Below are 56040 nucleotides of genomic sequence, written 5' to 3'. Positions count from 1 at the left end.
CTGGACCATCGGCCACGTGCACGCGGGTGCCCTGGGCTGGGTGGCGATGATCACCTTTGGCGCCACCTACCACATGATCCCCAAAGTCTTCGGCCGCGCGCAGATGCACAGCACCGCGCTGATCAACCTGCACTTCTGGCTGGCAACCATCGGCACCGTGCTCTACATTGCCTCGATGTGGGTCAACGGCATCACCCAGGGCCTGATGTGGCGCGCGATCAACGACGACGGCACCCTCACCTACTCCTTTGTCGAAGCCTTGCAGGCCAGCCACCCGGGGTTTGTGGTGCGCTTTACCGGCGGCGTGTTCTTCCTCGGCGGCATGCTGCTGATGGCCTACAACACCTGGCGCACCGTGCGCGTGGCCGACCCACGGCTGGCCGCCAGCGAAGCGCAGATCGCCTGAACCGACCCTGGAGGAACGAAGCACATGGACGCGTTACTCAACCTGCTGGGGGTGGCCAGCCTGTACCTGATCGTCGAGTACTGCCTGGCCCGGCACAGCCCGCAACACCTGGAAGAGGCCAGCCTGCTGCCCTTTGCCGACGACCCGGACGTGGCGCGCCGGGTCGAGTTGGCCACCGGGCGCAAGGTCCAGGCCGTGGCACCGCCTGCGCCCCGTCCGGGCTGGGGTGAGATCGAGGCCTGAGGCACAAGCGGGAACGCTGGGTGGCGCGGCAACCCTGGTCAGCCCGAGGCCCGTGCTTTAGCATGCCGCGCCCACCCCTGCTGAGTTCTGTGCCATGCGTACCTTGCTGACGGCGCTTGCCATCACCGGCCTGGCCCTGAGCCTCAACGGCTGTGCGTTGGCCTTTCTGCCCGGCTGCTACCTGCGCAGCAGCCCGACACTCGAACCCGCGCAACTGCCCCCGGTGCTCCAGGGGCAAGCGCTGGCCATTCGCTTGACGCTAACGGGGGGGCGGCCGACCGGCCTCTACGTCGACCCGAAGACGCCCTTGCCCCCTGGCCTGACGCTGACCTATCGGCCCGACGAAGGGGATGCCGAGCTCAGCGGCCGCCCGACCACAGCCGGCGACTATGCCTTTACGGTGTATGGCATGACGGCCGGCACCCAATGCACCGGGCAGGTTGCCGAGCGCCACTACCCACTGCGTGTGTTGGCGCCCGACTGAGAACGCCAGCCCGGGCTAGCTGCGTTCGCGGGGGATCAGGCTTTGCAGTTGCGAGGCCAGGAAATTGGCATCAAAGACAAAGGTGTCCGGCGGCTGCAGGCCGTTGGTCTTGCGCCATTGCCAGATGCCGGTGGCGTCGAACACCAGGGACACGCTGCCATAACGGGCGGCGGTCAGGCCCATCACCGCCAGTGCGATCTGGCCGTTGGTGCCCATCACTTCCGGGACGATTTCCACGGTTTTGCCGGCAATCTGGATGGTCAGCTTCTCGGTCTTGAAGATCGAGGCCTCCGGCGCCGAACCGACACTGCACGCCACATAAGGGTCGCGGCTGAACTCCAGCAGGCCGGGCATGCGCACCGGTGCCAGCCATTGTTCGATCAGCCCGAACAGCTCGCCGATGCGGGTGCCCCAGGCCTGGAACTGGGTATCGAATACTTGCTTCTTGTGGGCTTCGCTTTGCGCGTAGTGCCTGAGCATTTCGCCCAGTTGCTGTACATCGTCCATTGCGCGATTCCTCAACCTCGACCTTCAGATACTGCCGGTCGCAGGGGCCGATCATGGCAGATGCGCCCGCCCGGCGTTGGCTTAATACCGCAAACGGTACGGGCCCGGGGTCAGGGCGAGGACCTGGCGCACGGTCTGCACCCAAATTTCGACCATCCAAGCGCGGGCGTGATGCCAATGACGCGGCGAAAATCCCGCAGCAAGCGCACTCACAACTTGTATCGCGCCGCCATCTCTGAAATCGTCTGTCCCCTTGACCACAACGCCCAGCCCCATGAACCCGCACCTCGCCCAGCTTATTTCCGACTACCAAGCCGGCCTCCGCACGGCTGTCGAATGGATGCCGCCACCCGGAAGCCCATCATGAAGTTCACCTCAGCCGGTCACGTCATCGACCCACGAACCGTCAGCTATCGCAGCCTGGGCTTCGGCGAGGCACCGACAACCCCGGCAACGCCCTATGAGCTGTGCATCAACCACAGCGATCTGCCGCACAGCTTTCTGGAATGCGCCGACACCTTTACTGCCGAATGCAAAACCGACGATCAGGCCCAAGGCTTTATCGACATCCCGGAGCTTGCAGCGCTGAACTACCCAAGCTTCAGGGAACTCCTGAAACGCCACCCCGACCTGGCCGCACGCCTGGTCCAGGACTACCTGTATTTCGAGTTGTTCTTTTCCCTGTTCCCGAACGCCAGCGACCTTAAAGTGGTGATAAACAGCATCACCCACGTCGACTCCAAAGAAGGCGTCATCAGGCTGACAGGCGAGACATACGCGGCCAGAAAACCATGAAAACGCCCTGGTTTCAGGGCCACGGGACACGCCTGGATGAACCGCCTTCGGCCCCACCACAAACAGTCAACGACAGGAGCCACACCCCATGCGCACTATTGGCCTGATTGGCGGCATGAGCTGGGAATCCAGCGCCGAATACTATCGATTGATCAACCAGCAGGTGCGCGACCGCCTGGGACCGCTGCGTTCGGCGCAGTTGCTGATGTACAGCGTCGACTTTGGGCCGGTCGAACAGGCCCAGCACGCTGGGCGCTGGGACGACGCGGCGCAGATCCTGGTGGACGCCGCGCAGCGCCTCCAGGCCGGGGGCGCCGAGTGCATCGTGCTCTGCACCAACACCATGCACCGCGTGGCCGAGCACATACAGGCGGCCGTCAGCCTGCCCTTCCTGCACATCGCCGACCCGGCCGGCCAGGCCGCACTGGACCTGCAACTGACCACCGTCGGCCTGCTGGGCACCGCCTTCACCATGGAGCAGGACTTCCTCAAACAGCGCCTGGCCGCCCAAGGCCTCAAGGTCCTGGTGCCCGAGCCGGAAGAGCGCCAAGCCGTGCACCGAATCATCTACGACGAACTGTGCGTGGGCGTCATCAACCCCGACTCACGCCAGCGCTACCAAGAGGTGATCGCCGCCCTGCAAGCCCGCGGCGCCCAGGCCGTGATACTCGGCTGCACCGAAATCAGCCTGCTGGTCAAACCCGAACACAGCCCCCTGCCCCTGCTCGACACCACCGAACTGCACGCCCGCGCGGCGGTGGCGTTTGCCTTGGGAGAGTGAGCGGTTGCGGGGTGACGGGGGCGGAACGCGGAACGCCCCCGGCGGCATTCCCACGGGGAACCTAGCCACCAGAAACGTCGTTGCAGCCTCGCGCGCAAAACGGCGTGCGTGTTCACAGTTCAAACGAATAATCCAGATACCTGGGATCGCGCTTGGCGATACCTGATAACGCAGGAAGCGATTGGCGCACGCTGGCCCGGCGTCGCTAAGGTTGACCCCGCGTAGCGCTGAAGCGCCAACGACGGACATAACAACAAAAAAGGTACCAACAGATGAGTGCATCCAACCTCGACACCCCCATCAGCCTGGGCACAAAGGGCAAGCGCGTAGCCGTTATCGGCGCCGGCCCCGGCGGCCTCGCAGCGGGCGTGGCCCTGCATAAAGCCGGCTTTGACGTGAAGGTGTTCGAACGCCACCCCGAACTGCGCCCATTGGGCGGCGCCATCATTCTCAACGCCACGGGCATCGTCATCCTGCGCAACCTGGGCGTGCAGGTGGACGACATCTTCGCCGCCGGCCTGCCCGAGTTTCGGCGTTATGACGGCCGGGTTCGCGTCAACTTCGACATCGATATGGAGCTGATGCAACAGGCCGGCGTCAGCGGCTGGCAGTCGGGCATGATGCGCTCGGAACTCTATGAACGCCTGCTGGCGGCGGCGCCGGCCGACATGGTTGTGGCCAACCACGAGTTCAGCCATTACAGCGAACATGAGGCCGGCGTCAGGCTGCACTTCACCCAGGGCCAGAGCTACGAAGCAGACCTGGTGATTGGCGCCGACGGCCTAGAGTCAAAGGTCCGCGAACAACTGTGGGGCCCCTCGGCACTCAAACACCTGGGCATCGCCGTGTGGCTGGGCTGGTGCGAACTGCAAGGGCCCGAACGCAAGAAAATCGTCATCCAGCACAACCACGCCTACCAAATGGGCTACGCCCCCCTTCGCTACAAAGGCAAAGACTGCTTTGAATGGTGGTTCGTCGAAAAATGCACCGAACACCAAGCCGAATCCGCCGACCCGGCCCGCTACGTGCGCGAACGCATCAGCGACTTCGCCTACCCCGTGCCACAGATCCTGGAAGCCACCGACACCTCCCACAACCTGTTCCGCTGGGTGGTGAAATACCGCAAGCCGCTCAAACAATGGTCCAAAGGCCGCGTCAGCATCCTGGGCGACGCCGCCCACCCCACCTCGCCCTACGCCGCCTACGGCGCCGGCATGGCCATTGAAGACGCCCACTTCCTGGCCAGCTACCTCAAAGGCCGCGACCTCAGCGACCCCAACGCGCTGCAGGCCGGGCTGCAACGCTACGACGACCAACGAGTCGACTACACCAACCAGACCACCGCCTTCGCCCGCTTCCTCGGCCGCCTGTACCACGGCGTCCCCGCCCCCTTTAACCACCTGCGCGACCTGTTTCTCGACCACTCAGGCCTGCCGGCAAAAATGATCAGCAAAGGCGTGACCCGCGAAGCGCAGGCGTTGTTAAGGGCGGTGCTGAGTTCGGGGGATTGAGTAATGAAGCGAGGAAAACGGAGAGAACGTCCATAACGGACGTTGGCTGACATTTAATCCAGGGCGAGGCTTATGCCCGCCCTCGATTAGACACAGTGAAGGGCTGCGAGCCTTACTGAACGTTGTTGAATCGCACCGGCTCTGGCCCAGTGTTTACCTTTTTGATAACCACTGTTCCCGCAAGCTTGTCATGCCAGCCTTGCTTGCGTTTATCAAAGGCCACCCAGAACAGCCCCAGAAACAGAGGAACGATAGAGACAAAGTACGCGAAGTAACGGCCTACCAATTGCGCAGTACTGGCGGGCTCCCCGGTTGTGGCATCGACTATTTTTGCCGAGATTGCCATCTTCCCTGGCGTAGCTTGTTTAAAAATCCAGAAAAGTATCACTGCAATAGCGGGTAAAACCCACGAGATCAAGAAGTCACCCGGACCTGCGACGATACCCAGGTCTTCCGAGGTGAAGTAAGACCAACCGTATATCGATACAAGAAGAGGCGTTGTTATCAGCATCATTAGGATCGTATCGATAATTGAAGCGCCCGTTCTTGCCCAAAAGCCCGCGTATTCCAGTCCTTGATTTTGCATTTTTAGTGCTTCCTTGTTGGTGATGATGCTTGACGATTAAGCCAAGGGACCACGCCCATGGCCTCTCCTTTAGCGCCCTGTACGGCCGCAGTGTGTGAGAGAGGTTTATGGTGTGGAAAAACCCGAACCCTGCTGGCCGCGCCCCTGAAACTAACCATCAGTTTTTTGTTGGCCGACCCTGTATCGGCCGCTCCAATCAACTCCTTACACGCTTGCGCCATTGAGGCAAGAATGCGGGCCGCCAAGATACGCTGAGTGAGCCGCAGTCTGTAGCCCTGAATGGCAGGTTTTTGCCTCTCGCCCCACACGTTTAGGCCGAACACGGCGCAGTAGCGCTGGCCCGTTCTCAGGCCTCCAGACCTCATAAAACAATCCTACAAAACTTACAGATTCGTCCGGCTATCCGCCCAAAACCTCAACCGCTAAGGTCTCCACTCGGCCACCCGGCGATCAGGTTTGGCGACCTGAAATTAACCAACAACCCGTCACGCGTTCATCGTCCAGCCCCTGCTAACGACAGCCCTAACAACGTGACAACCCAGGACGACCGCCAAGGTCAGCCTGCCCAATTTTGGTTAATACGGAGCCTCACCATGACCCAGCGATACATCCCCCTCACCGGCATCGACTGTCTGATCCCCTGCCTATTCATCGACCAGACCGCACCACTGGACGTCCTTCACGCCAATGGAACAGCCCGCCTACAGGCCGTCACCCAACTGCTGGAAACCTTGTCCCGCGGCGAACTGAAAAACGCCGACGATACGAACCTTCGACATATCGCCAACGTCACCTCGATCCTCCTGCGGGATAGTTGCGACCTGTTGGATGTGATGAGTTGGCGGTTGCAGGCTTGAGTGTTGCGCTCCGCGCCAGAGATGGCGCGGAGTTTTTGAGTGTCTTCTTGATAACTCAACGTCAGCCATTTATGAGCGAAGAAAGAGGCTTACAAATGACTGCATTCGGTCAGAAGCGGACGGTCAACCTAGGTGACCGCCCTAACAGATGGGCCTATGATCTACCCACCAAACGATCGCCACTTCAGGCCTATGATTCTTAAATCATCACCTGTTTGAACTGAGCACGACATGATGATAAATGATTCAGATTTGGCCGAACTGATTCCTTCCGCGCTAACAGGTGTAACGGTTGGGATCGGCTCGCAGACCCTGCTTTTTGGTGATACGGCTAGCGTGTTGATTCAGTGCCCATTCGTTTGTGACATCAATAGGGTTTGCAAGTGGGGACATGGTGAAGACCCTGCCACCAGCCCTTTACTTTTCGACTTTCTAAACCTCGATGTAGTAGCTTTTTCAATTGATGATTCTGGGGTTTTCACCATCACCTTCAGTACGAAAATGATCTTGAAAATCTTCCCGGAAAAAAATGGGTTTGAGTCTTATGTCGTGAATACGCGGCGCGATATATTTCCAATCTCGGTGTGGTAGCCGGAAGAACGCGATGTCTATACGGCGTGAATCGCCCCGGCCTTAGTTCTGACTCTGATTGGCCGTCCGGTGTTGATTTCTGCTTGGCGCCAACGCCAGCTAGAGGGTCGGTTAGCGACAGCCCGAGTTCGACCGTCGCTATACATCGTCAAACCTTTGTCTGTTCCACCATCGCCAAAGCATCATCAACCTCAATCCCTAGATATCTCTCAACCGTAGCGGGGGGTTCTACCCGACCAGTTTTCCTTTGCTCCAGGGCTGACGGCTGCGGGTAGCGATGATGTTCATCACATGTCCTGCACGCGTGGAAGGACAAGGATGACTAACCAGAGCAGCGGTCGCTAACTGGCCAAGAGCAGTCATTCAAATCATCGCTTTCAAACCACGCCAGCACGCAGCCCCAATATCAAGCCCTTCGCAAAGACTGCTATCGTTGCACTTTTTACTGGAGGCGATAAGCATGGGACCAGTGACACGCTCAAAAGCGTCTCTTCGTATCAGCGGTTCGGATCTTGCTGCCGGAGAGATAACCAAGCTTTTGGGGTGCGAGCCCACGTTCGCGAGAACCAAGGGACTACCCGTCAAACCAGGCTCAAACACTCTTTTCCCTACCGGGGGATGGAGCCTTCAAGCTAATGAGTCGAGCCCTGAAGACCTGAACGGACAAATCATGGAATTGCTAGACAAGCTCACTCAGGACCTTGAGGTCTGGGCTTCGATAGGCAGCCGATTCCACGTTGATCTGTTTTGCGGACTTTTCATGGAACAAGGCAATCAAGGCGCATCTTTATCCGTGGAGAGTCTCAGCGCCCTGTCTTGCAGGGGGATAGAGCTGAGTCTGAATATCTACGCGCCGTAAAGCGCTACAACAGGATGCTGAGGTCCGCTCTGGGTCGGTTGCTGCCCTTCACGACGGGCAGCAACCGGCCAAAAGCGTCCAATGGTAATGGACAGTTAAAAGGCCATTGGAGCAGGCGAAGCTTACCCATCGCTTATTAGTAACTCTAGGATGTTCGTTCAATCCAACAGGGCCGCTGCTCCATCGACAAGAGACGCCATCACACTCGGCTTTTCACTTATTTCGCAAGGAGCTAAGTTTTTTCAACGACCATCGTCTGACGCCTTCAGAAAATGTAGGACGAGGAGGCCAGACAGTGATTCTTTCGAAATCTATTTCTAAAGCGTCGCCGACAAAGCGCCCTCTAAAGGTGCGGACATCAGTGTAGACCGTATCACCCGTTCTACTTAGGAACGGGGTTCGCGAAATCGCGTTTAAGTCGTTTTCAGTTCGTGTGTATGGCACCGGGCTGCCAACATCGAGACCGGCGCCTTTCATGTAGGAGTCAAATTTTTTGAGTACATCATCCGGTTTTTCTACGGTGCGCCAATAGATGAAATGGCCGTCGTCAGTAAATACCAAATAGACGTGCCAAGGGGCGGTGGCTGGTCTCTCTCCTTCGGAATACCACACTTGCTCGCGCACATTAGGACTGACGCTTGTTGTGCAACCAGAGAGGAGCATTAGGCAAAACGTAGCAATCAATAAGCGAATCATATTTCCTTCCTTGAGTTAACTATCCAACTCGAAGCGTCGCACGCAGGCTGGCTCTAATAATTTTTAACTACTTCTACCCTGCCGATCCGTAAAAGTGGTTCAGTACTCTTAACTCAAGCGCTGCCGCGAAAACGCAGAGCGCCAAAAGCCAAGACTGAAGACTCGCTTACGGTCGAGTCACCCCAACAGACCAGCGCTTACAAAATCGAGTTCAAGATCATCCCGAAGGATATATGGAACGCCTGGAAGCCGCGAGGGCACTGACCTTAGCCACAATTAAGCGTTACACGTGGCAATCGATGCAGCTGCATTCGAGGTCCGTCAAGCGATGTCGCTTTGAACCTTTCATCTATTGGAGTATGGGGAATTGATCTTCATTCCTCCGTGCATTTTTTTTACACCCGGCTCCATGTCCGCCGGGCACGCGCCCTGAAAGCTGCCATTAATCACTGTGTGTTGTCTTTCAATTTTTCCATTTAGCTCAAACGACGTATCGGCCGTCAGTACATAAGATTTCTCAAGGTCGCCTTTGAAAGATCCGGCCATAATCGCTTCAGGGCAGCGTGATTTGAAATTATAGCTATCGACGTTACCGCTTTTAGATTCGATTTTGCACTCCTGTTCGAAGTCACTCCACAGGTCGTCATCTATAAGCCTGTCTTTCTCATGGTCGACGCATATGTCCCATGAAAACGGCGAGGTGGACGGAGTAACCTTCCACAAACCTGAAGCGCGTTGCAGACGCAGCGATGGTTCAGCGGCTGACGCCAACGATGTTACTGAGAGAGCAATTGCAGTCGACAACAATATGCCGAAGTACTTCATCACGTATCCTATTTGTAGATGATCACGTTGAGCAGGATACTTGAAAAACAAGTGCTCCTGGCTTGGCAAGAGTCATTGATTCACAGCTGCGCGCCGAAACTGCCCACGGCATGGTCAGCGTTACTCGCGTAGCCCGCACTACTCAATGTGCCCCAACGCATGCTCAATGAATTATCTCCATCACCGACGCCGGCGACCAAGGATTGATTGCGCTGCGGGCGTGCCAAGCGTACGTCAGAGTTTTGGCCCCCTGAGCACTTTAAGTTCCATCAGCAACCGTTGATTCTCCCTGAACAGGTGGTCGCGCTGTTCGGTAACAAGGTCGATGGGGCGAAAACTCACATTTTCGGACGCCTCATAGCCATGGATGATATGTGTCCAAGGGCTTCCCGCAGTTCTGCCTCTGCGGCGGCCTTCTCAGTAGCGAGCAGGTCGTTCATCTGAACAAGGCCAGTAACATTGGCTCTCGTTGTACGCAACTTCGCCCCAGCCTGGATGAGTTCGTCCTCAAGCAGGGCGCACTGGTGTTGGTACATTTCCAGGGACGTAGGGCATCCGAACTACTCGCAGGTGTCTTGATCGATTGGCATGGTATGGAAACTCTAAAGCTATATGTGCATACAGCAATCGACGTTTGAGCGTGATGCGATCTGAGGCGACGAGCAGCACGCTATTTCCGATGATGGTGAATCGCCCCAGACTTTGTAGACACTCGCTGACCGCTTTTGGCCGAAAGCGATCGTTCATGAGCTGCAGCTACCGACCAAAAGCAGCGCCCCGAGCTCGAAGAAATCCGGAACGACTCAAACAGTGGAAATCCCCCCACCACCCCAAAAACTCAACCACCAAATAAAAATATTGTTATAAAAACAGAGAAATAAACTCCTCAAAATCATTTGAAATCTTGCGCCAGTAATCATCATCCCACCAGATAACGGACGCGCCGCCTTATCATTCCTGAAGTCAAAGCAAAACTGACTTCCATCGGCAGCCATGCCAAAGCACACAATCTTTGTGAAGTCGGTAATGTCGGCAATTGCTCCCGGATGACTACTTTCAATCGCGGAATCACCGTAGCACCCATCGAGTGCAAAGTACTCGTTGAGCTGTTTTGTTTTGGCGGCCAGCTCAAACTCATCAATATAAATCTGAGCCAATTCAGTTTCTAAAAAGTTGCCGAAGGCGTCGTGCTCGCCTGCAAGCCTTAAGTTGCAAAACCCACCTGAGGCCTGATGCTTTGATGCGAGGGCGGTGTACGCCTCGGGGAGTTGCAGATTGTTAACGTTCACGACCGCACCCTCTGTGTCATGTCTTATCCCTGACTCGCTTGCCAATGGCGTCCATCGGCCCATGGCAGACGTTGCCTTTTCTAGAGCCAACGCCTGACCTGGCTGCAGTATTGCGTGAACTCACTCCCGAAAAGGCTGGCGAGGGCCCGCTCTTCCGGGCCGATCTGGAAGAGGTTCATGTAGATCACGAAGCCCAGCACGCCCAGGAGGGCTGGCGGCCAGGCGAGAAAGATTGACCAGGCGATCAGGGCCGTGGCGAAGCCTAAGTACATGGGGTTGCGTGTATATCTGTAGACGCCCGAGCTGACCAGAGCCGAGGCCGTTTCCGGCTTCAGCGGGTTGACCGTGGTACGTGCGTGGCGGAAGGAAAGCACGCCGGCCAGGCAAATAGCTACGCCCGCTAGCAACACCCCCAGCGCCAGGCCAATGCGCCACTCGATGGTCAGCTCCAAGGTGCCCGGCAAGTGTCGAGCAGCGAACCACGCCAACAGGCCGAACAGGATAGCAACCAGCGGCGGAGGGATGCGGTTGTCCATGATGAATTCCTAGTAGGGACGAACGGGCTACTAGCGTGAGGGTTATAGCCCCTTCAGGGTCAAGCACCCTGAGCACGATGGAGACTGCGGAGGCAGGTGGCCCGTATCAGCGAAATCAAAGCGGTGATCGCCCGTTACGACTATCAGTGAATCACCCCGGATCTATCAGAACGTGAGCGGCGGCTACGGGCGGTAATCCGCCTCTTATCCATCCCCCTCAAACAAACGCCCCCTGCACAAACGCCTCCAACGCCCCCTCCTCCAATATCTCAATCGAAAAGTGCCCAAAGCGCTTCGGCAGCCAGATAATCCGCCCGCCGGACGGGGATTGCAGGCTGTCACGCGCCAATGGCTTGCCGTTTTCATCCTCGGGCTGCACCCCGGCGGCGATCAGTTCGTCGTAAGCCACTTCGATATCCGGCGTCGAATAGCAATGGCGGTAGATCATGCCCTCGCCCGAGGCGTCCAGCAGGTCTTTCAGGTTGCCGGCCAGGGGCTGTACCAGCATGAAGCGCTCTTGGCCGATCAGGGCGATGGCGTAACGCACGTGCAGGCCGCCGCGCTCCCAGACCAGGGTTTGGGAGATTCGGGCTTGGAGGATGTGCGCGTAGTAGGCGCAGGCTTCTTCGAGGTTGTTGACCAGTACATCGACGTGGCTGAACTTCAGGTCCATTGAGGCTCTCCTGCCAAACGGGCGTCGCGGCTTGGGGTCGGTGGGTCAGCTCTGCGTGGAGGTGCTTGGGTCCACGCTGGCTTCAGCTTCGAGTTTCAGTCGGTCGGCTTTGCTGATGTACTTGGGCTTGCTTTTGGGGGCCAGTTTGGCGCTGGCTTTTTTGGCGTTGGCTTTCAATATCTGATTGAGTTTTTTACGGCGGTTCATGGTGCGGTACTCGGCATTTTTTAATGCGCGGATGATATCAGCTAACAATATTCAACCCGATGCCTTTGATAGGCCGTTGGGCTATCTCTGTGCATACTCTGCGTCCCACGGGGCATCTAGTCGCTTGATGATGCCGCACAACGCAAACATCAGGCATCGAGCCCATGCACCTCCCCCCTCTTCTTCCTGCGCACAAACTGGATACTGACGCCGCCTCGAAGCTCGTGGCCCTTGGATTTCCAGCGGTCGAGCCGGTGTTGCCAGCGCTGCTGGAGTGGCTGCAAGACATCAACTGGCCGGTCGCGCGGGTTATTCAGCCATTCCTAGCGGGCATCGGAGCCCCGCTGGCGACGCCTATCCGCACCGTCTTCGCCTCGGGCGACAGCCTGTGGAAGTACTGGGTCATTCAAGGCGTGGTCGGCGAATGCCCGGCGCTGGCACGTGCCCTGGAGCCGGAGCTTGAGCGCCTGGCGTATGAGCCGACACCTGAGGACCGAGAAGAAGGCGTTCAGGAGCTCGCAGCACAGGTGCTCAAGAAGGTTCGCAGCCACAACCCCGGCGCCTAAGCCTTCTATCGAGGGGCGGTCGTCTGCCCTGCAAAGCCCCTACCCCGGCGCCCCTCCAGGCCCGGCCGGCGCTCCGTGCCGAAAACCACAACACTTCGCCGGCAAAAAACCGGATAATGCCGACCAATTTTTTGCCTCGTCACGTCGGTACCCCCATGGAAATCAAAGTCAATTTTCTCGATAACCTTCGACTTGAAGCCAAGTTCGACGACTTCACGGTGGTGGCCGACCAACCTATCCGCTACAAGGGCGACGGCTCGGCGCCGGGGCCGTTCGACTATTTCCTGGCGTCTTCGGCCTTGTGCGCGGCGTACTTCGTCAAGTTGTACTGCCAGACCCGCAACATCCCCACCGACAATATTCGCCTGTCGCAAAACAACATTGTCGATCCGGAAAACCGCTACAACCAGATCTTCAAGATCCAGGTGGAGTTGCCGGCGGACATCTCCGCCAAGGACCGCCAGGGCATCTTGCGCTCCATCGACCGTTGCACCGTAAAGAAGGTGGTGCAGACCGGCCCTGAGTTCGTGATCGAGGAAGTGGAAAACCTCGACTCCGATGCCCAGGCGCTGCTGATGCCGCAATCGACCTCCAGCGAAGGCACCTACATTGCCGGCAAGGACCTGCCCCTGGAGCAGACCATCGCCAACATGTCGGGGATTCTCGCCGGCCTGGGGATGAAGATCGAGATCGCCTCGTGGCGCAATATCGTGCCCAACGTCTGGTCGCTGCACATCCGCGACGCGCAGTCGCCGATGTGTTTCACCAACGGCAAGGGCGCGACCAAGGAAGGCGCCCTGGCCTCGGCGCTGGGCGAGTTTATCGAGCGCCTCAACTGCAACTTCTTCTACAACGACCAGTTCTGGGGCGAAGAGATCGCCAACGCGGCATTTGTGCATTACCCGGACGAGCGCTGGTTCAAGCCGGGCCGCAAGGATGCGCTGCCCAAGGAACTGCTCGACGAGTACTGCCTGGGCATCTACAACCCCGATGGCGAGCTGCTGGGTTCCCACCTGTACGACACCAACTCGGGCAATATCGAGCGCGGTATCTGCTCCCTGCCCTATGTGCGCCAGTCGGACGGCGAGGTGGTGTATTTCCCCTCCAACCTGATCGAGAACCTGTTCCTCAGCAACGGCATGAGCGCCGGCAACACCTTGGCCGAAGCCCAGGTGCAGTGCCTGTCGGAAATCTTCGAGCGTGCGGTCAAGCGCGAGATTCTCGAAGGCGAGCTGGCCCTGCCGGACGTGCCCCAAGAGGTGCTGGCCAAGTACCCGAGCATTCTCGCGGGCATCCAGGGCCTGGAAGAACAAGGCTTCCCGGTGCTGGTCAAGGATGCATCCCTGGGCGGTGAATTCCCGGTGATGTGCGTGACCCTGATGAACCCGCGCACTGGCGGTGTGTTCGCCTCGTTCGGCGCGCACCCCAGCCTGGAAGTGGCGCTGGAGCGCAGCCTCACCGAACTGCTCCAGGGCCGCAGCTTCGAGGGCCTCAACGACCTGCCGCAGCCGACCTTCGAAAGCCAGGCGCTGATGGAGCCGAACAACTTTGTCGAGCACTTCATCGACTCCAGCGGCGTGGTGTCGTGGCGCTTCTTCAGTGCCAAGGCGGACTTCGAATTCGTCGAATGGGACTTCACCAGCCAGAGCGGCTTCAGCGAAAGGGAAAAAGCCAGCGCCGAGGAAGCCGCCACCCTGTTCGGCATCCTCGAAGGCTTGGGCAAGGAAGTCTACATGGCGGTGTACGAGCACCTGGGCGCTACAGCCTGCCGCATCCTGGTGCCGGACTACTCGGAAATCTACCCGGTGGACGACCTGATCTGGGACAACACCAATAAAGCGCTGTTTTTCCGCGACGACATCCTCAACCTGCACAGCCTCGACGAAGACGGCCTGCGGTCACTGGTGCAGCGCCTGGAAGAAAGCGAGCTGGACGAATACACCGACATCACCACCCTGATCGGCATCGAGTTCGACGACAACACGCCCTGGGGCCAGTTGACGGTCCTTGAGCTGAAGCTGCTGATCCACGTCGCCCTGGGACAGTTCGACCCGGCCAAGGAACTGGTGGAAATGTTCCTGCAATACAACGACAACACCGTCGAACGCGGCCTGTTCTACCAGGCCATGAACGCGGTGCTGGAAGTGGAGCTGGACAGCGATCTGGACCTGGCGCACTACGAGGTCAACTTCCGCCGCATGTTCGGCAATGAGCGGATGGACGCGGTGATCGGTTCGGTAAACGGCAGCGTGCGCTTCTACGGCCTGACCCCGACCAGCCTGCAACTGGAAGGCCTGGACCGTCACCAGCGGCTGATCGACAGCTATAAAAAGCTGCACACCGCACGGGCCAAGTGGACCACAGCAGCCCGCTGATACACCGTGCGGCTACGCTGAGCCCGCCAATAGGCGGGCTATCTTCTTGCGCAAGGCGCCATGCTCTTCCTCGACGTAGGGCGGCGCGTTTTTCCAGTCGTAGAACCATACCGGCATCGTGCGTTTCCCTTCCGGCTCCGAGGCGTAGCGCGCAAAGATATGGCAATGCAACTCCGGCTCGGAATTGCCGAGAATTTCGTAGTTCATGCGCAAGGCCCCAGTGGCCTGTAGCACGGCATCGCCGATGCGTGCCATGTCCAGCAGGTAAGTGGCTCGGGCTTCGGCGTCCAGATCATTGAGGCTGGCCACCACTGGGTCGGGCAACAACAGGCAGTAGCCCGGCAGAAATTGCACATCGCCCATGACCGCCCAACCCGAGGCCATGCGGCAAATCACTTTATCGTTGGCACCCTGGCGGGCCAGCGCTACACGTTGCGAAATCAATGGCATGTCATCGTCCTTAACGAGGGCAGGTCCGGCACAGACGCCAGACCAGTCAGACGCGGCTACCCGCAGGCCAGGGCTTCACATCTTCCCTGTCCGGCGGCCCATACAGTTCTTGTTCCCACGCTTGGAACTCGGGCAGCGCGCTGTACCCAGGGTCACAATATTGCCGAATGTATTGCGCCGCCCTGTGCTCCGCGTATTTGGCATTGACCGGTACGCCCTGCTCATCCATCTCCAGCACATTGGCAAAGATCGCGTAGGCCATTTCCAACATGCTCGGCTCCTCCCCCAGGCAGCTTCGATAGTCGATGCCTTCCAGCAGCGGATAACCCACGCTGCCGTTGGCGATCCAAAAGCTGAATGTCCGCAGCGCTCCGGAAAACTCCGGGCTCAACGTCTTCGGGTACCGCATGGTGATCACCTCTCCTAAACCGTGGGCAGGCGCGGATTTTCAACGGGTGGGCCCTTGAAAGGCAAGCCGCAGTCCAGGAGCAAAGGCTGGCGCCCGCTGAATCGGCCACTCGGACAACCCCCATCGTGGAACCAAACCGCCTGGGTGTTTTCTCACCTAGCCCGAGCCGTCACAATGCGTCTCGCTCTCAACACCCTCCGTTGCCCCTGGCGACGCCACACCTGCGCAAGGATCGCCCGATGAGTTTCCTCGACAAACTGCTCAACGCCTTTAAAAAGCCCTCGCCAGCCACCGCCGAACCGAGCTTGCCGCCAACGGTGGCCAGCGAGCCTGAAACCTCCAGCCACAGCACCCAGCCCTTCGATTTGAGCCCGGCCGAACAGGCCAACCTGGCCGCCCGCGAAGCCAGTGGTGCCTGCCTCGACCGTCACTGGCAAGCCGTCGGCACCTGCGAGACGGACGTGCTGGGCTTTGCCATCAGCCCCAGTTTCATGGGTGGCCCCGACTGGCCCTCGACCCGCCAGGCCTATCGCATCGTGCGCCGCGACAACCGCATCCTTCTCGCCACCGAAGGCCTCAGCGATCCGTTCGACGGCGTCGAAGGCGACGACCTGGGCAACGGCTTCGAGATGGAGCTGTTTGTCGAAACCCCGGACATCCCCGCCCACGCCCAAGGCCCCCTGGGCGACATCAGTCCGTTTGCCCAGAGCTGGACGTTCGAGCTGCTCAAGCACGTGGCCAATACCGTGGCCGACGCCGGCGGCATCAACCACCAGTTGGAGAAATACACGGTGCTGTCCCTGGAACTGCCGGGTTTCAGCCAGTCCCACGCCATGAGCGAGCAACTGCCGGCGCAGTTTGTCAGCGCCGACGATTGCGCCGGGGTGCTGATCGGCGGCCCCGCACCGGATTTCCCCACCCGCCTGGAAGACATGCCCCTGTCCCCCGTGACCCTGGTGCCGGTGGTGCTGATTACCGCGTCGGAGCTGGATTACGTGCGCAGTGGCGGCGCCGCCGCGCGGCACGACTTGGTGGAACGCCTCAACGCCGCCGGCTTTGGCCACGTCAGCCTACTGCAACGGGCCAGCGTTGTCTGACCCCGGACGCACACCCGACTGCGGCCATGGAAAGGAACCCATCACGCTATGCAAGAACACGACGCCTACTTCGCTTTCCACCTGTTCGCCGCCCGCTTCGCGGATGACGCCGAGGCCGAACGCTTTGCCTTCGAACAGTGGGAACCGGCACCCGCGGCGGACGCCAGCGATGCCGAGTTCAGTGCCTGGGAAGTGCGCAACCCGAGCTGGCGCTTGAATCAGGAACTGGGCTTTTACATGGACTCGGACTTCGTCGAGCTCTGCACCTGCGTCGACTACCTCGACTCCCTGGTCCGCAGCGAGGCGCAAAAAGCCCTGCTGCGCTCCCGAGCCACAAAAGCGTTCAGCCACTTCATCCTGGTGGGCAGCCAGTCGATTTACGGTGACAAGCGCTCAGCGACCTCCGGCCCCAATCAGCGTCAGCCCGAGAACACCGCCACCCTGGATTATCTGGGGGAATTCAACGGATGAGCCCCCTGCGTAAAACCCTTGGCCTGCTGTTGCTCACAAGCCTGGTTGCCGGTTGCCAAAGCAGCCCGCCGCCTCCCGTGGCTCAGCCGGATGACCTGTCCAGCCTACGTTGCTGGGGCGTGCGCGAGCAGAAGTCCATCACCCGAGAACAGCTCGACTACATCCGAGCGCTCAGCAAAAACGGCGACCCGGTGTGCACCCTCATGCTCGGCGATCTCTATGAACGTGGCCATGGCGTGGCACAGGACACGGCCCAGGCCAAAGCGCTCTACCAGGCCGTGGCCGACCAGGACCCGTCCGCCTATTACCAGCTCGGTCGCATGGCCGATGACGGGGTCGGCGAACCGCCGGACTATTTCAAGGCCAGGGCGTTTTATCAGCGCGCTGCTGCCAAACCGGGCAACCCCCGCAGCGAGTTTCAGTTGGCCAGGCTTCTGGAGGATGGCAAAGGCGGCCCCCGGGATCTTCAGGGCGCCTTGGCGCTGTACCTGCGTGCCTTGAAGTACAGCGAAGATGAACCGTGGAAGGGCATTCAACGGCTGCGGGCCCAAAGCCTGGTGCTGAACAGCGAACAACAACAGCGCGTCAACGAAGTCTGGGTCAGCGGCACCCGGGCCACGCTGCGCAGAAAGATAGAAACCACGCAAAAAACCTTGTCCAAGACGCTCCAACCTGTGCCGCCCCTGAAACCGTTGAAGTTCCAGCTGGAATACATCCAGGATGCCGCGACGCCAAAACTCACACTGCTGGAGAGTTCGGGGAACAGCCCCGTCGACCAGGCGGTGCTGCAGGCCATGAGCACCTACCGTTTCAGCGGCGAGCCGATATTGCCAGCCGGCCAGAAGTCCTGGAAGGTGATTGCCAGCGTGGTCCTCGGTTCACAGTAAGGGGGTGTGGAGCGGCCTCCAGCCGCCCCGCTGCCGGGCCGTTACTGCTCATCTTCCGGACGCAACGGCGAGTGGCGCCATTCGAACCGGTTGATCAGCTGCCTGGAAAGGTCATCGAGTTTTGCATGATAGTTGTGCGCGTGGGGCACGGGCATTTCCGGCTGGCCATGGCTGAAGCCCAGGGCCCGCAGCTCGCGTGTGTAGGCATCAAGAGGGCCGTAGGCGTAAAGCAAGTCATGGCGGTCCCAGGCCACGGTGGCGTTCTCCTCGGGCGCATAGACCCACAGATCAAAGCGACTGTCGCTGGAGAGCAAGGGAGTGAACTCGTTGATGAAGGCTTCAAACTCCTGGCGCGTCAGCTCCGGGCTCTGATAACGACCGGCTTCCCCCTCTCCTCCGCGAGGCGTGTGGAGGATGTACAGCAGGATAAAGGGCTCGCTGAGGCAGCGAACCAGCCGGGTCACCACCTCCGGATCGGAGCCCGGCACAGCTGCAACAATGCGCTGGCCCTGGCCAATCGCGGCCACCTGAAAAATGGGCGGATGACTGTACGGCAGCCACTGGTTGTCGACGTTATGCTCAAGTCGGTGCATGGGAAACTGATCCTCCTGATCAATGAATGGTGTGGATTCCCATCACACTCGGTGAAGCTGCGGCGTCCTGGTCAAGGGCGCGGGCATCGGCAGCAGGCGGCATTTTCACTGAATATGATTTTATAAATCCACACTCCGCCCCACATTCGCGCGCACCCCCTCAACGCCACCCTTTGCCTGGAGCGCGGCAGCCCCTCTCCCCCGGCCATCCCAGCGTGACAATCACGGCGCAATACCGAAGAATCGGCGACCTCAATCACCACCCCCTACGCCCCCATGCCTGCCACGATAAAAACCCTACGCCCGCTGTTCTGGTCCGCCGAGCAAGGCATCGACTACAGCGCAACGCCATTGCTGTTGAACGACCTGCTACCGGCAGTGGGCCAAGCCACCTCGGCGTTCTTCGATAACCAGGAGCGCCTGGTGCCGGGCCAACCCCTGCAACTGATCTGGTGCCCGCCGGTTTCCGACCTTAACGGCTGGGATGAACAGCCGTCGGAAATCGGCCAGAGCCAGCTGTTGCAGGTCAACGTCATCGGCCCGGCACTGGCGCCCTCGCGGCCCATGCATCCGATCCATCAAGGGCTGCAGCAATACCCGCTTGAGGTGTTGGCCTGTGAGCCGTTATTGCCGGCCCTTCGGGCACAGCGTGAAGACCCGGGGGCCTGGCAGTTGCAAAGCGTCGGCACTGCGCACGGCTCGCACCTGAGCTGGGATAGATTGCGTGGCTGCAGGCGTGCCGAGGTGCAGGGGCTGACCTACCTGACGGGCAGTGGCGGCGGGGAAAGCATGATGGAGTTGATCCTTGAGGTGACGGACGACGCGGTGTTCGGGCTGTTGTCGGTGCACCTTGACCCGGGAGGCCACTTCCACGACCTGGGTCGGCGCAGACTGCTGGGCGATGAGCTGCGGGCTATCCGCCAGGCGTTGAAAACCGCCGCAACGCTGAAGGATTCCCAGCCCTGCTACCTGGCCATTTGAAGCGCTACAGGGGCGAAAACGTCGTCGAACTGACCCGCGGCTACCCTGCCCCGGACTAAACAGCTGTTTTCAAAGCTATTTTTTATTCGCAGGGGCTTCCCAGGCGGCGTAAAAATTGATAAATTTCCGCCCGTTCTTGCACAGGCCCTCCCCGGGCTGCAGCACACGCAAGTAACGTCGCAACAGCTACAGGGGCGTCGCCAAGCGGTAAGGCAGCAGGTTTTGATCCTGCCATGCGTTGGTTCGAATCCAGCCGCCCCTGCCATTTTTCTTATCTGCATTCCATTCAAAACCCGCCCACAGCCATAAACCGATGGCGGTTAAATGCACCTGGCCGCTGCCTACCCTCACTTGAAATTCGATCGGCAAGGCCTTGCCCTCTGCCCTGCTGCGTCCTGTCTAGAGGCATCGGGGGGGCTGGAAAGCGCTGGGGAAAAACCCGATAGTAGCGACCCGCGAGGGCCGGAGTTCTCGCGAAGGGTGTTTTTTTCATGGAGCGTGTTGATGTCTGATTCCCAACCTGCGGCTGCGACCTTCGAACCCATCCCGACCGACCGTCTGGCCCAGATGCACGGCTTGCGAGCAGCGCTCGGCGAACTGATTGCCAGCCTGTTTCCCGGGGCTGTACTCACCGGCACCGGAGCCGACTTCCCGCTGTTGCAGCAGATGGTCGATAGCCAGACCCTGGCCGCGACCGATGAACCGGCCTGGGAGGCCATGGGCATAGCACTGGGCGACGCCTTGGTCACCGAAGTGCCCGGGCTGGCCTGGATGCAGGTGAACGATGAGTTCGGCGTCGACCCAGTGCTGCGTTACCGGCAAACCAGCTTGCAGATTGGCGTGCTCACCCTGCTGCTGAAGCGGGCTGAACAGGGTGAAGAAATCGACATTCAACACATTGCCAACTGGCTCCAGAAATTCATTGAAACCAAGGCGGATGAGTATCAGTGATACGCCCTGGGACGCAGAGCGTCCCTTGTAGGAGCCGGCTTGCCGGCGATGGCGTCGGCAAGATCACATAGGAATTTGGGTGTTGGTGAACGCGCAATAAAAAAGCCCCGTATCTTGCGATACGGGGCTTTTTTTACGGCTCGCTCAGGCAGTTACAGCCCTGTCTGGCCGCTCATGGCCAGGTCCAACAGCTCACGGTTGGCCACCGCGTACATGGCGTAGTCCGTGCCTACCGCAGCACGGATTTCCACCATCATGGCGCGCCAGCGATCAGCCATGCTCGCGTTCTGTTCAAGCCACAGGGCCACGCGGGCTTCCATGTCTTCTGGCGCGTCGGCCATTTTCAGAACCGAGATGGTGATCGCTCGTTGCTGCCAGTCCACGTCGTCGCGGAAGGCTTCGCGGGCCTGGGCCTGCCAGTTGTTGCCCACCGGCAGATCGCTGATCTGCTGCAGGTACCACGGCAAGTCCAGGGCGCTGCCTACGGCGAAGTAGGCCTTGGCCACATCGGCCGCGCTCTGACCGGTCACGTCCGCCGCTTCGATGATCGGCAGCAAGGTGTACAGGTGCGTCGTGCCTGCAACCATGCGCGCCAGCAACTCCGGCACGCCGGCTTCGACGTACGCCTGGTAGCGGGTCTGCCAGCCTTCACGGGTCGGGCCTTCCAGCAGTTCGTCGAGCTTGAGGCCCAACGCCGCCAGGTGCGGACCGAAGTGCGCGACGTCGCGCGCTGCATCCTGCTCGTTGCGACGGCTGCGCAGGAACCAGCGCGTGGCGCGACGGCCCAGACGCATCAGTTCGTCCATCAGTTCCAGTTGAACCTGGGCCGACACCTGGTGATCCAGGGCTTCGATCTGACGGAACCAGTGCGGAAGGTGGAAGATGTCCCGCACGATCACGTACGCACCCGCCACGTTGGCCGGGCTCATCCCCGTGGACTCCTTCAAGCGCTGCACGAAGGTGATGCCCATGTGGTTGACCAGGTCGTTGGCGATCTGGGTGCTGACGATTTCGCGCTTCAGGCGGTGACGGCGCATGGCTTCGGCGAACTTGCTGACCAGGGTCGGCGGGAACGCGGTTTCCATGTCACGGGTCAGGTAGTCGTCATCCGGTACCAGGGACTTGAGCAGGGCTTCCTTGAGGTCGATCTTGCTGTACGAGATCAGCACCGACAGCTCCGGACGGGTCAGGCCCTTGCCGGTCGCGGCGCGCTCGACGAGCTGCTCCTCGGTCGGCAGGTACTCGATGGCGCGGTCCAGCTTGCCACGGCCTTCCAGGTCGCTCATCAGGCGCTTGTACTCGGCAGCACGCTCGTAGGCACGGCGCGCCGCCAGGGACAGGGCCTGGGTCTGCTTGTAGTTGTTGCCCAACACCAGGCCGCCGACTTCGTCGGTCATGCTCGCCAGCAGCTGGTTACGCTGCTTGTCGGTCATGTCACCTGCCTGCACCACTTCGTTGAGCAGGATCTTGATGTTCACTTCGTGGTCGGAGCAGTCCACGCCACCGGCGTTGTCGATGAAGTCGGTGTTGGAACCGCCGCCATTCAGGCCGAACTCCACACGACCCAGCTGGGTCATGCCGAGGTTGCCGCCCTCGCCCACCACCTTGCAGCGCAGCTCGTTACCGTTGACCCGCAGCGCGTCGTTGGCCTTGTCGCCCACGTCGGCATGGCTTTCGGTGCTGGCCTTGACGTAGGTCCCGATGCCGCCGTTCCACAACAGGTCCACCGGCGCCTTGAGCAAGGCGTTCAGCAGTTCGGTCGGGGTCAGCTTGTCGGCCGAGATGTCGAAGCGTTCTTTCATCTGTGGCGAGATGGCGATGCTCTTCGCGCTGCGCGAGAAGATGCCGCCGCCTTCGGACATGATGCTGGTGTCGTAGTCGGTCCAGGCCGAACGCGGCAGGTCGAACAGGCGCTGACGCTCGGCGAAGCTGTTGGCCGGCTCAGGGTTTGGATCGATAAAGATGTGCAGGTGGTTGAACGCGGCCACCAGTTGCAGCTTGTCGGACATCAACAGGCCGTTACCGAACACGTCGCCGGCCATGTCGCCGACACCAACCACGGTGATGCTGTCTTGCTGGACGTTGATGCCGCGCTCGCGGAAGTGGCGCTGTACGCCGACCCACGCGCCCTTGGCGGTGATGCCCATTTTCTTGTGGTCGTAACCGGCCGAGCCGCCGGAAGCGAACGCATCGCCCAGCCAGAAGCCGTAGTCGATGGCAATGCCGTTGGCGATGTCGGAGAAGGTTGCGGTGCCTTTGTCGGCCGCCACCACCAGGTACGGGTCATCGTTGTCGTGGCGCACCACGTTGGCCGGAGGCACCAGGGCGCCGTCTTTCAGGTTGTCGGTGATGTCCAACAGGCCGGAAATGAAGATGCGGTAGCAGGCGATGCCCTCGGCCGCGATCTCGTCCCGGCTGCCGCCCAGTGGCAGGCGACGCGGCAGGAAGCCGCCCTTGGCACCCACCGGCACAATCACCGAGTTCTTCACTTGCTGGGCTTTTACCAGGCCCAGGACTTCAGTACGGAAGTCTTCTTCACGGTCGGACCAGCGCAGGCCGCCACGTGCAACGTTGCCGAAGCGCAGGTGCACGCCTTCAACCCGTGGCGAGTAGACGAAGATTTCGAACTTCGGCACCGGTTTCGGCAGTTCTGGAATCGCGTGCGGGTTGAACTTGAAGCTGAAGTAGGACTTGTTCTGGCCGTTGGCGTCGGTCTGGTAGAAGTTGGTCCGCAGGGTAGCCTTGATCAGGTCCAGGTAGCGACGCAGGATGCGGTCTTCGTTGAGCACCTGAACATCGTCCAGGGCCGTCAGAATCGCTTGTTCCAGACGCTGCTGCTTGTCTTCCAGGTCGTCGCTGGTGAGCTTGCGCGCCAGGTAGAAGCGGGTCTTGAACAACCGGGTCAACTCGCGAGCGATGTCGGTGTGGTTGTTCAGGGTGCTGGCGATGTAACCCAGGTCGAAGCCCAGGCGGATCTGCTTCAGGTAACGGGCGTAGGCACGCAGCAGCGCGACGTCGCGCCATGGCAAGCCGGCGGTCAGCACCAGGCGGTTGAAGGCATCGTTCTCGGCATCGCCACGCACGATGTGGACGAAGGCGTCCTGCAGCGTGTCGTTGAGCTGCTGAATGTCCAGGTCCAGGCCTTCAGCGGCGGTGAAGGCGAAGTCGTGGATCCAGAACTCGCGGCCGTTGTTGTGGCGCAGGCGATAAGGGAATTCACCCAGCACCCGCAGGCCGAGGTTTTCCAGGATCGGCAGCACGTCGGACAGCGCCAGCGGGGTGTCAGCGTGGTACAGCTTGCAGTGCAGCTCACGCTGGCCGGAAACCTGGCCCAGAGGCTGGTAGAAGCTCATCACCAGCGGATTGGCTTCGGACAGGCTCAGCAGGTGCTGCATGTCCACCACCGCCGAGTGCGCGGCGAAACGCTCGCGGTAGCCGGCCGGGAAGCCTTTCGGGAAGTCCGCCAGCACGTTGGTGCCCTGGGCTTCGCCGAAGCTTTCGACCACCAGGCTGGCGTAGTCGTCCTGCCAGCTGCGGCAGGCCTGCACCACTTCTTTTTCCAGCAGCAGCGGGTCGATGTCGATGCGGTTCTTCGGGTCGACCCGCAGGATCAGTTGCACGCGAGCCAGTACCGACTCGGAGAAGAAGGTCCAGAACTCGCAATCCGTAGCTTGCAGGCGATCCATCAGCACTTGCTGGATCTTCTGCCGCACTTCGGTGGAATAGATGTCACGCGGCACGTAGGCCAGGCAGTAGCAGAAGCGGCCGTACGGGTCTTTGCGCAGGAAGACGCGGATCTTGTTGCGTTCCTGGATCTGCACGATCGACATCACGGTGCTGAACAGCTCGTCCACCGGGGTCTGGAACAGGTCGTCACGCGGCAGCACTTCGAGGACCTGGGCCAGTTCCTTGCCCAAGTGGGCCTTGGACTGGAAGCCCGAGCGCTGCTCGACGATTTCCACCTTGCGGCGGATGTAAGGGATGACACGCACGCTTTCGCCATACACCGACGAGGTGTACAGGCCCATGAAGCGGCATTCCTTGACCACTTTGCCGTCAGCGTCGATCTGGCGGATCGACACGTAGTCCGGGTAGGCCGGACGGTGCACACGGCTTGGGTGCGCGGCCTTGGCGAACGACAGCGGGGTCGGTTCGCGCAGGTAGTTCACGGCGTAGTCTTCGATGCGCAGGTCTTCGGCGGTGAGGCCGGCGCGCAGCAGCTTGGTCAGGCCGAGGAAGGAGCTTGGGTCATATTCGAGATGACCGCCGTCCTGGTCGGCACCGACCACGAATTCTTCATAGCCGAGGAAGGTGAAGTGGTTGCCCACCAGCCATTCGAGGAAGCTCTTGATCTCGCTCCTTTCATCGTCAGCGATGGCGAACGGGCTGTTGTCGATGCCGTCGATCAGTTCCTGAACCTTGGCCTTCATCGGCTCGAAATCGGCCACGGCCACGCGCACTTCGCCCAGCACCTGCTCCAGTTCCTTGCTCAGGACATTGAGCTCGGCCGGGTTGGCGCAACGGTCGATCTCCAGGTACATCAGGGATTCTTGCAGGATGCCGTCGCCCTGGGTGCCCTTGGGCAGGACTTCCAGCAACTCGCCCTTGCTGCCACGACGCACGCTGAGCACGGTGGTTTGCAGGGTGTGGATGCTGTAGCCGCGACGGTTGAGCTCGGTGCGGACCGAGTCCACCAGGAACGGCAGGTCGTGGTGCAGCACTTCGACCGCGGTGTGGGTCGACTGCCAGCCATGACGTTCGTAATCGGGGTTGTAGACGCGCACTTGCGGTTGCGCGTGATCGAAGCGCTCAAGCAGGCGCCAGGCTGACAAGGTGCAGCCCGCCAGGTCGGACAAGCGACGCTGGGTGAGTTCGTCCAGGGAAATGATGCCGAAGAATTGTTCAGCGAACAGCGCCACTTGTGGCAGTGCCTGTTCACTGATGTGCTGCGCCAGTGCCGCTTGCAGTTGGTGCTGGAAGTCGGCTTTGCTGGCTGCGGTGAAGAACGCCATCTGTGGTACTCCGCTTGGGCTTGTTATTGATGGAAGCGTCGCGTGCAAACCCCTTGCGGGGGTGGTCGGTCACCCTGCTCCTGGTCTCGGGCAGAGGTGGCAGGATGACAGGTGGGTGAAGCTGGACAAGACACTGGGGTTCAAGGATGGGCATCTGCAAAAACGACTGTCGACAATGCCTTTACAGGTGTCCATCCCCCATCGGACTTATCCTATTGCGTGCGCAGCTTAACGAGTGCAACAAGGCCGCTGCTTGCGATGCTGCGACATATTCGGACATTGGCTGGCAGTTGATGGCCGGCGCCAGGATCAACACTAGCAGCCACGAGGCAAAACAGCCGGTTTGGCCCTGCTTTCCGGTACTTCCGTGCCAGAAATGCGCCTTGGGCGCCGGGCCGACCCGACCTGTTCTCTGACAGACAAACCAGCAGAAATTCCCTCGGGCTGGCAGAATTGCCCTTTGCTTGCCCTGCTCCCCCGGCCGGAGCCCAGACTCAGGACCCACCGCCATGCGCATGACCACCGCCCATTTGATCGCCAACCCCTGCGACGACGAAGAAGACAACATGGCCATGCTGTGCTGCCACAGCCAGCAGGGCGAGATGTTCCTGATGACCCGTTACCCGGACGAAGACGAACTGGAAATCACCCTGGATGGTGAGCCCTCGACCCTGGATGGCGTGAAAGTCACCCTGAGCCCAACCCTGCTGCTGATCGAAATTGCCGCTGGCGACACCGACGCCCTGAACGGCGCCGACCACCTGGAAATCCACCACAACACCGCCAACGCCGACCTGGCCGAAGTCGAGCTGACCCTGCAAAACATCCTCAAGGGCACCGGCACCTACATCAGCCAACTGGCATAACCCCCAAAACCCGACCTGTAGGAGCTGGCTTGCCAGCGATGGCGGTTGCAACAGCGCTGCACGCTCCAAGCCTCAAGGCACAATCACCGGCGAGCCGGTTCCTACAGGATGTCGGCACGTGGAAAAACGCGGACTTTTTCGACTAATTGGCTAAATCAGGGTTTCCCCGTTAGTCGCCAACCCCCGCGATGGATTAAAGTAACGCCCCCGGCCCTGGCGTTCATTCGACGCCTCTGCTCACCCTCTCCAGGAACAGTCATCGATGGAACATCGTGAAGCGCTGCTGGCGCTGCGAACCTTTCTTTCAACGCAGATTCTCGGCCAGGAAAAACTCATCGAGCGCTTGCTCATCGCCTTGCTTGCCGACGGCCATATGCTGGTCGAGGGCGCCCCCGGCCTGGCCAAGACCAAGGCCATCAAAGAGCTGGCCGAAGGCATCGAAGCGCAGTTCCATCGCATCCAGTTCACCCCTGACCTGTTGCCCGCCGACATCACCGGCACCGAGATCTATCGCCCGGAAACCGGCAGCTTCGTGTTCCAGCAAGGCCCGATCTTTCACAACCTGGTGCTAGCGGACGAAATCAACCGCGCCCCGGCCAAGGTCCAGTCGGCCCTGCTGGAAGCCATGGCCGAGCGCCAGGTCAGCGTCGGCCGCAGCACCTATGACCTGTCGCCGCTGTTCCTGGTGATGGCGACCCAGAACCCCATCGAGCAGGAAGGCACCTACCCGCTGCCCGAAGCCCAGCTCGACCGTTTCCTGATGCACGTCAAGATCGGCTTTCCCGACGCCGCCGTGGAGCGCCGTATTCTCCAGCAGGCCCGGGGCGAAGCCTTGAACGGCGAGACCAAGCCCGAGCGCCGGGTCAGCCAGCAGGCAATTTTCGCCGCGCGCAAGGAAATCCTCGGCCTGTACATGGCCGATGCCGTGGAGGAATACCTGGTGCAGTTGGTGATGGCCACGCGTACCCCGGCCAAGTTCGACCCGGAAATGGCCGAGTGGATCGCCTACGGCGCCAGCCCGCGCGGTTCCATTGCCCTGGACCGCTGCGCCCGGGCCCACGCCTGGCTGGCCGGGCGCGACTTTGTCAGCCCTGAAGACATCCAGGCCGTGCTGTTCGACGTGCTGCGCCACCGCATCATCCTGTCCTTCGAAGCGGAAGCGGCAGGCATCGACCAGGACCGTGTGGTTCAGCGCATCCTCGATGTCGTAGCCGTCGCTTGACCCCCATGAACGCCAGCCCTGTGGCCGAGCCCGGCATCCGCATCAGCCTCAGCGAGCTGATCGAGATGCGCCATCGCGTACGAGAAGTGCAACTGTTCTCCACCCCGAGCCAGCGCAGCCCGCTGATTGGCCTGCACCACTCCAAGCTGCGCGGGCGCGGCGTGGACTTCGACCAGGTGCGGGTCTACCAGGCCGGCGACGACGTGCGCACCATCGACTGGCGGGTCACGGCGCGCACCCAGGAGCCCCACACCAAGCTGTTCCACGAAGAGCGCGAACGGCCGATTTTCATCATGGTCGAGCAAAGCCGCCGGCTGTTCTTCGGCTCCGGCCTGATGTTCAAGTCGGTGCTCGCGGCCCAGGCCGCAAGCCTCATCGGCTGGGCGGCACTGGGCCACAACGACCGGGTCGGCGGCCTGGTGTTCGGCGATGACCAGCACTACGAAATCAAGCCACGGCGCAGCAAGCAAAGCCTGCTGCAACTGCTGAACCGCCTGGTGCGGGTCAACCAGTCGCTGCACGCCGAGGCCCAGCCGGAACGCGACAGCCTGGGCACCGCCCTGCTTCGGGGCCGGGAAGTGTTGCGCCCGGGCAGCCTGGTGATCGTGATCTGCGACGAGCGCGCCCTGTCGGATGCCGCCGAGCAACAGCTGAGCCTGTTGTCGCGCCATTGCGACCTGCTGCTGATGCCGCTCTCCGACCCGCTGGACCACGCCCTGCCCGCCGCAGGGCTGTTGCGCTTTGCCGAACGCGGCGCGCAGCTGGAGCTGGACACCCTGAATTACGACCTGCGCCAGGCCTACCGGGCCATGAGCGAGGCACGCATCGCCCGTTGGGAACGCCTGGCGCAAAAGCTCCGGGTGCTGCTCATGCCCTTGAGCACCCAGAGTGAAATGGTCGAACAACTGCGCGAATACCTGAACCCCCAGCGCCCGGGGAAAAGCCGATGAGCAGCCTGGAGCAACTGCAACCGCTGATTGCCCCGCCGGCGATCGGCTGGTGGCCGCCGGCACCGGGCTGGTGGCTACTGCTGGTGCTGCTGCCCCTGGCCGGCTATGGCCTGTGGCGCCTCAAGGCGTTGTGGCCCGGTAAGCGCAAGGTGCGCCGCGCCGAACAGCCTTTGGACCCGGTCCGCCTGGCGGCCCTGGCCGAACTGGCGCTATTGCCCAAGCCCTACGATGGCGCCCCGGCCGGTGCCTGGCTGCAGCAACTCAACGGGCTGCTCAAGCGCCTGTGTCGCAACCACTATCCCTATAGCCAGAGCCACACCCTCAATGGCCGCAAATGGCTGGCCTTTCTCGACAACCGCTGCCCCGCTGCGGGCCTGACCCGCTGGATGGTGCTGGTGGAAGGCGCCTACAAACCCGAGTGCAAGCTCGATGACAAAGCCATTGCCGGCCTGACCCAAGCGGTCGACACCTGGATTCGCAAGCATGTTTGAGTTCGCCTGGCCCTGGGTCTTTGCCCTGCTGCCCCTGCCCTGGCTGCTGCGGGTCTTGCTGCCGGCGGCAGACAGCGGCGAACCGGCGCTCAAGGTGAGTTTTCTCGCGGACCTGGAAGGCCTGGCCAAACGTCGGGCCCGGGCCAACCTGCCCGCCTGGCGCCAGCAAGCGCCGTTTATCCTGCTGTGGCTGTTGCTGCTGCTGGCCGCCGCCCGCCCGCAATGGCTGGGCCAACCGCTGCCGGTGGCCGCCAGTGGCCGCGACTTGCTGGTGGCGGTGGACGTTTCCGGCTCCATGGACTTTCCCGATATGCAGTGGCAGGACGAGGATGTCAGCCGCCTGAGCCTGGTGCAGCACCTGCTCGGCGACTTCCTCGAACAGCGCGAAGGCGACCGGGTCGGCCTGATTCTGTTTGGCAGCAAGGCCTACCTGCAAGCGCCGCTGACCTTCGACCGGCGCACCGTGCGGGTGTGGCTGGATGAAGCGAAGATCGGCATTGCCGGCAAGAACACCGCCATTGGCGACGCCATCGGCCTGGCCCTCAAGCGCCTGCGCCAACGCCCGGCACAAAGCCGGGTGCTGATTCTGGTCACCGACGGCGCCAACAATGGCGGGGAAATCGACCCGGTCACCGCCGCGCGCCTGGCCGCCGATGAAGGGGTGAAAATCTACCCCATCGGCATCGGCGCCGACCCGGAACAAAGCGGCACCCTGGGCCTGCTCGGCCTCAACCCGAGCCTGGACCTGGACGAACCGACCCTCAAGGAAATCGCCGACCTCAGCGGCGGTCGCTACTTCCGGGCCCGGGACGGCCAGGAGCTGCTGACCATCAAGGACACCCTAGACCAACTGGAACCCGTGGCCCAGCAACCGACCCAGGCCCGCCCGGCCCAGGCGCTGTACAGCTGGCCTCTGGCCCTGGCGCTGCTCTGGAGCATGCTGCTGGTGGTGCGTGAACGCTGGCCGGAGAACCCACTGCAGCGGTTCTTCAGCCAATCGAAGTTCCTGCAACCGAGCCACGACTGGCGCCAGCGCCTCAAGCGCCTGCGCCTGCGGAGGCGTCGATGATCAGCCTCTGGCCCCATTGGTTCCGCCCCGCGTGGCTGCTGCTGGTGCCGCTGCTGGTGCTCTTGCTCTGGCAGCTGTGGCACCGGCAGAAACGCGCCGGGCGCTGGCAGGTGATCTTGCCCCCGGCCTTTCACGCCGCCCTGCTCAGCGGCGGCAATGGCCGCGAAAGCAAACTGCCGTGGGTGGCCCTGGGCCTGGCCTGGCTGATTGCCGTGCTGGCCCTGCTGGGCCCCAGTTGGCAGCGAGTGGAACAACTCAGCCAGAAACCCGCCGACCCGCTGGTGGTGCTGCTGGAGCTGACCCCGGAAATGCTGGCCGCCGACGTCTCGCCCAACCGCCTGGAGCAGGCCCGGCACAAGCTGCTGGACCTGTTGCAACTGCGCAGCGACGCCCAGACCGCCATCGTTGTCTATGCCGGCAGCGCCCACACCCTGGTGCCGCTGTCGGATGACCTGGCCACCAGCCGCAACCTGCTGGAGGCCCTCAAGCCATCGATCATGCCCCAGGCCGGGCATCGCGCCGACCTGGCCCTGGACAAGGCGCTCAAGCTGCTAGACCAGGCCGGCCTCGGTCGCGGCCGGGTGCTGCTGATCGGCTCGACCCTCAGCGAGCAGGAACGCCAAGGCATGCGCCGCGCCCTGAGCGGCCAGGCACCGCAGGTGCTGATGCTCGGCATCGGCAGCCGCGACGGCGCACCAGTGGTGCAGGACGACGGCAGCCTGCTCAAGGATGAACACGGCGGCATCCTGGTCTCGCGCCTCGACAGCCCGGGCCTGAAAAGCTTCTTCAGTGACTTGGGCGGGCGTTATCGCCAGGCCCGCCTGGACGACAGCGACCTGCGTGGCCTGGGCTTGCTCAACGGCCCGCAAGGGGTGCGCAACGACGGCCAGACCCTGCTCCTCGACAGCTGGGCCGACCAGGGTTACTGGTTGCTGCTGCCCCTGCTACTGCTGGCGGCCTGCGCCGGGCGCCGGGGCTGGCTGTTCTGCCTGCCGCTGTTGTTCTGCCTGCCGCAACCGAGCCAGGCCTTCGAGTTCGGCGACCTGTGGCTGCGCCCCGACCAGCAAGGCCAACGCTTGCTGGAACAGCAGCGCCCCAGCGAAGCCGCCCGGCACTTCCAGGACCCGCAATGGCAAGGCGTGGCCCTGTATGAAGCCGGCGACTATGCCGGAGCCGCTCAGCGCTTTGCCGAAGGCAACGATGCCCGCGCCCACTACAATCGGGGCAACGCCCTGGCCAGGAGCGGCGAGCTGGAGGCCGCCATCGACGCTTACGAACAGGCCCTGGAGCTGCAACCGGACTTGCAGGCCGCGCAGTTGAACAAGGCCCTGGTGGAAAGCCTGTTGCAGGAAACGGCCCCGCCGGCCAACGAAGACGCCGGCCAGAACGCCGCCGGCGAAAGCGACGAAACCACCCGGGATGCCCAGGCCGGTGCCGCCACCCAGGACCCGCCGCCCCCCGGCGAAACGCCCCCCGAGGCCCAGGACCCCAGCGCCAACGGTGAGCCGCACCAGAGCGATGACAGCCAGGACGGCCACAGCGACGTCCCGGGCAGCGAACTGGACGATGAACGCACCACCACGCCGCCGATCCGTGGCAGCGCCGCAGGTTTTGACGACGAACGCCGACAGGCCCTGGAACAGTGGCTGCGCAAGATCCCCGACGACCCGGGCGAACTGTTGCGACGCAAATTCTGGTACGAACAGCAACAACATCAGGATCAGGGAAAAACTCGATGACCCGCTTCACCGCCCCTTTGCTCACCCTTGTTCTCTGGTCCTTTCAGGCCCAGGCTGCCGGGCTGGTCGCCAGCATTGATCGCAGCCGCGTGAACCTCGGGGAAACCGTCGAACTGACCCTGGAATCCACCGACGCCACCCTGTTCGGCAAGCCCGACCTGACGCCCCTGGAGCCGCTGTTCGAGGTCCGTGGCACACGCCAGGTCAACCAACTCACCAGCCTGGGCGACGATCAGCGCGCCTCCACCCGCTGGATCATCACCTTGCTGCCGCGCCAGGCCGGCAGCCTGGAGATTGCCCCGCTGCAACTGGGCGAGGCCAAAAGCCAGGCCATCAGCTTGCAAGTGCTGGCCGAGACCGCCCAGGACAGCGACAGCCGCCTGGAGCCGGTGTTCATCGACGCCAGCCTGGATCAGGACAGTGTCTATGTGCAGGCCCAGGCGCTGTTGACACTGCACGTCTACCACTCGGTGTCGCTGTACGACGACAGCAACCTGACGCCGCTGCAGATCAGCGACGCCCGGGTCGAGCAATTGGGGGAGCCGCGCACCTACGAAAAAGTCATCAATGGCGTGCGCCACGGGGTGATCGAAACCCGCTACGCCTTGTACCCGCAGCACAGCGGTGAGTTGCGCATTCCTGGCCAGACCTTCAGCGCCACCATGGTGCTCAACGCGCCGAGCCAGGACGCCACGCCCCAAGGGCCGAAGCCGGGCAAGCTGATCCACGTCAGCTCGGCGCAGATGAGCCTGACCGTCAAGGCCCGGCCCGCAGCCTACCCGGCCGACGCCCCCTGGCTGCCGGCCCGCAGCCTGAGCCTGGCGGAAAGCTGGAACCCGGAGCCCGAGCACCCGCAAGTCGGCGATTCCCTGACCCGCACCCTGACCCTGCGCGCCGAAGGCCTGTCCAGTGCCCAGTTGCCGCCGCTGCCCAGCAGTGAAGTCAACGGCCTGCGCAGCTACCCCGACCAGGCGCAGTTGAGCAATCAGAACGGCGAACGCGGGCTGGTGGGCAGTCGCGAAGAGCGCCAGGCCCTGGTGCCGACCCGCAGCGGCAGCGTCGAATTGCCGGCCCTGGAAGTGGTCTGGTGGAACACCTTTGAAGACCACTTGGAGCGCAGCAGCCTGCCGGCGCGCACCTTGCAGGTGGCGAACAACCCGAGCCTGGTGGTCGACACCCCGGCCGGCAACCCGCCGCCCGCCGCCGCTGGCGACCCGGGCCACCTGTGGCTGTGGCAGCTCAGCACCCTATTGCTGACCTGCACCACGCTGCTGGGGTTCGGCCTGTGGTGGCGCGCCCGTTCGCAGCCGGCCATCCTCAAGGCGGCGCAGACCGGGCCCAGCCCGCGGACCCTGCTCGACGACCTGAAACGCGCCTGCCAGGCCAACGACCCACAAGCCACCCGCCAGGCGCTGGACGCCTGGGCGCGCCAGCAACCGGAAACCCTGGCCGAGATGGCGGCGCGCTTCGTGCCCCTGTCCGATGCCCTCGACGGCCTCAACGGCGCCCTCTACAGCGAGTCTGGCCAGTACTGGCAAGGCGACGAACTGTGGCGAGCGATCCGCGCCATCCCCATGGCCGAACGGGTCCAAGACCCGGTGGCCGACACCAGCAGCCTGCCGCCGCTGTACCCTAAATAACAGCAGCCGCAAGCGGCAAGCCTCAAGCGGCAAGATTCGCTTAGGCTTGCCGCTTGTAGCTGCTTTTCTTGGAGCTTGCCTTGCGTCTGTTTCACACCTCCGACTGGCACCTTGGACAAAACCTCCACGGCCAGGAACGCGATTTCGAACACGCCTGTTTCCTCGACTGGCTGCTGCGCCAACTCAAGCACGAGCAACCCGACGTGCTGCTGATTGCCGGCGATATCTTCGACACCGTGAACCCGCCGGTCAAAGCCCAGGAACGCCTGTACGACTTCATCGTCAGCGCCCATGAGCAGCAGTCGACGCTGACCATTGTGATGATTGCCGGCAACCACGACTCCGGCTCGCGCATCGAACTGCCCGCGCCGCTGATGCGGCGTTTGCGCACCCACGCCCTGGGCCGGGTGCTGTGGCTGGACGACGGCCAGTTGGACGCCGAACGCCTGTTGCTGCCATTGCCCGATGCCAGCGGCGCGATTGCCGGCTGGTGCCTGGCCCTGCCCTTTCTGCGCCCGGCGGAGGTCACCGGTGCCCAGCTCGGGGACAACTACCTGCGCGGCATTGGCCAGGTACATGAATGGCTGATCGCCGCGGCCGAGGCCAAGCGCCAGCCAGGCCAGGCGCTGATCGCCATCAGCCACGCGCACATGGCCGGCGGTTCGGTCTCGGAAGACTCCGAGCGCAGCCTGATCATCGGCAACGCCGAAGCCCTGCCCGCCAGCCTGTTCGGCCCGAGCATCAGCTACGTCGCCCTGGGCCATTTGCACAAACCCCAGAAGGTCAATGGCGAGGAGCGCATTCGCTACAGCGGCTCGCCCATCCCCTTGTCGTTTTCCGAAATCAACTATCAGCACCAGATCCTCGACATCCGCCTGGACGGCGAGACCCTGGTCAGCGTCGAGCCGCGCCTGATTCCTCGGGCGGTCAACCTGCAACGCCTGGGCCCGGCGCCCCTGGTCGAGGTGCTGACTCAACTCGCTCAGTTGCCCGACATCGACCTGCTGGCCGAAACCCAGCGTCAGCCGTGGCTGGAAGTGCGGGTGTGCCTGGACGAACCCCAACCCGATTTGCGCCAGCAAGTGGAAAGCGCCCTGCAAGGCAAGGCCGTGCGCCTGGTGCGGATCGCCGCCGAATACGCCGGCCAGGGCTCGCGGGAAGGCCGCGACGACGGCGCCGAGTTGATCGAGCTGGACCAGCTCAGCCCCCAGGAGCTGTTCAGCCGCGCCTGGCGCGACAGCTACGGCAGCGAGGTCGACGAACAGACCCTCAAGGACTTCGCCCTGTTGTTGCAGGACGTGCAACTGGAAGGTGAACAGCCATGAAAATCCTCGCCATCCGCCTGAAAAACCTGGCCTCCCTGGCCGGCCCCTGCGAGATCGACTTCACCGCCGAGCCCCTGGCCAGCGCCGGCCTGTTCGCCATCACCGGGCCCACCGGCGCGGGCAAAAGCACCCTGCTCGACGCCCTGTGCCTGGCGCTGTTCGGCGCGGTGCCGCGGCTGAATAACATCGCCAAGGAAAACAAGGTTCCCGAGGTCGACAGCGATATCTCCACCGGCGACCCGCGCACCCTGCTGCGCCGTGGCACCGGCAGCGGCTTCGCCGAAGTGGATTTTGTCGGCATTGACGGGCGCCGCTACCGCGCCCGCTGGGAAGCCAACCGCGCCCGCGACAAGGCCACGGGCAAGCTGCAAGCCAGCCGCCAGAGCCTGCTGGACCTGGACAGCGAACAACTGCTGAGCAACCAGAGCAAAAGCGAATACAAGCAGCTGATCGAGGCCAAGCTGGGCCTCAACTTCGAGCAATTCACCCGCGCCGTAATGCTGGCGCAAAGCGAATTCAGCGCCTTCCTCAAGGCCGACGACAAAGAGCGCAGCGAGCTGCTGGAAAAGCTCACCAACACGGCGATCTACAGCCACCTGGGGCGCCGCGCCTACAGCAAGAGCAAGGAGGCCGAAGAGGTCCATAAGGAACTCAAGGCCCAGGCCAGCGGCATCGTGCCCCTGGAACCCGAGGCCCGGGCCGAACTGGATCAACGCTTCAACGACGCCCAGCAACAGCTCAAGACCCAGCAGGCCCAGCTCAAGCAGCTGGAGCAGCAGCACACCTGGCTCAAGGAGTTACGCCAGTGGCAGGACGCTCGCGAGGCGGCGGCAGAACAACTGCAACAAGCCCAAGCCGACGGCGACGCCCTGGCCTCTGAGCGCGGCCGCCTGGTGCTGCTGGAACAGCTGGCGCCACAGCGTCACCAGTTTGCCCGGGAGGCCGAGCTTCGGCAGTCGCTGCCGCCGCTGGCGCTGCAAATCCAGCAACAGCTGCAACAGCAGAGCGACCTGCAGCAACGCCAGCAACAGCAGCAACAGGCCCTGCTCGACGCCAGCAGTGCCCTGAGCCAGGCCCAGGCCCGACACAGCGACAGCGCCCCGCTCTTGCGGCAAGCCTTCGCCGAACAGCACAACCTGACCCGCCTGAGCCAAGCCCTGAGCCAGGCCAGCGAGCAACAACAGCAGGCCGAACAGGCGAGCCGCGACGGTCAACAGGCGATTCAAACCCTGCTCGAACACCAGCACCGAGTGGCCGATGGCCTGGCGCAGATCGCCCTGCAACTGCAACACAGCGCCGACCTCGCACCCCTGAGCGAAGCCTGGAACGCTTACCGGGAACGCTTGCAGCAACTGATGCTGATCGGCAATCGCCTGAACCAGGGCCAGACCGAATTGCCCGGCCTGGAACAGGCCGCCAGCAACGCCGCCGCCCTTCTGGCACAACAACGCAGCCAGCTGCAATTGCTCTACAGCGAAGCCGGCGCCGAACCCGAAGCGGTGGCCGAACAGATCCAGATTCTTGGCAGCCTGCTGCAAGACAATCGCAAGCACCTGCGCGCCATCGAAGCACTCAGCCGCCTGTGGAGCCAGCAGCAAGTCCTGGACCTGCGCAGCGAAGAATTGCAGCAGCGCCACCTCGCCGCCCTGCAAGAACGTGAGCGGCTGACCCGCGAAGGCTCGGAAGCCAAGGCCGAGCTGACCGTCGCCGAACAGACCCTGAGCGTCACCCGCGAGCTGCTGGAACGCCAACGCCTGGCACGCAGCGCCAGCGTCGAGCAATTGCGCGAGCAGTTGCAGGACGGCCAGCCCTGCCCCGTGTGCGGCAGCGCCGAGCACCCTTATCATCAGCCCGAAGCCTTGCTGCAAAGCCTCGGGCGCCACGATGAACAGGAACAGGCGGCGGCGCAGAAAGCCGTCGACCAGTTGCATGAAAAGGTCATCGACCTGCGCGGCCAGTTCAGTGGCTTGATCGCCCAGCAAAAAGACCTCAAGCAGCAACAGGAACAACTGCAGGCACAGCAGCAGGCCCTGAGCCCGCTGCTGGATGAACACAGCCTCAGCGCCGCATTGCTGACCCAGGACGCCGCCAAGCGCGAGGCCTGGCTGGAGCAGCAAACCAGCCAGTTGAACCAGAGCATCGAGCAGGATGAGCAGCGGCAAAACGCCTTGCTCACCCTGCAACAGGACGCGGCACGTTTGCAGCAACAACTGCGTGCGGCCGAAACCGCCGACCAACAGGCCAGCCAGCAACTGGATCACCAGCAACGGCAGTTGGACGCCGATCGCCAGCGCCTGGACGAAGAGCTCACAAGCTTCAGCCAACTGCTCCCGGCCGCCGTGCTTGAGGGGTTACGCAGTGAGCCCGCGGCGACCTTTATGCAGCTCGACCAGCAGGTGCTGCAACGCCGTGAACAACTGGAACAGCAGCACGAGCAACAGCAAGAACAGCAGCAACGCCAACTGACCCTGGACAAGGAGCAGCACAGCCAGCTCAATCGCCAGCAACAGCTGGAGGCCGCGCAGCAACAGCTGGCCAGCCTGAGCGAACAGCAACAGGCCAGCCAGCAGGCCCTGGCCGACTTGCTGGGTACACACCTCAGCGCCGAAGCGTGGCAGCACCAACTGGAGCAGGACGTTGAACAGGCGCGTCAGGCCGAGGCCGCGCTGGGCCAGGAACTGCAGGCACTGGGCAACCAGTTGATTAGCCTGAGCGCCGAACTCAAGGCCCAGCAGGAACGCGTGCAGGCCATGGAAAGCGAACAACAGGCCCTGGGCGCCAAGATCGCCGAATGGCGCTTGCAGCATCCACAACTGGACGACCAGGGGCTGGCGCAACTGCTGGAGTACGACGAGCCCCGGGTCAGCCAATTGCGCCAGCAACTGCAAAACAACGAGAAAGCCATCGAGCAGGCCCAGGTGCGGCTGCAGGAACGCCAGGCGCACCTTGAACAGCACCAGGCCCAGCATAACGGCGACCTCGATGCCGCCGTGCTGGTGACCGCCCTCGAAGAAATCCAGCAACAGTGCAGCGCCAGCGAACAACTGAGCGCCGAACTGCGGGCGCAACAGGCCGACGACCAGCGCCGCCAGGACGCCAACCAGGCCCTGGGCCAGCGCATCAGCGACGCCTACAACGAGTGGCAACGCTGGGCGCGCCTGAGTGCCCTGATCGGCTCGGCCGAAGGTGACAAGTTCCGCAAGATCGCCCAGGCCTACAACCTCGACCTGCTGGTGCACCACGCCAACGCCCAGTTGCGCCAACTGGTGCGGCGCTACCGCCTCAAGCGTGGCGGCAGCATGCTCGGCCTGCTGGTGCTGGACACCGAGATGGGTGACGAACTGCGCTCGGTGCACTCGCTGTCCGGTGGCGAAACCTTCCTGGTGTCCCTGGCCCTGGCCTTGGGGCTGGCGTCCATGGCGTCCAGCACGTTGAAGATCGAGTCGCTGTTTATCGACGAAGGTTTCGGCAGCCTCGACCCCGAATCCCTACAACTGGCCATGGACGCCCTGGACGGCTTGCAGGCCCAGGGGCGCAAGGTGGCGGTGATTTCCCACGTGCAAGACATGCACGAACGGATTCCGGTGCAGATCCAGGTCCGCCGCCAAGGCAACGGCCTGAGCACCCTGGAGGTGAAATGAGCGGCGCCCTGCTCTACTCCTTCCGCCGCTGCCCCTACGCCATGCGCGCACGCATGGCCCTGCGTTATGCCGGGGTGGCGCTGGAGATTGTCGAGGTCAGCCTCAAAGCCAAACCGGCAGAGATGCTCGCGCTGTCGAGCAAGGGCACGGTGCCGGTGCTCAGCGTGGACGGCCGGGTGATTGACGAAAGCCTGGAGATCATGGAATGGGCGCTGGGGTGCAACGACCCCGAGGATTGGCAACTGCGGACCGACCCTGCGGCCCGGGAGGCCATGGCGGCGCTGATCAGCGATAACGACCAGGTGTTCAAGCTGTACCTGAATCGCTACAAGTACGCCGAGCGGTACCCCGAGCAGCCCATGACCTATTACCGCGATCAGGGCGAGGTGTTTCTGCGCCGCCTCGACCAATTGCTGCAACAGCGGCCCTACTTGCTGGCCGATCACCTGAGTTTGGCCGACGTGGCCCTGGCGCCCTTTGTGCGACAGTTCGCCCATGTTGACCGGGCGTGGTTTGCGACCACGCCTTTTACCGCCCTGCAGGATTGGCTGGAACGCTTTCTGGCCTCAGCACTGTTTGTCGGCATCATGGCCAAGCCCGCCACCGAACTCAGTGTCAGCCCCTGATAACGTCCGTTCAGGCCCCGGCGACATCGCCGTGTGGGCTGGGGGCGGCCAATGGGCCTGGGCCGCCATGCTCCGGCGCGCTGGCCGGGTAAGCCGCCTGCACCGGGGCTTCGGGCCACGAGGCGGCGCCCAGGCTTAGCAACAGCACCACGGCCAAATAAATGGCAATGGCCAAGTAGGCGCCGCGTCGAGCGCTGTGAAGAATCGAGTGAGCCATGGGGACCTCCGTGGACTGGCTGGCAAGGTCCACAGCTTCACGCAAAAAAGCGACGATAGACAGTCGCTTTTTCCCATAACCCTCATTATTTGGATTGATACCTGCTTCAGGCTTGCTGTGAGCTCAGTCCAACGGACGGCTCACGCGCCCAGCTGAAGGCCTTTCATTCCTGCTGAAGGCTCTTCATTCCAGCTGAAGGCTCTGCCAACGCTCATGGGCGCGTCCGGCTCGCCTTCCGCCGGCTCGGCCGCAGAAAGAATCGGGGTGGAATATAAAAACAGGAGTACCACTGCCAGACGTATCACCATGCTGTCTATCCTCGCCGCGAACGTGTCAATAAAACCGCGTCAAATTTAAACATATGGCTATGCGCCATCACCATGGTTTTTTACGTGTCTCGTGGCACGTGTCGCAAAGACGTGATGCAGGCGCGACATCACTGCTGCCTCTTGGGGTGAACTTCACCGAGGGCAGCAATGACTTCGCGCCTGCATACGTGCTGTGTGGGGGATGTAGCAAAGGCTCAGTGCTGGGTTTTGTGGTCCAGGGCGGCGTAGAAGTTGGCGCTTTGTTGCAGGTATTTCTGGGTGTAGCTGTTGATGGAAGATTTCTTCTGGCTGATCTCGACACTGGCGCTGGCAGGCAGGACGACAGAGGCGGAAATGGCGGAAGCGGCGATTACGGAAAACAGATTGAAGTTCATGGCGTTAACCCTCGTTGCGGTTGGCTGGTTTGGCTGTGTGGGCCGTGGAGCCAAGTTACGCCCGAGGGTGTGCGCGTAGAAATTCATTGCAGGCGTAGCGAATATCAGCGTCATTGATAGAAGGAGTCAGGCCCCGGATAACGGGGCCTGCGGTCTATTGACGCACCAGGAACTTGATATCGCTGGGGGCATCGAAGTCGAGTTTTTGCACGGTCTTGCCCAGGAATCCGGTCTTGGCGTCGCGTTCGATCACCACGATCTGGTTACTTTTCTGGTTGCCGATCAGCACGTACTTGTTGCTTGGGTCGAGGGTGAATTCCCGAGGGTGATCGCCTTCGACAGAGCGGCGCTGAATCTCCTTGAGCTGGCCGTTGGCCGGGTCGATGGCGAACACTAGCAACTGGTTGGCGGTGCCGCGGTTGCTGACGTACAGGTACTGCCCGTCCTTGGACGCGTGCAGGGCCCCAGCCGCCTTCTTCTCTTTGCCACCGCTGGCGGCCAGGTCGAGGATCTGCTGCTGGGTCAGCTTGCCGTCCTGGTAGTCGAAGACCACCACTTGGGCGCTCATCTCCAAGGTCAGGTAGGCGTGCTTGCCGTCAGCACTGAACAGCAAGTGGCGCGGCCCGCTGCCCTTGGGCAGTTCGACAAAGGCCGGCTCGGCGGCGCTCAACGGCTGCTCGGCGTTGGCCTTGGGGTCGTAGCGATAGGCAAACACCTTGTCGGCACCCAGGTCGCTGGCAAACACAAAGCGCCCATCCGGGGACGGCACCGTGGAATGCACATGGGCCGAGAGCTGGCGCTCAGGGTTGATGCCGCTGGCTGGGTGGCTGCTGATCTGCACCACCGGCGACAGTTTGCCGTCCGCGCTCACCGGTACCACGGCCAGGCTGCCGGCAGGGTCGGCGGCCACGCCGTAGTTGCTGACGAACAGGTAGCGGCCATCGAGGCTGAGGCTGGAATGGGTCGGCTCGTTGCCCAGGCTCTGCACCTGGTTGATCGGCGCCAACTGGCGGGTCTTGGCGGCGATGCTGAAGCTGCTCACGCGACCGACCGTGTCGGCCTGGCCCGGGCGTTTTCATTCACCGCGAACAGGTACTTCTGATCCTTGGACAAGGTCAACCAGGACGGGTTGGCGCTCTTCACCACTTGCAGCGGCTTGGCGGCGATCATCCCGGTCTGGCTGTTGAACTGCAGGCGGTACAAGCCCTGGCTCTGGCCTTGGGTGTAGGACCCCACCAGCAGCTCTTGGGTGGTCACCGGTGCGGCGGCCTGGACCGACATGGCGCCGACGCTGCCGGCCATCAGCAGGGGCCAGAAGTTACGCATCTTCATCGGTCGGCTCCTCGTCGTTGCGGGCGCTGAAGGCGCTCATGCACACCAGGCGGTGCTCGCCAGAGTCGCCGCTGATGGTCCAGCTTTGCAGGGTGTCGTCGAAGTTCGCGGCCTGGACCTGGGCCAGGCTGAAGGTCCAGCGCTTGGCGGCGCGGCCGTCCATACACTCGATCAGCAGTTGCTGCTCATCGAGGCTGAAATCGAAAGCGTGCAGCCCGTCGATTTCCAGCATGTCGCAGGACTCGAGGGCAGTGAGCAAGTGGGTAGCGGCAGTCATAGCGATCAATCATCACAGGGGAAAGGCGCCATGATAGCTGATTGCAGGAGGGGATCAGGGCCAGCATGCGGAAGGATTGTTCCCGCGCCGCGCGGGAACAATCTTCATCAACGGCAGGCTTAGTGGGCGAACAGCGAGTTGCCCTTCTGCCCAGCCAGTTTCTCCGGTTTGATCAGGAAGCGCGCCAGGGCCGGCAGCAGCCACAGGGCCCCGAACATGTTCCACAACAGCATGAAGGTCAGCATCAGGCCCATGTCGGCCTGGAACTTGATGGCCGAGAAAATCCAGGTGCAGACGCCAATCGCCAGGCACAGACCGGTGAACAGCACCGCCTTGCCGGTAGAACGCAAGGTCTGGTAGTAGGCCTCTTGCAACGGCAGCCCGGCCCGCAGGAAGCTTTCCAGGCGGCTGTAGATGTAGATGCCGTAGTCCACGCCGATACCCACGCCCAGGGCCACCACCGGCAAGGTCGCGACCTTGACGCCGATCCCCATGAAGGCCATCAGGGCGTTACCCAGCACCGAGGTCAGCACCAGCGGCAGGACGATGCACAGGGTCGCCGCCCAGGAGCGGAAGGTGATCATGCACATGCCGGCCACGCAGATGTAGACCAGGATCAGAATGGTCAGCTCCGACTCCTTGATCACTTCGTTGGTGGCCGCCTCGATCCCGGCGTTACCGGCGGCGAGGATGAATTCCAGGCCATCGCGGTTGTGCTCGTTGGCGAACTCCTGCACGGCATGCACCGCCCGGTCCAGGGTTGCCGCCTTGTGGTCGTTGAGGAACACCAGCACCGGCGCCAGGGAGCAGTTGTTGTTGTACAGGCCGTCGGCCCGGGCGATGGAGTTGTTGAGCACGTCGGGGTTGCGCGACAGGGTTTCCCATTTCAGGTTGCCCTCGTTCATGCCCTTGATCATCTGCTTGGACACGGTCACCAAGGAGATCGCCGACTGCACGCCCTCGGTGTTTTGCATCTTCCACATCAACTCGTCGATGGGCGCCATGGCTTCATAGCGCGAGCAGCCTTCGGAGGCGGTCTTGACCATCACCACCAGCACGTCGGAACTGGTGGAGTAATTGCTGATGATGAAGTTGTTGTCCTTGTTGTAGCGCGAGTCGGGGCGCAGTTCCGGGGCACCCTGGTCGAGGTCGCCGATCTTCAGGTTCTGGCTGTACCAAAGGCCGCCACCGAAGGCCACCAGGGCCAGGGCGATGGAAATCGGGGCGACTTTCGGGCTGGCGAAGTTGGACAGCAGCCGCCAGAAACGGTGCTCGCGGTTAGCGTCCTTCTTGCTGCGGTCGATGGCGCGCTTGCTGATGCCGACATAGGAAATCGCCACCGGCAGCAGGATCAGGTTGGTGAACACGATCACCGCCACCCCGATGGAGGCGCCGATGGCCAGCTCGCGGATCACCCCGATGTCGATGATCAGCAAGGTGATAAAGCCCACGGCGTCGGCAAGGATGGCGATCATGCCCGGCAGGAACAGCTGGCGGAAGGTGCGCCGCGCCGCGGTCAGGGCGTTGTCGGCCTCGCTGGACTGCAAGGCGATGCCGTTGATCTTCTGCACCCCGTGGGAAATGCCGATGGCGAAGATCAGGAACGGCACCAGCATGGAGTACGGGTCCAGGCCGAAACCGAAGGCGTGCATCAGGCCCAGTTGCCAGACCACCGCCACCAGGGTGGTGATCAACACAGCGATGGTGCTGCGGATGCACCAGGTGAACCAGTAGAGCAGCACCAGGGTGATGATGAAGGCCACGCCGAAGAACATCACCACCATGATCAGGCCGTCGATCAGGTCACCGACCTTCTTGGCGAAGCCGACAATGTGGATTTTCACATTGGGGTTCTGCGCCTCGAACTTGTCGCGGATCTTGTCTTCCAGTTCATGGGAGAACTTCTGGTAGTCCAGGGCCAGCAATTTGCCCTGGTCCTTGGGGTCCGGGTAGGACTCCAGCAGCGGGATGTCGACAATGCTCGACTTGAAGTCGTTGGCCACCAGCCGCCCGACCTGGCCCGACTTGAGCACGTTGTTGCGCAACTGGTCGAGGCTGTCGGCCGAGCCGTTGTAGCTCTGGGGGATCACTTCGCCGCCGGCAAAGCCTTCCTCGGTCACCTCGGTCCAGCGCACGCTGGGGCTCCACAGGGACTTGAGGCCCGAGCGGTCGACGCCGGAGATGTAGAACACCTCGTCGTTGATCTGCCGCAGGGTCTCCATGTACTCCTTGGTGAAGATGTCGCCGTCCTTGGCTTCCACCGAGATGCGCACGGTGTTGCCCAGGTTGGCCAGGTCGTTGCGGTGCTCCATCATTTTTTCGATGAAGGGGTGCTTCAGCGGGATCATTTTCTCGAAGCTGGTGGACGGCCGGATCAACGTGGCCTGCCAGAACAGGAAAATGCTCACCAGCAGGCAGATCAGGATCACTGCCGGGCGGTTGTTGAAAATCAGGCGCTCGAGAAACGTCGCCTTGTCTTGGTGATGACTGCTCATGGATGTCCCCGCCTTCTTATTATGTGCCCGGCCTATTTGCCCAGGTCAGCGCCTGTCGGTGCCGTGGCGCGTACGCCGCCCTGCCCCACCAGAACCAGATTGCCGTTGCCGGCCGCCGTCACCGCCGATAAGGAGATGCGATCGGGACGGTTGAATACGCTGAAGGTCAGGCCCTGGTCGTGGCTTTGCACCACGCTGCCGCCGTTGCCGACGATCACCAGGGTGCCGTCGTCCAGCAACGTCGCACCGGACAGGCCGAATTCCAGGGCGCCACGGGTGGCCTTGAGTTCCACCGGCTCCCAGCTGTCACCAAAATCCGTGGAGCGATACAGGTTGCCGCGCAATCCGTAAGCCAGCAGCGTGGCCGGCTCGCCGGTGCCGATCACCCCGAACAACGAGCCTTCATACGGGCCTTCGAGGCGTTCCCAGGTCTGCCCCCAATCGGCGGAGCGGAACATGCTGCCCTGCTCACCGACGATAAATAGGCCGGAATCCTTCACCGCCGCAATGGCGTTGAGGTGGTACTGGTCTTCGTTGTCCAGGCGGTCGCTGACGTCTTCCCAGGCCTGGCCGCCGTCCGTGGTTTCCAGCAAGGCACCGTAGGCCCCGACGGCAAAACCGTGGCTGGCGTCCTTGAAGTACACGTCGAGCAAGGGGGCTTCGCGCTTGAGGTCTTCGAATTGCTTGGTCCAGGTCAGGCCACCGTCGGTGCTGGCGAGGATCTGTGCGTCGTGGCCCACAGCCCAGCCGTGGGTCTCATCGACGAAGTACACGGCGGTGAGCAACTGCCGGGTCGGCACCTTGGCCTGGGTCCAGGTGCTGCCCTGGTCATCGGAATAGAGAATGTGTCCACGATCGCCGACGGCCACTAGGCGCTTGCCGGCGTGGACCACATCGAGCATCAGGCTTTTCGCGGCCTTGGCCGACTCAGTGGAATAGACAGTGCCCGCTGCGCTGGCAGCGGCCTGGACGGAAGCCGAACACATGACCACGCCCAACAGCGAGAGCGCTGTAGCCAGCAACGCAAGTTTGCGCAAGGCCAGCGGGCGGCAAACAACCACACCCATGACAGGCTCACTCATAGACCTTTCCCCCATTATTATTGTTCGTTCATCCAAGCTGTCGGGGCGCTGTGGAAGGCGCTCCGAAACGTCGGCTGATATCGGTTAACTGTCCTGAAACCTGCAATCTAGAGCCACTTCGGATGCGTGGCTATCCTATCGGGCTTTCGAAAGGTCTGACAATCGACACCACGTTATCTTTTGTTAACCCGGGGTAAAGCGCGGCCACCTGAATACACGGGCATTCGGCGGCCTGATGAACAAAGCCCACCCTGGCTTACCGACGATGACGCGCTTGAGCGTAGCGCAAGACTCGAGGACGTCATCGCTGGCAAGCCAGCTCCTACAAGGTGGGATGTGTTTTTGTGTAGGAGCCCGGCTTGCCGGCGATGACGGTCTTGGAATGAGCGCAAGACTTGAGGACGCCATCGCTGGCAAGCCAGCTCCTACAACGGGATGGGGTGTGTGCTTTTGTAGGAGCCCGGCTTGCCGGCGATGGCGGTCTTGGGATGAGCGCAAGGCTTGAGGACGCTATCGCTGGCCCGCCAGCGCCTACAAGGAGCTGGCGGGCGAACGATGGGTTTAGGCGAGGCTTTTGCTGACGACTTCGTAGACGTCGCTGGACAGCTCGCCGGAAGCACGGATGCGTTCCAGCTCACCTTTCATCAGCGCCTGGCGGGCGCTGTCGTATTTGCGCCAGCGGGTCAGCGGCGCCAGTTGCCGCGAGGCAATCTGCGGGTTGAAGGCGTTGAGCTGGATCACCAGGTCCGCGAGGAAGCGGTAGCCCGAGCCGTCGGCGGCGTGGAAGTTGATCAGGTTCTGCCCGGCAAAGGCACCGATCAGCGCCCGCACCTTGTTCGGGTTCTTGAGGTTGAACGCTGGGTGCTGCATCAGCGCCTTGACCCGCTCCAGGGCGCCCGGCAAGCCGCTGCCGGCCTGGACGCTGAACCACTGATCCATGACCAGGGCGTTGTCCTTGAAGTTCTCGGCAAACACCGCCAAGGCCTGGGCCTTCTCGGCTTCGAACGGCGAGTTGACCAGCACCGCCAGGGCCGTCAGGCGCTCGGTCATGTTGTCGGCGCTGTCGAACTGCTCGATGGTTGCCGCCAGCACCGCCGGTTGCTCGCTGAGCATCAGGTACGACAGCGCAATGTTCTGCAGCGCACGCCGGGCGAAGTGCTCGGACTCGGCCACATAAGCAGTGATTTTCGACACCTCGCGGTTGGCCTGGTAACGGGCCCATAGCGGCTCGAACAGTTGCTCGGCCAATTGCCGGCGGGCGAACTCACGGGCACCGTGAATGGCATCGACGTCCGCCACTTCACTGATTTCCGTGAGGTAGGCTTCACCCGGCAGGGAGAGCATTTCCGCGACCATGGCCTGGTCCAGGCTGTCGTCGGCCAGCACGCTGCGTAGCGCCGTGACCAGGCGCGCATCCATCACCAGGGCCTCGCCCTTCTGGTATTGGCCGATCAGTTCCTGCAACACCTGCACCGACAATTGCTGGCCGGCTTCCCAACGGTTGAAGCCGTCGCTGTCGTGCTGCATGAGGAACATCAGTTGGTCGCGGTTGTAGGGGAAGCTCAGCTTCACCGGCGCCGAGAAACCGCGCAGCAGCGAAGGCAGCGGCTGTTCGGCGATGTCGACAAAGGTGAAGGTCTGCTCGGCTTCGGTCACCGAGATCACCCGGGATGTGCCCTGGGCAGCGCTTTCACCCGACAGGCGCAGGGCAATACCCTGCCCTTGCGAATCCAGCAGGCCCAGTTCCACCGGAATCACAAACGGCCGTTTCTCGACCTTGTCCGGGGTGTCCGGGCAGCTCTGGCGGAAGGTCAGGCTGTAGGTCTTGGCCGCGGCGTCATAGGCCTCGCTGACCGCCAGGCGTGGAGTGCCGGCCTGGCTGTACCAGCGCTTGAACTGGGTCAGGTCGACGCCGTTGGCGTCTTCCATGGCCTTGACGAAATCGTCGCAGGTCACGGCCTGGCCGTCGTGGCGTTCAAAGTACAGGTCGCTGCCCTTGCGGAAGCCTTCGGCGCCCACCAGGGTGCGGATCATGCCCACCACTTCCGAACCCTTTTCGTACACGGTCAGGGTGTAGAAGTTGGAAATCTCGATAAAGCTTTCCGGGCGCACGGCATGGGCCATGGGGCCGGCGTCTTCGGCGAACTGGTGGGTGCGCAGGTAGGCCACGTCCTGGATGCGCTTGACCGTGGCCGAGTTCATGTCCGAGGAGAAGCCGGCGTCGCGGAACACCGTGAAGCCTTCCTTGAGCGATAGCTGGAACCAGTCGCGGCAGGTCACGCGGTTGCCCGACCAGTTGTGGAAGTATTCGTGGGCCACGATGGCCTCGACCCGCTGGTGCGCGGCGTCGGTGGCGGTTTCGGCCCGGGCCAGCACGGCGCTGGAGTTGAAGATATTGAGGCCCTTGTTCTCCATGGCGCCCATGTTGAAGTCGTTGACCGCAACAATCATGAAGATGTCCAGGTCGTACTCACGGCCGTAGGTTTCTTCGTCCCAGCGCATGGATTTCTTCAGGCTGTTCATGGCGTGCTGGCATTTGTCGATGTTTTCCGGCTCGACGTAGATGCGCAGCGCCACGTCGCGCTGGTTCATGGTGGTGAAGCTATCCTCGACGCACCACAGGTCGCCGGCCACCAGGGCGAACAGGTAAGCCGGTTTCATGAACGGGTCTTCCCAGGTCGCCCAGTGCCGACCGTCTTCGCCGGGGCCGCTGGCAATCGGGTTGCCGTTGGACAGCAGCACCGGGTAGCGGTGCTGCTCGGCCACCACGGTGGTGGTGAACTTACTCATCACGTCCGGGCGGTCGAGGTAGTAGGTGATCTTGCGGAAGCCTTCGGCCTCGCACTGGGTGCAGAACATCCCGCTGGATTTGTACAGGCCTTCCAGGGCGGTGTTGCTTTCCGGGTGGATGCGCACGCTGGTGTCGACGGTGAAGCTCTGCGCCGTCGGCTGCAGGGTCAGGTGGCTGTCGTCGAGCTGGTAATCGGCGGCACTCAGCTCGCGATCCCCCAGGCTCACCGACAACAGTTCCAACTGCTGGCCGTCCAGCACCAGCGGCGGCAGGCCGGCACCGCGCGCCGGGTTGCGACGCATCACCAGTTGCGCGTGGACCAGGCTATGGTCCTCGAACAACTCGAAGGTCAGGTGGGTTTCGTCGATCAGGTACTCAGGCGCCTGATAGTCCTTCAGGTAGATCATCTGCGGTTGTGCGGTGCCCATGCTGGAGTCCTTCTACTGATGCACGGCGAGCTGGTAGGCCGTGTATTTACGAATGTTGATCACGCCACTGTCGAAGATCAGGTACTGGCCCTTGATCCCCAGCAGCGTGCCTTCGGCAATCGGGTTCTTGTCCAGGTTGAAGCTGACGATCTTGGCCGGGTACTGGCGCACCGGGTAACGAATCTCCAGGGGCTCGATGTCACGCACCGGCTGGATCGCTTGCAGGCCGAAACGCTCCTGCAGGGCCAGCAGGCCCTCGGCGCAGGACTCGAACAACTGCTCGCGCACCTGAGCCAGATCCACCGCCACCGCGTCGCCCTTGAGCAAGGCGCGCCAGTTGGTCTTGTCGGCCACCTGGGAACGGAACAGGTCTTCGACGAAGCCCGATTGCTGGCGGGTCGCCACGCGCATGATCGGCAGCGCCTGGCTGGCGCCCTGGTCCAGCCAGCGGGTAGGCAGTTGGGTGGCGCGGGTGATGCCGACCTTGATCCCCGAGGAGTTGGCCAGGTAGACCACGTGGTCGGTCATGCAGAACTGCTCGCCCCACGACGGCTCGCGGCAGGTGCCGGCGTCGTAGTGGCAGCGTTCCGGGCTCATGATGCAGATATCGCACTGGGCCAGCTTGGTCATGCACGGGTAGCAGTAGCCCTGGCTGAAGCTGGTCTTGGTCTTGCGCCCGCAATGGGAGCAGTGGATCGCCCCCAGGTATTCCAGGCGTATCTGGGTGCCGATCAAGGGATTGACCGGCACCTCGGTGTCGCCCAGGCGAAAAGCGTACTGAACATCCGACCCGTCAAGGCGGGCCGACATTTTGCTGATGGAGCCACGGCCAATCTCGATCAATGGATGGCATCCGACTTGAACAGAATGTTCGGCACCGGGGCCGACTTCGAGGCGCACTCTTGCGGGCCCATGTAACCGGTCCGTTCTTCCTCGGGCAGGTTCTGCAGCTCCCAGGCGATCATCGCCTGCAGGGACAGCTCACGCTGCTCGGCGGTGAGTTTGCGGCCATCGGACCATTTGCCGATCTCTACCGCCAGTTTCAGGCTCTGGTAGATCTCGGGGGTGATGTTTTCGATCATTTCGACAAAAGACGACATACAACTCTCCAGCGTATTAGAGGGCCAGTTTACGGCGGCTATAGAGGCCGCCCAACAAACCTGTGAAGCATCCGACGAGCAACCCGCCGACGTGGGCGGCGTTGGCGATTTCACCGAAGCCGATCATCGAGATCAGCCCCGACATACAGATCAGCAGCCACACCAGCATCATCACCAGCACGCCACGGGGCAGCCGATAGACCGGGTTGGGCGACAACAATTGATAGATCCAGCAATGCCCGAGCAGGCCGTACAAGACCCCGGACAAGCCGCCGAACAGGGTCGGGCCGCTGAACAGGTACTGGGCGTAGTTGGACACCAGGCTGAACAGCAGGGTCAGGCCCAGCAGGTTGATGCTGCCCTGGCGCAACTCGATGCGCCGCCCCAGTTCCCAGTACCACATGCCGTTCATGGCGATGTGCAGGAAACCGAAGTGGATCAGCATCGGCGTCACCAGACGCCACCACTGCCCCGCCGCCAGGCTGTCTTCCAGGGGGACGAAGCGGATGTACTCGCCCACCACATGGAAGTCGAGGAAGGTCAGCCAGCGCAGGGTTTCAAGGTTTTCGCCCAGCCAGGTCACGGCGCAGACGATCAGGCTCAGCACCAGCACCAACGCGGTCATCGGGCTGCGGCGCAACTGCTCGACAAACCCCGCACGGGCCTCGGGCGGTTGCGCCGGGATGTCCAGTTGCTGCTCGGGGTCACCTGCCGGGAACTGCGCATACAGCGAACGCACCTGCTCGCTGATGTCGCCAGGCACCCAGAGCACCTGTTCGCCGGCTTCTTCGCTGACCCGATGGGGCACCTGCATGCGTTGCAGCAGCTTGACGAAACCGCTCAGGTCCACCGCCAGGGGCAGGCGTAATACCGCTACCGCGCTCATTGCACAGCCTCCGGCCGCTCGACATCGACCCAAACGAATTTATGCGGATCCAGGCGGGTTTCCTGGTCCAGGCGATAGGCCACCAACTTGCCGTAAAGCACGGCGCTGTAGTCCAGGCAGGCCAGGTTGGGGCGGATCGGCGCCGGCTTGCCGCTGCGCCAGTAATGGCCGACAAACAGCAACGGCTCGTCGCTGCCATAGCGCAGCAGGTTGTTTTTCTCGGCCACCGACAGCGGCGTGCGGGCCACCGGCTCCGGCAGCGCGTCGGGCTGGAAGACGATATCGCCGTAGGTTTGCGGGTCGTCTTCCCAGAACTTGGTGCGGAAGAACGAACGGATCAGGCCGTCGCCGCTGGTCATGGTCTGACCATGGGGCAAGCGCATGTCGGTGCCGCGCAACAGGCGGTCGAAGGCGGTGCTGGCGAAGCTGTCGGGCAAGGCCGAGGCCTTGAGGAACGCCTCGTCGATGCAGCCATTGGGGTACTGGGCGCGCAATGGCGCGATCAGCCCGGCATCCCAGCAGGCATGCACCACCCGGAAGCGCCCGGCGTCGACGAACAGCGGCAGGTCGTAGAACCAGGCCAGAAAGTCGTGCCAGTCCCCCGGGTGCTGTTCGAACTGGGCCAGGGTTTCCTTGAGCAGGCGAGCGTGGCGCGGGGTGTGCTCACGCACGAACTGGCGGCCACTGCCGGGCGGCGCCGGAGTGCTCCAGCCCAAGGCGTTGAACTCGTGGTTGCCCATGATGCACAGGGCCTGACCGGCCTCGACCATGTCGTGGACGATGTGCAGGGCCTCGCGAATGCGCGGGCCGCGGTCGATGATGTCACCGAGGAACACCGCCATGCGCGACGGGTGCCGCCAGACGCCGCCCTGTTTGTGGTAACCGAGCCGGTCCAGCAAGTGCTCAAGGGTCTGGGCGCAACCGTGCACGTCACCGATCAGGTCGTAGCTACGCGCGGGATCGAGCATCAGTCGCCTCCACCGCCCAGCCGGCTGCCCCAGCCCAGCTTGGTCCGACAGACCTCGTAGTAGTTGTGGTCCAGGGGGTGGATCAGGCGCAGCTTCTGCGCCTTCTTGCTCACCGTGATGGTGTCGCCGGGGGCGCAGGTAAAGTGGTTCTGCCCGTCACAGGAGACTTGCGGATAGATCTGCATATCTTTGGACACGACGATTTTCAGCTCACTGTTGCCATCGACCACAATCGGCCTTCCGGACAAGGTATGGGGGTACATCGGCACAATCACAATGGCATCGAGCTTGGGATGCATGATCGGCCCGCCGGCGGACAGCGCGTAAGCCGTGGAACCGGTGGGCGTGGCGACGATCAGGCCGTCGGCCTTCTGGCTGCAGACGAACTGACCGTCGATGTAGATTTCGAACTCGATCATCCGCGTCGACTTGCCCGGGTGCAGCACCACATCGTTCAGCGCATCGCCCTGGCCGATGGCCTCGGCGTGGCGGCGAACTTCGGCCTGCAGCAGGAAGCGGTTTTCCACCAGGTAATGGCCGTCGAGCACTTCGGCGACCTTGACTTCCAGCTCGTCGGGGCGGATGTCGGTAAGAAAGCCCAGGCTGCCACGGTTGATGCCCAGCACCGGGATATTGTGCCGGGCCAGGGCCCGGGCGGCGCCCAACAGGCTGCCGTCGCCGCCGACCACAATCACCATGTCGCAGACTTCACCGAGCAGTTTGCGCGACGAGGTCTGCAGGCCGTGGCCCGGCAAGACTTCGGCGATGGTGTCCTCGAGGATCACGTGCAGGTGGCGGGCGAGGAGAAACTTTTTCAGTCGGCGCACTGTGTCCAGCACCTGGGAACTGCCCAGGCGACCGATAATGCCGATATTACGAAATTGCTCCATGGGGCTCCTGCGGGGTTCTGGCACAAACAAAGGGGGGATTATGGGCGAAACCCGGCGTTAGACAAAATCCTTTCAGCCACGGGCCAAGGAGCTATGCTCGCAGCATGATCCTGTTCCCCGAATTGCTCGACCTCCCCCGCCAGTTGCGCCACCCCGAAGTGCGCGACCTGGCCTGGGTCATCCTCGCGCCGCCCATGCTCGAACAGACACCCTGGCCCCAGCGCCACCCCCTGGCCGGCAGCGATTGGGTGCAGGCCCCGCAACTGCTGGGCCACTGGTTGCGCCAACTGGATCACGACAGCCGCGCCCTGCAACACTGGCTGGCCCTGGCCACCACCCGACGCCTGGGCCTCTATTACGAACGCCTGTGGCAATTCGCCGTGCGCCACGCCCCCGGCGTCGAATTGCTCGCCGCCAACCTGCCGATCCGCCGCGACGGGCACACCCTGGGCGAACTGGACATGCTGCTGCGCGACCGCGACGGCGTGCATCACCTGGAACTGGCGATCAAGCTGTACCTTGGGCCGCAGCAGGGCAACGGCGCCGACAGTGCCCAGTGGCTGGGCCCCGGCTGCCATGACCGTCTGGACCGCAAGCTGGACCACCTGCACCAACACCAATTGCCGATCTCGGCCCGCCCGGAAAGCCGCGACGCCCTGGCGGCCCTGGGCATCGAGGCATTCAATGCCCACCTGTGGCTGGGCGGCTACCTGCTCTACCCCTGGCCCGGCCACGCCCAACCGCCCTTGGGCGCGCACCCGCAACACTTGCACGGTGGCTGGCTGCACCAGCACGCCTGGCCGGCGTTTTTTGCCCAGAGCCGCCCCGGCCGCTGGCAACCCCTGCCCCGCCACGCCTGGCTGGCGCCGGCCCACTACCCCGCAGAACAGACTTGGCCCCCCACCCAGTTGGAACAATGGCTGGCCGCACTGGACCCTCACGCACCGGCGCAGTTGATGGTCCGCCTGACGGAAAAAGCCTGCGGCCATTGGGAGGAAGCCGAACGGCTGTTCCTGGTGGCCGACCTGTGGCCGAACCTGCCGGGCAGCGGTTGAGGCCGCCCCGCCGCCGTTGCCCGGCAACCCATGCCCGGCCAATGGCTACAAGGGACTAACCTCTGGCCCCGACCATTCGTCCTACTATTACCGTTAACATCAAACAGCCATCACCACCCTGTACTAGGATACGAGCGACCTCTCGTTGAACCGGTTGGGTTCGAAGGGCCAGACCACTGTTTTATAATCCAGCGCTATAAAGGCATGACGCCGCTCGCTGCACTCATGGATGACACGATGAATTCACACCTGCTTTTTCCGCAGATCGGCAAGGTCATTGCCAGCACCGGTAGCCGCAGCTTCCCGCGCATGCTCCACGAACTGATCCGCACCCAACTGGCGGTGGACGCCCTGCAGATCCGGCAACTGCAGCTGGCGTGCGAAGCGCACTTGCAGGAACGCAGCCGCAGCGCCGCCAATGACGCCATCGACGCCCGGGAACTCACCTGGCCCGGCGAGGTGCTGTACGACCAAGGTTCCCAACAGCCGGCCACCGCCCGCCCCGCCCACGCGCCCGAACAGGCCCGGGTGGATGCCAACAGGGCGCAGATGCACCTGAGCAGCCGCCGTGACGGCTACCGTTACGTGATTTCGCTGTACCGCGCCCAGCCCTGCGCCAGCTTCAACCCCCAGGAAAACACCTTCCTCCTGGACTTCTCGTCACTGCTGCTGCCCATGGTCGAACAGCACATCAGCGCCCTGCAGCCGGCCAGCGCCGCCGCCAAGCCCACCTCGCCCGAGACACCTAAGGCCCAGGGCCTGGAGAGCCTGCACCAGCGTTTTGTCGAACGCCTGGAGCAGTGCGACCTGACCCTGTCGAACCGTGAACTGGAAGTCTGTGTCGGCCTGCTGGCCGGGCGCACTGTGCCGGAACTCGCCGAGCAACTCCGGCTCAAGGCCAACACCGTGGAAAGCTACCTCAAGCGCGCAGCGATCAAGCTGGGCATCAGCGGCCGCCACTCGCTGCTGCGCTGGATGTACGGCAGCGACGATGCCACGGCCCCCTGCTCCCTCCTCGGCCTGGTCTAGACCGGCGCCATACCTGCCAACCTGACGCGCCACCCTGGCACGACAGCACCCGGGTGGCGCCCGGTGATCAGTCCCGGGCCAGGGCCTCGATCGGGTCCAGACGCGCCGCATTGCGCGCCGGGACAAAACCGAAAACGATGCCGATCAGGGTCGAGCAGGCAAAGGCGGTGACGATCGAGCCCAGGGAAAACACCATCTGCCACTCTTTGACGAACAGTGAAAACAGGTAGCCGATGGCGAACGACAGGCCGATGCCGATCGCCCCGCCAATCAGGCAGACCATCACCGCCTCCACCAGGAACTGCTGGCGAATGTCCGACTGGCGCGCACCCACCGCCATGCGAATACCGATTTCCCGGGTCCGTTCGGTCACCGATACCAGCATGATGTTCATCACCCCAATCCCCCCCACCAGCAGCGAAATCAGGGCAATCAGCGACAACAGCAAGGCCAGGGAGCGGCTGGTCTTATCCACGGTTTTCATGATGCTGTCGAGGTTGTTGGTGAAGAAGTCCTTGGTGCCATGGCGCTGCAACATCACCTGGGTCACGTTGTCCTCCACCACCTTGCTCGGCTGGCCGTCCTTGATCCGCACGCTGATGCTGTCCAGGTGGCGCTGGCCCAGCAGGCGCCCGGCCGCCGTCTCGTAAGGCACCCAGACGCTCAAGGTATTGCCGGCCGAGAAGATGTTCTTGCTCTCGGCCGTGACCCCGATCACCGTGCACGGCAGCGACCCCACCAGGATCACCTGGCCCAACGGGTCGACCCCGGCGCCGAACAGGCGCTGGCGGGTGTTGTGGTCGATCACCACCACCTGGGCCTGGCGCCGTGCATCGCTTTCGCTGAAGGCAATCCCCGCCTGCATTTTCAGCCCGCGAACCTGGAAGTACTTGTCGCTGACCCCGTTGACCGTGGCGTTGACGTCCACGTTGCGGTAGCGCAGCAAAAGGTTGCGCCCCACCACCGGGGTCGCGCTGTCGACGTAGTACAGCTGGTTGAGGGCCGTCGCGTCGGCGGGCATCAGGGTCTCGATGGCCGCGCCCGGCTGTCGCCGAAACTGGCCCCGGGAAACACGTCGATGGTGTTGCTGCCGATCGCCTGGATGTCCTTGAGCACGTAGCGCTTGGCCCCCTCGCCGATGGCCACGATGGACACCACCGAGGTGATGCCGATGATGATCCCGAGCATGGTCAGCAAGGTGCGCATGCGGTGGGACACCAGGGCCACCCAGGCCATGCCGAAGGCTTCCTTGAACAGCCCGAGGCTGGCCACCAGGCGCCGCGCCCCGGCCGGTTCAACCCGCACCGGCTCCTCGATACTGGCCGCGGCCCCATCCCGTGGGTTGGTCCGGTCGCTGATGATCTGGCCGTCACGCACCTCGATGATGCGCTCGGCATTCGCCGCCACCTTGGGGTCGTGGGTCACGATGATCACCGTGTGCCCGGCGGCGTGCAGTTCCAGCAGGATGTTCATCACCTCCTTGCCGCTGGCGGTGTCGAGGGCGCCCGTGGGTTCGTCGGCCAGGATCACCTCGCCGCCGTTCATCAGCGCCCGGGCAATACTCACCCGCTGCTGCTGGC

At 62.5% G+C, this 56040-nt stretch carries 53 protein-coding genes, 1 tRNA gene and 2 pseudogenes (1 of these 56 only partly in view); 29 read left to right on the top strand and 27 right to left on the bottom strand.

The features are described from left to right. The 3 genes from ccoN to M1B34_RS13380 form a co-directional block, all read left to right on the top strand. Positions 1 to 406 carry the end of a cytochrome-c oxidase, cbb3-type subunit I gene (gene ccoN, locus M1B34_RS13390; protein ID WP_268265378.1) on the top strand. The gene continues 1022 nt to the left of window position 1, outside the view, so 406 of the gene's 1428 nt are visible here — the last part of the coding sequence; its start codon lies off the left edge, out of view; the stop codon is at positions 404 to 406. 24 nt (positions 407 to 430) lie between these two features. Beyond that, complete coding sequence (locus M1B34_RS13385) at positions 431 to 649, top strand: cbb3-type cytochrome c oxidase subunit 3 (protein WP_123332518.1); 219 nt, start codon at positions 431 to 433, stop codon at positions 647 to 649. Between the two features lie 94 nt (positions 650 to 743). Continuing rightward, a complete protein-coding gene (locus M1B34_RS13380) occupies positions 744 to 1133 on the top strand; it encodes a hypothetical protein (RefSeq protein WP_268262571.1) in 390 nt (129 codons plus the stop codon). A gap of 15 nt (positions 1134 to 1148) precedes the next feature. On the opposite strand, the gene M1B34_RS13375 is transcribed toward M1B34_RS13380, so the two are convergent. Next, on the bottom strand, positions 1149 to 1640 hold the full coding sequence (locus tag M1B34_RS13375; protein WP_268262570.1) for a hypothetical protein: 492 nt from the start codon (positions 1638 to 1640) through the stop codon (positions 1149 to 1151). Positions 1641 to 1976: 336 nt separating this feature from the next. Here M1B34_RS13375 and M1B34_RS13370 point away from each other — a divergent pair, with 336 nt between their 5' ends. The 3 genes from M1B34_RS13370 (at position 1977) to M1B34_RS13360 (ending at position 4727) form a co-directional block, all read left to right on the top strand. Then, positions 1977 to 2435 carry a hypothetical protein gene (locus M1B34_RS13370; RefSeq protein WP_268265377.1) on the top strand — a complete coding sequence of 153 codons (459 nt, stop codon included), beginning with the start codon at positions 1977 to 1979 and terminating at the stop codon, positions 2433 to 2435. A gap of 88 nt (positions 2436 to 2523) precedes the next feature. Continuing rightward, entirely contained in the window at positions 2524 to 3216 is a 693-nt protein-coding gene (locus M1B34_RS13365; protein WP_268265376.1) for an aspartate/glutamate racemase family protein, read from the top strand. Between the two features lie 272 nt (positions 3217 to 3488). Next, the gene (locus tag M1B34_RS13360; RefSeq protein WP_268265375.1) at positions 3489 to 4727 is read left to right on the top strand and encodes an FAD-dependent oxidoreductase; all 1239 of its coding nucleotides are present in this window, start codon (positions 3489 to 3491) and stop codon (positions 4725 to 4727) included. Between the two features lie 112 nt (positions 4728 to 4839). Here the strand turns inward: M1B34_RS13360 and M1B34_RS13355 are convergent, their stop codons facing one another. After that, a complete protein-coding gene (locus M1B34_RS13355; protein WP_268262566.1) occupies positions 4840 to 5313 on the bottom strand; it encodes an RDD family protein in 474 nt (157 codons plus the stop codon). Positions 5314 to 5906: 593 nt separating this feature from the next. Between M1B34_RS13355 and M1B34_RS13350 the strand changes: the two genes are divergently transcribed. The 3 genes from M1B34_RS13350 (at position 5907) to M1B34_RS34070 (ending at position 7620) form a co-directional block, all read left to right on the top strand. Beyond that, entirely contained in the window at positions 5907 to 6170 is a 264-nt protein-coding gene (locus M1B34_RS13350; RefSeq protein ID WP_268265374.1) for a short-chain dehydrogenase, read from the top strand. A gap of 252 nt (positions 6171 to 6422) precedes the next feature. Further along, entirely contained in the window at positions 6423 to 6761 is a 339-nt protein-coding gene (locus M1B34_RS13345; RefSeq protein ID WP_268265373.1) for a hypothetical protein, read from the top strand. A 460-nt stretch (positions 6762 to 7221) separates the two neighbouring features. Then, positions 7222 to 7620, top strand: coding sequence for a DUF4279 domain-containing protein (locus M1B34_RS34070; RefSeq protein WP_425273513.1), 399 nt, complete (start codon positions 7222 to 7224; stop codon positions 7618 to 7620). Positions 7621 to 7833: 213 nt separating this feature from the next. Here M1B34_RS34070 and M1B34_RS13340 read toward each other — a convergent pair whose 3' ends face one another. From M1B34_RS13340 to M1B34_RS13310, 6 genes are all read right to left on the bottom strand, one after another. Continuing rightward, positions 7834 to 8316, bottom strand: coding sequence for a hypothetical protein (locus M1B34_RS13340; RefSeq protein WP_268265372.1), 483 nt, complete (start codon positions 8314 to 8316; stop codon positions 7834 to 7836). 345 nt (positions 8317 to 8661) lie between these two features. Beyond that, on the bottom strand, positions 8662 to 9141 hold the full coding sequence (locus M1B34_RS13335) for a DUF3617 domain-containing protein (protein WP_268265371.1): 480 nt from the start codon (positions 9139 to 9141) through the stop codon (positions 8662 to 8664). Between the two features lie 803 nt (positions 9142 to 9944). Then, the gene (locus M1B34_RS13325; RefSeq protein ID WP_268265370.1) at positions 9945 to 10430 is read right to left on the bottom strand and encodes a hypothetical protein; all 486 of its coding nucleotides are present in this window, start codon (positions 10428 to 10430) and stop codon (positions 9945 to 9947) included. An 80-nt stretch (positions 10431 to 10510) separates the two neighbouring features. Then, positions 10511 to 10966 carry a methyltransferase family protein gene (locus M1B34_RS13320; protein WP_123332490.1) on the bottom strand — a complete coding sequence of 152 codons (456 nt, stop codon included), beginning with the start codon at positions 10964 to 10966 and terminating at the stop codon, positions 10511 to 10513. Positions 10967 to 11183: 217 nt separating this feature from the next. Next, positions 11184 to 11639 carry a VOC family protein gene (locus tag M1B34_RS13315; protein WP_123332488.1) on the bottom strand — a complete coding sequence of 152 codons (456 nt, stop codon included), beginning with the start codon at positions 11637 to 11639 and terminating at the stop codon, positions 11184 to 11186. Positions 11640 to 11684: 45 nt separating this feature from the next. Continuing rightward, positions 11685 to 11846, bottom strand: coding sequence for a DUF2986 domain-containing protein (locus M1B34_RS13310; protein ID WP_268265369.1), 162 nt, complete (start codon positions 11844 to 11846; stop codon positions 11685 to 11687). A gap of 164 nt (positions 11847 to 12010) precedes the next feature. Here M1B34_RS13310 and M1B34_RS13305 point away from each other — a divergent pair, with 164 nt between their 5' ends. Further along, positions 12011 to 12412 (top strand): DUF5071 domain-containing protein, encoded by a 402-nt coding sequence (locus M1B34_RS13305; protein ID WP_268265368.1) that lies wholly within the window; start codon positions 12011 to 12013, stop codon positions 12410 to 12412. 155 nt (positions 12413 to 12567) lie between these two features. Further along, positions 12568 to 14787, top strand: coding sequence for an OsmC domain/YcaO domain-containing protein (locus M1B34_RS13300; protein ID WP_268265367.1), 2220 nt, complete (start codon positions 12568 to 12570; stop codon positions 14785 to 14787). Positions 14788 to 14799: 12 nt separating this feature from the next. Here the strand turns inward: M1B34_RS13300 and M1B34_RS13295 are convergent, their stop codons facing one another. Then, positions 14800 to 15237 (bottom strand): HIT family protein, encoded by a 438-nt coding sequence (locus M1B34_RS13295; protein WP_123332482.1) that lies wholly within the window; start codon positions 15235 to 15237, stop codon positions 14800 to 14802. Positions 15238 to 15283: 46 nt separating this feature from the next. Further along, a complete protein-coding gene (locus tag M1B34_RS13290; protein WP_268262557.1) occupies positions 15284 to 15646 on the bottom strand; it encodes a DUF7677 family protein in 363 nt (120 codons plus the stop codon). Between the two features lie 239 nt (positions 15647 to 15885). Here M1B34_RS13290 and M1B34_RS13285 point away from each other — a divergent pair, with 239 nt between their 5' ends. Genes M1B34_RS13285 through M1B34_RS13275 form a run of 3 tightly spaced genes read left to right on the top strand, consistent with a single transcriptional unit; the run spans position 15886 to position 18101 of the window. After that, positions 15886 to 16743, top strand: a complete 858-nt coding sequence (locus M1B34_RS13285) for a suppressor of fused domain protein (protein ID WP_268265366.1) — start codon at positions 15886 to 15888, stop codon at positions 16741 to 16743. A gap of 48 nt (positions 16744 to 16791) precedes the next feature. Beyond that, the gene (locus M1B34_RS13280) at positions 16792 to 17214 is read left to right on the top strand and encodes a hypothetical protein (protein ID WP_268265365.1); all 423 of its coding nucleotides are present in this window, start codon (positions 16792 to 16794) and stop codon (positions 17212 to 17214) included. Then, positions 17211 to 18101 carry a sel1 repeat family protein gene (locus M1B34_RS13275; RefSeq protein ID WP_268265364.1) on the top strand — a complete coding sequence of 297 codons (891 nt, stop codon included), beginning with the start codon at positions 17211 to 17213 and terminating at the stop codon, positions 18099 to 18101. Before M1B34_RS13280 ends, M1B34_RS13275 begins: the two co-directional genes overlap by 4 nt. Positions 18102 to 18142: 41 nt before the next feature. On the opposite strand, the gene M1B34_RS13270 is transcribed toward M1B34_RS13275, so the two are convergent. After that, on the bottom strand, positions 18143 to 18694 hold the full coding sequence (locus M1B34_RS13270) for a hypothetical protein (RefSeq protein WP_268265363.1): 552 nt from the start codon (positions 18692 to 18694) through the stop codon (positions 18143 to 18145). Between the two features lie 276 nt (positions 18695 to 18970). Here M1B34_RS13270 and M1B34_RS13265 point away from each other — a divergent pair, with 276 nt between their 5' ends. From M1B34_RS13265 to M1B34_RS13255, 3 genes are all read left to right on the top strand, one after another. Further along, positions 18971 to 19675 (top strand): hypothetical protein, encoded by a 705-nt coding sequence (locus M1B34_RS13265; protein WP_268265362.1) that lies wholly within the window; start codon positions 18971 to 18973, stop codon positions 19673 to 19675. A 190-nt stretch (positions 19676 to 19865) separates the two neighbouring features. After that, a tRNA-Gln gene (locus tag M1B34_RS13260) sits at positions 19866 to 19940 on the top strand. Between the two features lie 239 nt (positions 19941 to 20179). Next, positions 20180 to 20626 (top strand): DUF3806 domain-containing protein, encoded by a 447-nt coding sequence (locus tag M1B34_RS13255; protein ID WP_268265361.1) that lies wholly within the window; start codon positions 20180 to 20182, stop codon positions 20624 to 20626. Between the two features lie 152 nt (positions 20627 to 20778). On the opposite strand, the gene M1B34_RS13250 is transcribed toward M1B34_RS13255, so the two are convergent. After that, entirely contained in the window at positions 20779 to 25638 is a 4860-nt protein-coding gene (locus M1B34_RS13250; protein ID WP_123332468.1) for an NAD-glutamate dehydrogenase, read from the bottom strand. A gap of 509 nt (positions 25639 to 26147) precedes the next feature. On the opposite strand from M1B34_RS13250, the gene M1B34_RS13245 reads away from it, so the two are divergent. From M1B34_RS13245 to M1B34_RS13200, 10 genes are all read left to right on the top strand, one after another. Further along, a complete protein-coding gene (locus M1B34_RS13245; RefSeq protein WP_268265360.1) occupies positions 26148 to 26504 on the top strand; it encodes a hypothetical protein in 357 nt (118 codons plus the stop codon). Positions 26505 to 26766: 262 nt separating this feature from the next. Further along, positions 26767 to 27726 carry an AAA family ATPase gene (locus M1B34_RS13240; protein WP_017479925.1) on the top strand — a complete coding sequence of 320 codons (960 nt, stop codon included), beginning with the start codon at positions 26767 to 26769 and terminating at the stop codon, positions 27724 to 27726. A gap of 5 nt (positions 27727 to 27731) precedes the next feature. After that, positions 27732 to 28676, top strand: a complete 945-nt coding sequence (locus tag M1B34_RS13235) for a DUF58 domain-containing protein (RefSeq protein ID WP_123332463.1) — start codon at positions 27732 to 27734, stop codon at positions 28674 to 28676. Beyond that, positions 28673 to 29167, top strand: coding sequence for a DUF4381 domain-containing protein (locus tag M1B34_RS13230; protein ID WP_268262551.1), 495 nt, complete (start codon positions 28673 to 28675; stop codon positions 29165 to 29167). The genes M1B34_RS13235 and M1B34_RS13230 overlap by 4 nt, the downstream gene beginning before the upstream one ends. Next, entirely contained in the window at positions 29160 to 30236 is a 1077-nt protein-coding gene (locus tag M1B34_RS13225; RefSeq protein ID WP_123332459.1) for a vWA domain-containing protein, read from the top strand. The genes M1B34_RS13230 and M1B34_RS13225 overlap by 8 nt, the downstream gene beginning before the upstream one ends. Next, entirely contained in the window at positions 30233 to 31975 is a 1743-nt protein-coding gene (locus M1B34_RS13220; RefSeq protein ID WP_268265359.1) for a vWA domain-containing protein, read from the top strand. Before M1B34_RS13225 ends, M1B34_RS13220 begins: the two co-directional genes overlap by 4 nt. Then, positions 31972 to 33615, top strand: a complete 1644-nt coding sequence (locus M1B34_RS13215) for a BatD family protein (RefSeq protein WP_268265358.1) — start codon at positions 31972 to 31974, stop codon at positions 33613 to 33615. The genes M1B34_RS13220 and M1B34_RS13215 overlap by 4 nt, the downstream gene beginning before the upstream one ends. Before the next feature lie 80 nt (positions 33616 to 33695). Then, a complete protein-coding gene (locus tag M1B34_RS13210) occupies positions 33696 to 34940 on the top strand; it encodes an exonuclease SbcCD subunit D C-terminal domain-containing protein (RefSeq protein WP_268262549.1) in 1245 nt (414 codons plus the stop codon). Continuing rightward, the gene (locus M1B34_RS13205) at positions 34937 to 38581 is read left to right on the top strand and encodes an AAA family ATPase (protein ID WP_268265357.1); all 3645 of its coding nucleotides are present in this window, start codon (positions 34937 to 34939) and stop codon (positions 38579 to 38581) included. The genes M1B34_RS13210 and M1B34_RS13205 overlap by 4 nt, the downstream gene beginning before the upstream one ends. Then, entirely contained in the window at positions 38578 to 39207 is a 630-nt protein-coding gene (locus tag M1B34_RS13200; RefSeq protein WP_268265356.1) for a glutathione S-transferase, read from the top strand. Before M1B34_RS13205 ends, M1B34_RS13200 begins: the two co-directional genes overlap by 4 nt. A gap of 10 nt (positions 39208 to 39217) precedes the next feature. On the opposite strand, the gene M1B34_RS13195 is transcribed toward M1B34_RS13200, so the two are convergent. From M1B34_RS13195 to M1B34_RS13135, 13 genes and pseudogenes are all read right to left on the bottom strand, one after another. Beyond that, positions 39218 to 39424 carry a hypothetical protein gene (locus tag M1B34_RS13195; protein ID WP_268265355.1) on the bottom strand — a complete coding sequence of 69 codons (207 nt, stop codon included), beginning with the start codon at positions 39422 to 39424 and terminating at the stop codon, positions 39218 to 39220. Between the two features lie 140 nt (positions 39425 to 39564). Then, entirely contained in the window at positions 39565 to 39732 is a 168-nt protein-coding gene (locus M1B34_RS13190) for a hypothetical protein (protein ID WP_268265435.1), read from the bottom strand. A 215-nt stretch (positions 39733 to 39947) separates the two neighbouring features. Next, the gene (locus M1B34_RS13185) at positions 39948 to 40127 is read right to left on the bottom strand and encodes a hypothetical protein (protein ID WP_268265354.1); all 180 of its coding nucleotides are present in this window, start codon (positions 40125 to 40127) and stop codon (positions 39948 to 39950) included. A gap of 154 nt (positions 40128 to 40281) precedes the next feature. Beyond that, positions 40282 to 41459 (bottom strand): annotated as a pseudogene (locus M1B34_RS13180) (lactonase family protein). Next, positions 41446 to 41736: a DUF5629 family protein gene (locus tag M1B34_RS13175; protein WP_268265353.1), complete on the bottom strand. Its 291-nt coding sequence runs from the start codon at positions 41734 to 41736 to the stop codon at positions 41446 to 41448. The pseudogene M1B34_RS13180 and the gene M1B34_RS13175 overlap by 14 nt, the downstream one beginning before the upstream one ends. A 119-nt stretch (positions 41737 to 41855) precedes the next feature. Further along, a complete protein-coding gene (locus tag M1B34_RS13170) occupies positions 41856 to 44231 on the bottom strand; it encodes an efflux RND transporter permease subunit (RefSeq protein ID WP_268265352.1) in 2376 nt (791 codons plus the stop codon). Between the two features lie 32 nt (positions 44232 to 44263). Beyond that, positions 44264 to 45313, bottom strand: coding sequence for a WD40/YVTN/BNR-like repeat-containing protein (locus M1B34_RS13165; protein WP_268265351.1), 1050 nt, complete (start codon positions 45311 to 45313; stop codon positions 44264 to 44266). A gap of 561 nt (positions 45314 to 45874) precedes the next feature. Next, the gene (gene pepN, locus M1B34_RS13160) at positions 45875 to 48532 is read right to left on the bottom strand and encodes an aminopeptidase N (RefSeq protein ID WP_268265350.1); all 2658 of its coding nucleotides are present in this window, start codon (positions 48530 to 48532) and stop codon (positions 45875 to 45877) included. Between the two features lie 12 nt (positions 48533 to 48544). Further along, positions 48545 to 49375 (bottom strand): DUF2797 domain-containing protein, encoded by an 831-nt coding sequence (locus M1B34_RS13155; RefSeq protein ID WP_268262545.1) that lies wholly within the window; start codon positions 49373 to 49375, stop codon positions 48545 to 48547. Continuing rightward, positions 49372 to 49632: a YeaC family protein gene (locus tag M1B34_RS13150; RefSeq protein WP_123332430.1), complete on the bottom strand. Its 261-nt coding sequence runs from the start codon at positions 49630 to 49632 to the stop codon at positions 49372 to 49374. The genes M1B34_RS13155 and M1B34_RS13150 overlap by 4 nt, the downstream gene beginning before the upstream one ends. 16 nt (positions 49633 to 49648) lie before the next feature. Next, positions 49649 to 50518, bottom strand: coding sequence for a rhomboid family intramembrane serine protease (locus tag M1B34_RS13145; protein WP_268265349.1), 870 nt, complete (start codon positions 50516 to 50518; stop codon positions 49649 to 49651). Next, a complete protein-coding gene (locus tag M1B34_RS13140; protein ID WP_185039303.1) occupies positions 50515 to 51489 on the bottom strand; it encodes a metallophosphoesterase in 975 nt (324 codons plus the stop codon). The genes M1B34_RS13145 and M1B34_RS13140 overlap by 4 nt, the downstream gene beginning before the upstream one ends. Then, a complete protein-coding gene (locus M1B34_RS13135) occupies positions 51486 to 52376 on the bottom strand; it encodes an NAD(+) kinase (RefSeq protein ID WP_007920913.1) in 891 nt (296 codons plus the stop codon). The genes M1B34_RS13140 and M1B34_RS13135 overlap by 4 nt, the downstream gene beginning before the upstream one ends. Before the next feature lie 104 nt (positions 52377 to 52480). Between M1B34_RS13135 and M1B34_RS13130 the strand changes: the two genes are divergently transcribed. Together M1B34_RS13130 and M1B34_RS13125 are read left to right on the top strand one after the other, a co-directional pair. Next, a complete protein-coding gene (locus M1B34_RS13130; protein WP_268265348.1) occupies positions 52481 to 53431 on the top strand; it encodes a DUF1853 family protein in 951 nt (316 codons plus the stop codon). A 237-nt stretch (positions 53432 to 53668) separates the two neighbouring features. Then, the gene (locus M1B34_RS13125) at positions 53669 to 54460 is read left to right on the top strand and encodes a helix-turn-helix transcriptional regulator (protein WP_268265347.1); all 792 of its coding nucleotides are present in this window, start codon (positions 53669 to 53671) and stop codon (positions 54458 to 54460) included. Positions 54461 to 54527: 67 nt separating this feature from the next. On the opposite strand, the gene M1B34_RS33855 is transcribed toward M1B34_RS13125, so the two are convergent. Both M1B34_RS33855 and M1B34_RS33850 read right to left on the bottom strand, forming a co-directional pair. After that, a complete protein-coding gene (locus M1B34_RS33855; protein WP_341870149.1) occupies positions 54528 to 54845 on the bottom strand; it encodes an FtsX-like permease family protein in 318 nt (105 codons plus the stop codon). A gap of 216 nt (positions 54846 to 55061) precedes the next feature. Further along, positions 55062 to 55648 (bottom strand): annotated as a pseudogene (locus M1B34_RS33850) (ABC transporter permease); the annotation flags it as partial. Positions 55649 to 56040: the final 392 nt, after the last annotated feature.

It is taken from the genome of Pseudomonas morbosilactucae (assembly GCF_023241715.1).
GTDB classification, from domain to species: Bacteria; Pseudomonadota; Gammaproteobacteria; order Pseudomonadales; family Pseudomonadaceae; genus Aquipseudomonas; species Aquipseudomonas morbosilactucae.
This window is presented reverse-complemented; position numbering and strand designations above follow the sequence as displayed.

Excerpts from the sequence above, each read along its gene's own strand:
- M1B34_RS13280 (WP_268265365.1), top strand. The coding sequence starts at position 16,792 with ATGCAAGAACACGACGCCTACTTCGCTTTCCACCTGTTCGCCGCCCGC.
- M1B34_RS13270 (WP_268265363.1), bottom strand. The coding sequence starts at position 18,694 with ATGCACCGACTTGAGCATAACGTCGACAACCAGTGGCTGCCGTACAGT.
- M1B34_RS13275 (WP_268265364.1), top strand. The coding sequence starts at position 17,211 with ATGAGCCCCCTGCGTAAAACCCTTGGCCTGCTGTTGCTCACAAGCCTG.
- M1B34_RS13235 (WP_123332463.1), top strand. The coding sequence starts at position 27,732 with ATGAACGCCAGCCCTGTGGCCGAGCCCGGCATCCGCATCAGCCTCAGC.
- M1B34_RS13240 (WP_017479925.1), top strand. The coding sequence starts at position 26,767 with ATGGAACATCGTGAAGCGCTGCTGGCGCTGCGAACCTTTCTTTCAACG.
- M1B34_RS13250 (WP_123332468.1), bottom strand. The coding sequence starts at position 25,638 with ATGGCGTTCTTCACCGCAGCCAGCAAAGCCGACTTCCAGCACCAACTG.
- M1B34_RS13170 (WP_268265352.1), bottom strand. The coding sequence starts at position 44,231 with ATGAGCAGTCATCACCAAGACAAGGCGACGTTTCTCGAGCGCCTGATT.
- M1B34_RS13300 (WP_268265367.1), top strand. The coding sequence starts at position 12,568 with ATGGAAATCAAAGTCAATTTTCTCGATAACCTTCGACTTGAAGCCAAG.
- M1B34_RS13290 (WP_268262557.1), bottom strand. The coding sequence starts at position 15,646 with ATGCGGTACCCGAAGACGTTGAGCCCGGAGTTTTCCGGAGCGCTGCGG.
- M1B34_RS13255 (WP_268265361.1), top strand. The coding sequence starts at position 20,180 with ATGTCTGATTCCCAACCTGCGGCTGCGACCTTCGAACCCATCCCGACC.
- M1B34_RS13335 (WP_268265371.1), bottom strand. The coding sequence starts at position 9,141 with ATGAAGTACTTCGGCATATTGTTGTCGACTGCAATTGCTCTCTCAGTA.
- M1B34_RS13305 (WP_268265368.1), top strand. The coding sequence starts at position 12,011 with ATGCACCTCCCCCCTCTTCTTCCTGCGCACAAACTGGATACTGACGCC.
- M1B34_RS13185 (WP_268265354.1), bottom strand. The coding sequence starts at position 40,127 with ATGAACTTCAATCTGTTTTCCGTAATCGCCGCTTCCGCCATTTCCGCC.
- M1B34_RS13355 (WP_268262566.1), bottom strand. The coding sequence starts at position 5,313 with ATGCAAAATCAAGGACTGGAATACGCGGGCTTTTGGGCAAGAACGGGC.
- M1B34_RS13370 (WP_268265377.1), top strand. The coding sequence starts at position 1,977 with ATGGATGCCGCCACCCGGAAGCCCATCATGAAGTTCACCTCAGCCGGT.
- M1B34_RS13265 (WP_268265362.1), top strand. The coding sequence starts at position 18,971 with ATGCCTGCCACGATAAAAACCCTACGCCCGCTGTTCTGGTCCGCCGAG.
- M1B34_RS33855 (WP_341870149.1), bottom strand. The coding sequence starts at position 54,845 with ATGCTGGTATCGGTGACCGAACGGACCCGGGAAATCGGTATTCGCATG.
- M1B34_RS13385 (WP_123332518.1), top strand. The coding sequence starts at position 431 with ATGGACGCGTTACTCAACCTGCTGGGGGTGGCCAGCCTGTACCTGATC.
- M1B34_RS13375 (WP_268262570.1), bottom strand. The coding sequence starts at position 1,640 with ATGGACGATGTACAGCAACTGGGCGAAATGCTCAGGCACTACGCGCAA.
- M1B34_RS13215 (WP_268265358.1), top strand. The coding sequence starts at position 31,972 with ATGACCCGCTTCACCGCCCCTTTGCTCACCCTTGTTCTCTGGTCCTTT.
- M1B34_RS13125 (WP_268265347.1), top strand. The coding sequence starts at position 53,669 with ATGAATTCACACCTGCTTTTTCCGCAGATCGGCAAGGTCATTGCCAGC.
- M1B34_RS13130 (WP_268265348.1), top strand. The coding sequence starts at position 52,481 with ATGATCCTGTTCCCCGAATTGCTCGACCTCCCCCGCCAGTTGCGCCAC.
- M1B34_RS13225 (WP_123332459.1), top strand. The coding sequence starts at position 29,160 with ATGTTTGAGTTCGCCTGGCCCTGGGTCTTTGCCCTGCTGCCCCTGCCC.
- M1B34_RS13350 (WP_268265374.1), top strand. The coding sequence starts at position 5,907 with ATGACCCAGCGATACATCCCCCTCACCGGCATCGACTGTCTGATCCCC.
- M1B34_RS13220 (WP_268265359.1), top strand. The coding sequence starts at position 30,233 with ATGATCAGCCTCTGGCCCCATTGGTTCCGCCCCGCGTGGCTGCTGCTG.
- M1B34_RS13230 (WP_268262551.1), top strand. The coding sequence starts at position 28,673 with ATGAGCAGCCTGGAGCAACTGCAACCGCTGATTGCCCCGCCGGCGATC.
- pepN (WP_268265350.1), bottom strand. The coding sequence starts at position 48,532 with ATGGGCACCGCACAACCGCAGATGATCTACCTGAAGGACTATCAGGCG.
- M1B34_RS34070 (WP_425273513.1), top strand. The coding sequence starts at position 7,222 with ATGGGACCAGTGACACGCTCAAAAGCGTCTCTTCGTATCAGCGGTTCG.
- M1B34_RS13135 (WP_007920913.1), bottom strand. The coding sequence starts at position 52,376 with ATGGAGCAATTTCGTAATATCGGCATTATCGGTCGCCTGGGCAGTTCC.
- M1B34_RS13360 (WP_268265375.1), top strand. The coding sequence starts at position 3,489 with ATGAGTGCATCCAACCTCGACACCCCCATCAGCCTGGGCACAAAGGGC.
- M1B34_RS13175 (WP_268265353.1), bottom strand. The coding sequence starts at position 41,736 with ATGACTGCCGCTACCCACTTGCTCACTGCCCTCGAGTCCTGCGACATG.
- M1B34_RS13365 (WP_268265376.1), top strand. The coding sequence starts at position 2,524 with ATGCGCACTATTGGCCTGATTGGCGGCATGAGCTGGGAATCCAGCGCC.
- M1B34_RS13320 (WP_123332490.1), bottom strand. The coding sequence starts at position 10,966 with ATGGACAACCGCATCCCTCCGCCGCTGGTTGCTATCCTGTTCGGCCTG.
- M1B34_RS13310 (WP_268265369.1), bottom strand. The coding sequence starts at position 11,846 with ATGAACCGCCGTAAAAAACTCAATCAGATATTGAAAGCCAACGCCAAA.
- M1B34_RS13150 (WP_123332430.1), bottom strand. The coding sequence starts at position 49,632 with ATGTCGTCTTTTGTCGAAATGATCGAAAACATCACCCCCGAGATCTAC.
- M1B34_RS13195 (WP_268265355.1), bottom strand. The coding sequence starts at position 39,424 with ATGGCTCACTCGATTCTTCACAGCGCTCGACGCGGCGCCTACTTGGCC.
- M1B34_RS13295 (WP_123332482.1), bottom strand. The coding sequence starts at position 15,237 with ATGCCATTGATTTCGCAACGTGTAGCGCTGGCCCGCCAGGGTGCCAAC.
- M1B34_RS13145 (WP_268265349.1), bottom strand. The coding sequence starts at position 50,518 with ATGAGCGCGGTAGCGGTATTACGCCTGCCCCTGGCGGTGGACCTGAGC.
- M1B34_RS13315 (WP_123332488.1), bottom strand. The coding sequence starts at position 11,639 with ATGGACCTGAAGTTCAGCCACGTCGATGTACTGGTCAACAACCTCGAA.
- M1B34_RS13285 (WP_268265366.1), top strand. The coding sequence starts at position 15,886 with ATGAGTTTCCTCGACAAACTGCTCAACGCCTTTAAAAAGCCCTCGCCA.
- M1B34_RS13380 (WP_268262571.1), top strand. The coding sequence starts at position 744 with ATGCGTACCTTGCTGACGGCGCTTGCCATCACCGGCCTGGCCCTGAGC.
- M1B34_RS13165 (WP_268265351.1), bottom strand. The coding sequence starts at position 45,313 with ATGAGTGAGCCTGTCATGGGTGTGGTTGTTTGCCGCCCGCTGGCCTTG.
- M1B34_RS13245 (WP_268265360.1), top strand. The coding sequence starts at position 26,148 with ATGCGCATGACCACCGCCCATTTGATCGCCAACCCCTGCGACGACGAA.
- M1B34_RS13340 (WP_268265372.1), bottom strand. The coding sequence starts at position 8,316 with ATGATTCGCTTATTGATTGCTACGTTTTGCCTAATGCTCCTCTCTGGT.
- M1B34_RS13200 (WP_268265356.1), top strand. The coding sequence starts at position 38,578 with ATGAGCGGCGCCCTGCTCTACTCCTTCCGCCGCTGCCCCTACGCCATG.
- M1B34_RS13190 (WP_268265435.1), bottom strand. The coding sequence starts at position 39,732 with ATGGTGATACGTCTGGCAGTGGTACTCCTGTTTTTATATTCCACCCCG.
- M1B34_RS13205 (WP_268265357.1), top strand. The coding sequence starts at position 34,937 with ATGAAAATCCTCGCCATCCGCCTGAAAAACCTGGCCTCCCTGGCCGGC.